43 protein-coding genes and 1 tRNA gene (1 of these 44 only partly in view) are annotated in these 57,671 nt (G+C 28.9%); 13 read left to right on the top strand and 31 right to left on the bottom strand.

Going from position 1 to position 57,671, the window contains the following annotated elements:
- The 3 genes in view from Q0733_RS08330 to rnpA are tightly spaced (at most 27 nt apart) and all read right to left on the bottom strand, a layout consistent with a single transcriptional unit that may run on beyond the window.
- On the bottom strand, nucleotides 1–1,632 hold the 5' portion of the coding sequence (locus Q0733_RS08330) for a hypothetical protein (protein ID WP_298781223.1). The gene continues 48 nt to the left of window position 1, outside the view; 1,632 of the gene's 1,680 nt are visible here — the first part of the coding sequence; it begins with the start codon at nucleotides 1,630–1,632; the stop codon falls past the left edge of the window.
- 27 nt (nucleotides 1,633–1,659) lie between these two features.
- Complete coding sequence (locus tag Q0733_RS08325; RefSeq protein WP_298781221.1) at nucleotides 1,660–3,294, bottom strand: S41 family peptidase; 1,635 nt, start codon at nucleotides 3,292–3,294, stop codon at nucleotides 1,660–1,662.
- Complete coding sequence (gene rnpA, locus Q0733_RS08320) at nucleotides 3,281–3,673, bottom strand: ribonuclease P protein component (RefSeq protein WP_298781218.1); 393 nt, start codon at nucleotides 3,671–3,673, stop codon at nucleotides 3,281–3,283. Before rnpA ends, Q0733_RS08325 begins: the two co-directional genes overlap by 14 nt.
- A gap of 198 nt (nucleotides 3,674–3,871) precedes the next feature.
- On the opposite strand from rnpA, the gene Q0733_RS08315 reads away from it, so the two are divergent.
- A complete protein-coding gene (locus tag Q0733_RS08315; protein WP_298781216.1) occupies nucleotides 3,872–5,050 on the top strand; it encodes an acyl-CoA dehydrogenase family protein in 1,179 nt (392 codons plus the stop codon).
- A 237-nt stretch (nucleotides 5,051–5,287) separates the two neighbouring features.
- Here the strand turns inward: Q0733_RS08315 and Q0733_RS08310 are convergent, their stop codons facing one another.
- Genes Q0733_RS08310 through Q0733_RS08290 form a run of 5 tightly spaced genes read right to left on the bottom strand, consistent with a single transcriptional unit; the run spans nucleotide 5,288 to nucleotide 11,870 of the window.
- Nucleotides 5,288–5,869 (bottom strand): methyltransferase domain-containing protein, encoded by a 582-nt coding sequence (locus tag Q0733_RS08310; RefSeq protein WP_298781213.1) that lies wholly within the window; start codon nucleotides 5,867–5,869, stop codon nucleotides 5,288–5,290.
- 1 nt (nucleotide 5,870) lies between these two features.
- Nucleotides 5,871–6,164: a thioredoxin gene (gene trxA, locus Q0733_RS08305; protein WP_298781211.1), complete on the bottom strand. Its 294-nt coding sequence runs from the start codon at nucleotides 6,162–6,164 to the stop codon at nucleotides 5,871–5,873.
- Between the two features lie 4 nt (nucleotides 6,165–6,168).
- Nucleotides 6,169–7,491, bottom strand: coding sequence for a TolC family protein (locus tag Q0733_RS08300; RefSeq protein WP_367276301.1), 1,323 nt, complete (start codon nucleotides 7,489–7,491; stop codon nucleotides 6,169–6,171).
- Complete coding sequence (locus Q0733_RS08295; protein WP_298781206.1) at nucleotides 7,484–10,750, bottom strand: efflux RND transporter permease subunit; 3,267 nt, start codon at nucleotides 10,748–10,750, stop codon at nucleotides 7,484–7,486. The genes Q0733_RS08300 and Q0733_RS08295 overlap by 8 nt, the downstream gene beginning before the upstream one ends.
- Before the next feature lie 4 nt (nucleotides 10,751–10,754).
- The gene (locus Q0733_RS08290) at nucleotides 10,755–11,870 is read right to left on the bottom strand and encodes an HlyD family efflux transporter periplasmic adaptor subunit (RefSeq protein ID WP_298781204.1); all 1,116 of its coding nucleotides are present in this window, start codon (nucleotides 11,868–11,870) and stop codon (nucleotides 10,755–10,757) included.
- A gap of 293 nt (nucleotides 11,871–12,163) precedes the next feature.
- Between Q0733_RS08290 and Q0733_RS08285 the strand changes: the two genes are divergently transcribed.
- The 4 genes from Q0733_RS08285 to Q0733_RS08270 are packed head-to-tail and all read left to right on the top strand — an operon-like array spanning nucleotide 12,164 to nucleotide 15,500.
- Nucleotides 12,164–13,057 carry a metallophosphoesterase family protein gene (locus tag Q0733_RS08285; protein WP_298781202.1) on the top strand — a complete coding sequence of 298 codons (894 nt, stop codon included), beginning with the start codon at nucleotides 12,164–12,166 and terminating at the stop codon, nucleotides 13,055–13,057.
- 1 nt (nucleotide 13,058) lies between these two features.
- Entirely contained in the window at nucleotides 13,059–14,237 is a 1,179-nt protein-coding gene (locus Q0733_RS08280; protein WP_298781200.1) for a peptidogalycan biosysnthesis protein, read from the top strand.
- A 6-nt stretch (nucleotides 14,238–14,243) separates the two neighbouring features.
- Nucleotides 14,244–15,107 (top strand): acyl-CoA thioesterase II, encoded by an 864-nt coding sequence (locus tag Q0733_RS08275; protein ID WP_298781198.1) that lies wholly within the window; start codon nucleotides 14,244–14,246, stop codon nucleotides 15,105–15,107.
- A 45-nt stretch (nucleotides 15,108–15,152) separates the two neighbouring features.
- Nucleotides 15,153–15,500 (top strand): SdpI family protein, encoded by a 348-nt coding sequence (locus Q0733_RS08270; RefSeq protein ID WP_298781195.1) that lies wholly within the window; start codon nucleotides 15,153–15,155, stop codon nucleotides 15,498–15,500.
- Nucleotides 15,501–15,648: 148 nt separating this feature from the next.
- Here Q0733_RS08270 and Q0733_RS08265 read toward each other — a convergent pair whose 3' ends face one another.
- From Q0733_RS08265 to Q0733_RS08255, 3 genes are read right to left on the bottom strand one after another with little or no spacing between them, the layout of a single operon-like run.
- Nucleotides 15,649–18,129, bottom strand: coding sequence for a TonB-dependent siderophore receptor (locus Q0733_RS08265; protein WP_298781192.1), 2,481 nt, complete (start codon nucleotides 18,127–18,129; stop codon nucleotides 15,649–15,651).
- Nucleotides 18,129–18,851 carry a DNA repair protein RecO gene (gene recO / locus Q0733_RS08260; protein ID WP_298781190.1) on the bottom strand — a complete coding sequence of 241 codons (723 nt, stop codon included), beginning with the start codon at nucleotides 18,849–18,851 and terminating at the stop codon, nucleotides 18,129–18,131. The genes Q0733_RS08265 and recO overlap by 1 nt, the downstream gene beginning before the upstream one ends.
- The gene (locus Q0733_RS08255) at nucleotides 18,851–21,181 is read right to left on the bottom strand and encodes a T9SS type A sorting domain-containing protein (RefSeq protein ID WP_298781187.1); all 2,331 of its coding nucleotides are present in this window, start codon (nucleotides 21,179–21,181) and stop codon (nucleotides 18,851–18,853) included. Before Q0733_RS08255 ends, recO begins: the two co-directional genes overlap by 1 nt.
- A gap of 86 nt (nucleotides 21,182–21,267) precedes the next feature.
- Here Q0733_RS08255 and Q0733_RS08250 point away from each other — a divergent pair, with 86 nt between their 5' ends.
- The gene (locus Q0733_RS08250; RefSeq protein ID WP_298781186.1) at nucleotides 21,268–21,738 is read left to right on the top strand and encodes a CYTH domain-containing protein; all 471 of its coding nucleotides are present in this window, start codon (nucleotides 21,268–21,270) and stop codon (nucleotides 21,736–21,738) included.
- A 2-nt stretch (nucleotides 21,739–21,740) separates the two neighbouring features.
- Here Q0733_RS08250 and Q0733_RS08245 read toward each other — a convergent pair whose 3' ends face one another.
- Together Q0733_RS08245 and Q0733_RS08240 are read right to left on the bottom strand one after the other, a co-directional pair.
- Nucleotides 21,741–22,379, bottom strand: a complete 639-nt coding sequence (locus Q0733_RS08245) for a hemolysin III family protein (protein ID WP_298781183.1) — start codon at nucleotides 22,377–22,379, stop codon at nucleotides 21,741–21,743.
- Nucleotides 22,351–23,064 (bottom strand): 1-acyl-sn-glycerol-3-phosphate acyltransferase, encoded by a 714-nt coding sequence (locus Q0733_RS08240; RefSeq protein WP_298781180.1) that lies wholly within the window; start codon nucleotides 23,062–23,064, stop codon nucleotides 22,351–22,353. The genes Q0733_RS08245 and Q0733_RS08240 overlap by 29 nt, the downstream gene beginning before the upstream one ends.
- A gap of 250 nt (nucleotides 23,065–23,314) precedes the next feature.
- On the opposite strand from Q0733_RS08240, the gene trpS reads away from it, so the two are divergent.
- Entirely contained in the window at nucleotides 23,315–24,283 is a 969-nt protein-coding gene (trpS, locus tag Q0733_RS08235; RefSeq protein WP_298781178.1) for a tryptophan--tRNA ligase, read from the top strand.
- A gap of 67 nt (nucleotides 24,284–24,350) precedes the next feature.
- Here the strand turns inward: trpS and Q0733_RS08230 are convergent, their stop codons facing one another.
- The 10 genes from Q0733_RS08230 to Q0733_RS08185 all read right to left on the bottom strand — a co-directional run bounded on the left by Q0733_RS08230 (nucleotide 24,351) and on the right by Q0733_RS08185 (nucleotide 35,213).
- The gene (locus Q0733_RS08230) at nucleotides 24,351–24,851 is read right to left on the bottom strand and encodes a DUF1761 domain-containing protein (RefSeq protein ID WP_298781176.1); all 501 of its coding nucleotides are present in this window, start codon (nucleotides 24,849–24,851) and stop codon (nucleotides 24,351–24,353) included.
- Between the two features lie 166 nt (nucleotides 24,852–25,017).
- The gene (locus Q0733_RS08225; RefSeq protein WP_298781173.1) at nucleotides 25,018–26,001 is read right to left on the bottom strand and encodes a DUF4837 family protein; all 984 of its coding nucleotides are present in this window, start codon (nucleotides 25,999–26,001) and stop codon (nucleotides 25,018–25,020) included.
- A gap of 4 nt (nucleotides 26,002–26,005) precedes the next feature.
- Nucleotides 26,006–27,535: a lytic transglycosylase domain-containing protein gene (locus Q0733_RS08220; protein ID WP_298781170.1), complete on the bottom strand. Its 1,530-nt coding sequence runs from the start codon at nucleotides 27,533–27,535 to the stop codon at nucleotides 26,006–26,008.
- Nucleotides 27,536–27,540: 5 nt separating this feature from the next.
- The gene (locus tag Q0733_RS08215; RefSeq protein WP_298781169.1) at nucleotides 27,541–28,302 is read right to left on the bottom strand and encodes an exodeoxyribonuclease III; all 762 of its coding nucleotides are present in this window, start codon (nucleotides 28,300–28,302) and stop codon (nucleotides 27,541–27,543) included.
- A 64-nt stretch (nucleotides 28,303–28,366) separates the two neighbouring features.
- A complete protein-coding gene (locus tag Q0733_RS08210) occupies nucleotides 28,367–29,020 on the bottom strand; it encodes a 3-oxoacid CoA-transferase subunit B (RefSeq protein ID WP_298781167.1) in 654 nt (217 codons plus the stop codon).
- A gap of 2 nt (nucleotides 29,021–29,022) precedes the next feature.
- On the bottom strand, nucleotides 29,023–29,724 hold the full coding sequence (locus tag Q0733_RS08205; RefSeq protein ID WP_298781165.1) for a CoA transferase subunit A: 702 nt from the start codon (nucleotides 29,722–29,724) through the stop codon (nucleotides 29,023–29,025).
- A gap of 27 nt (nucleotides 29,725–29,751) precedes the next feature.
- Nucleotides 29,752–32,034 carry a transglycosylase domain-containing protein gene (locus tag Q0733_RS08200; RefSeq protein ID WP_298781163.1) on the bottom strand — a complete coding sequence of 761 codons (2,283 nt, stop codon included), beginning with the start codon at nucleotides 32,032–32,034 and terminating at the stop codon, nucleotides 29,752–29,754.
- Nucleotide 32,035: 1 nt separating this feature from the next.
- On the bottom strand, nucleotides 32,036–32,536 hold the full coding sequence (locus tag Q0733_RS08195) for a gliding motility lipoprotein GldH (protein WP_298781160.1): 501 nt from the start codon (nucleotides 32,534–32,536) through the stop codon (nucleotides 32,036–32,038).
- Nucleotides 32,511–33,869 carry a regulatory iron-sulfur-containing complex subunit RicT gene (locus tag Q0733_RS08190; RefSeq protein WP_298781158.1) on the bottom strand — a complete coding sequence of 453 codons (1,359 nt, stop codon included), beginning with the start codon at nucleotides 33,867–33,869 and terminating at the stop codon, nucleotides 32,511–32,513. Before Q0733_RS08190 ends, Q0733_RS08195 begins: the two co-directional genes overlap by 26 nt.
- 312 nt (nucleotides 33,870–34,181) lie before the next feature.
- Nucleotides 34,182–35,213, bottom strand: a complete 1,032-nt coding sequence (locus Q0733_RS08185) for a rhodanese-related sulfurtransferase (RefSeq protein WP_298781155.1) — start codon at nucleotides 35,211–35,213, stop codon at nucleotides 34,182–34,184.
- 455 nt (nucleotides 35,214–35,668) lie between these two features.
- Between Q0733_RS08185 and Q0733_RS08180 the strand changes: the two genes are divergently transcribed.
- The 3 genes from Q0733_RS08180 (at nucleotide 35,669) to Q0733_RS08170 (ending at nucleotide 38,474) form a co-directional block, all read left to right on the top strand.
- A complete protein-coding gene (locus tag Q0733_RS08180; RefSeq protein ID WP_298781153.1) occupies nucleotides 35,669–36,658 on the top strand; it encodes an aspartate-semialdehyde dehydrogenase in 990 nt (329 codons plus the stop codon).
- Between the two features lie 10 nt (nucleotides 36,659–36,668).
- A complete protein-coding gene (locus Q0733_RS08175; RefSeq protein ID WP_298781150.1) occupies nucleotides 36,669–37,715 on the top strand; it encodes a ferredoxin--NADP reductase in 1,047 nt (348 codons plus the stop codon).
- A gap of 90 nt (nucleotides 37,716–37,805) precedes the next feature.
- Nucleotides 37,806–38,474, top strand: a complete 669-nt coding sequence (locus Q0733_RS08170; protein ID WP_298781147.1) for a LysE family transporter — start codon at nucleotides 37,806–37,808, stop codon at nucleotides 38,472–38,474.
- A gap of 58 nt (nucleotides 38,475–38,532) precedes the next feature.
- Here Q0733_RS08170 and Q0733_RS08165 read toward each other — a convergent pair whose 3' ends face one another.
- The 6 genes from Q0733_RS08165 to Q0733_RS08140 form a co-directional block, all read right to left on the bottom strand.
- A complete protein-coding gene (locus Q0733_RS08165) occupies nucleotides 38,533–40,374 on the bottom strand; it encodes a M1 family metallopeptidase (RefSeq protein WP_298781145.1) in 1,842 nt (613 codons plus the stop codon).
- 47 nt (nucleotides 40,375–40,421) lie between these two features.
- Entirely contained in the window at nucleotides 40,422–42,062 is a 1,641-nt protein-coding gene (locus Q0733_RS08160; protein WP_298781142.1) for a S8 family peptidase, read from the bottom strand.
- A 13-nt stretch (nucleotides 42,063–42,075) separates the two neighbouring features.
- Entirely contained in the window at nucleotides 42,076–42,918 is an 843-nt protein-coding gene (locus Q0733_RS08155; RefSeq protein ID WP_298781139.1) for an MBL fold metallo-hydrolase, read from the bottom strand.
- A gap of 255 nt (nucleotides 42,919–43,173) precedes the next feature.
- Entirely contained in the window at nucleotides 43,174–45,522 is a 2,349-nt protein-coding gene (pbpC, locus tag Q0733_RS08150) for a penicillin-binding protein 1C (RefSeq protein WP_298781136.1), read from the bottom strand.
- 90 nt (nucleotides 45,523–45,612) lie between these two features.
- Nucleotides 45,613–51,156 (bottom strand): MG2 domain-containing protein, encoded by a 5,544-nt coding sequence (locus Q0733_RS08145; RefSeq protein ID WP_298781134.1) that lies wholly within the window; start codon nucleotides 51,154–51,156, stop codon nucleotides 45,613–45,615.
- A gap of 170 nt (nucleotides 51,157–51,326) precedes the next feature.
- Nucleotides 51,327–52,220, bottom strand: a complete 894-nt coding sequence (locus Q0733_RS08140; protein WP_298781132.1) for a LysR substrate-binding domain-containing protein — start codon at nucleotides 52,218–52,220, stop codon at nucleotides 51,327–51,329.
- An 84-nt stretch (nucleotides 52,221–52,304) separates the two neighbouring features.
- Here Q0733_RS08140 and hutH point away from each other — a divergent pair, with 84 nt between their 5' ends.
- From hutH to hutG, 3 genes are all read left to right on the top strand, one after another.
- Nucleotides 52,305–53,798, top strand: coding sequence for a histidine ammonia-lyase (gene hutH, locus Q0733_RS08135; RefSeq protein ID WP_298781129.1), 1,494 nt, complete (start codon nucleotides 52,305–52,307; stop codon nucleotides 53,796–53,798).
- 7 nt (nucleotides 53,799–53,805) lie between these two features.
- A complete protein-coding gene (locus Q0733_RS08130) occupies nucleotides 53,806–55,803 on the top strand; it encodes a urocanate hydratase (RefSeq protein WP_298781126.1) in 1,998 nt (665 codons plus the stop codon).
- Nucleotides 55,804–55,914: 111 nt separating this feature from the next.
- Entirely contained in the window at nucleotides 55,915–56,910 is a 996-nt protein-coding gene (hutG, locus tag Q0733_RS08125) for a formimidoylglutamase (RefSeq protein ID WP_298781124.1), read from the top strand.
- A gap of 45 nt (nucleotides 56,911–56,955) precedes the next feature.
- Here hutG and Q0733_RS08120 read toward each other — a convergent pair.
- Together Q0733_RS08120 and folB are read right to left on the bottom strand one after the other, a co-directional pair.
- Nucleotides 56,956–57,026, bottom strand: a tRNA-Cys gene (locus Q0733_RS08120).
- Between the two features lie 55 nt (nucleotides 57,027–57,081).
- A complete protein-coding gene (gene folB / locus Q0733_RS08115) occupies nucleotides 57,082–57,438 on the bottom strand; it encodes a dihydroneopterin aldolase (RefSeq protein WP_298781123.1) in 357 nt (118 codons plus the stop codon).
- Nucleotides 57,439–57,671 lie beyond the last annotated feature (233 nt).

Genomic DNA, 57,671 nt, shown 5'->3' with positions numbered 1-57,671 from the left:
TACACCTGTCATACCTAAACCTCCAGATGCTAATGTAGCTCCTGTTTCTAAAGGATTATCTGATGCATAATATGCATAACGTACTTTTACATCTTCAGATATATTTCCTCTTATTTTTGATGCAGATTGTATTGCTTTTTGATAATGAGCTCCTTCCATTTCTAAACCAATTACATTCCAAGTAGAATCATGAAAAAACTTTAATAGGTCTTTATTTTGAAGTGATGTTCCTAAAACAGAAACCATTGAGCCATCAAAAGCTTTTACTCCAAAACCTTCTAAATCTTCTTTGGTTAACTCATTTTTAAAAGGATAATTATCCGCTGTTCCTTCAAAAATATGTGCATCCGGAATCATAATATCTCCTTTCCCGCCTTCTAAAATACCTGCTTTACCCATTATTGAAACCGACTTTACATCTAAATGAATGTTATTATCATTTGATTTGTACGGTTTTAATAACTCATCCATTGTTTCATATGCCTGCTCTCCAAAAGCATAATCCATAACTATAATTACTGGACTTTCTCCTATTGAATTATCTTTTTTAAATGGTGATGCCTCAAATTTTATTTTATCGGTATCAATTATTTGTACATTTATATTTGTACCCGATGTATCTTTAACATAAATCAGCCCATTTTTAGAAGCATAATCTTTTACTTTTTTCTGCAGTGGCTTACTATCTGAATTGCTTAAAAGTTGATATAATTCAAATTCTTTTAGTTCTTTTGCTTCTTTTGGTAAAGCACCATTTGCATAAATAGAATTCAAAACACTATGCATATTTGCACTAATAATATGTATTGGTCTACTTAAAAGTTTATATTCATTAAGAATATTTTTTATATCATTTGCCCAAATTTCACCATAAATATGGTGTCCAATTTCTTCAATTAATACTGAACTAAAAGTGATAGTTCTCTTCTTATTCTCACAAACTTCATTAATGGCTAATTTGCCTAACCAATAAATAAGCTGAAAAAATTTATCTGGATTTGCTTTAGTTGAAAGTATTTTATAAGTGCTAAAAACTTCATCAAAAGTTCTACCCAAAATATTACCCAAATGCACTAAAAGTATTTCTCTTTCTTTTGCAGATAATTCTTTTTGATGCAAAACAACATCTTCTAAATGTTGCCATTCTCTAATAAAATTATCACCTTCTGTTAGAGTAACTTTTTGCTGAATTTTATGTGATTCTATAAATAAAAAGGTAAGGTGTGTTAGAATATCATAAATCTCAGATCTACCTCTGGTAATCTCAATATTCATTTGATCTTTATCAATTCTATAACAATTCCTTCTTCTTTTAGCAGGAATTATCGGTTCGAAATGCGAGTTTCTATAACCTTCATCTGCAGTTAAATTTATATACTGGCATTCTTCAATTCCTTCTGGCAACCTTTCAATGACATACACTAAACCGTTTAATTCTACTCTTTCTTCAGCAATAGAACCATAAATTTCTGGTCTTAAAGACAGTAAAGATTTACGCAAAGTTTCACCAGAAACCCCCATCGGTTTGTAAAAACCTCTACTAAATAAATGACGCATAGAAATGTATAACTTTTCTATAGCATTGGTAGATTCTTGAGCTCTTGTTCTATCTATTTTTCTTTTTTGTTGCATTTGATATTTTAAGTAACAAATATAAAATTAATTTACTGATAAAATATTTTGATATTTTGCTTCGTTTTTAAGCAATTTAACTGCTTCAGCAATAGTTTTATCATTTTTTAAATTATATGTATAAACGCCTTCTTTATAAACATATCTTTTTAATATTTCGTCTTGTAAAACTGTTTTTAAGATGTCTTTATTTTTAGAAATATCTTCAATTTTATTTTGATATAATTTTTCTTTTATCTGCTCGTATTCTTTAGAAATATTATTGTTTTCAGATAATAAAAAAGCCTTCTTAAACAAGCTTTCTTGCTTTGTTAAAAATGTGGTATCTGTCTTTAAATAATCTGTAAAACTCTCAAAATCGGCATCTTTAAATTCATAATTTCCTACGGATGCTAAAGCTGGATTTTTATAAAAATAATCGGTAGCAAAATTAAATATTGCTTTAGATTTCAATAATGATTTTGTTGCTTGAGTTTTTTTTGATAATTTAATTTCTACATCTGGCATTACACCTCCACCATCATAAACTTTTCTACCGTTTTCAGTTTTAAATTCGTTTATTCCTTTATCAGAAAACTTTGGAACTCTACCTGTTTTATCATCTCTATTTTCGTAATCTAATTCCTGAATACATCTTCCACTTGGTGTATAATATTTTGATATTGTTAATTTTAATTGCGTACCATAAGTTAGTTTTCTATAACGCTGTACTAAACCTTTTCCAAAAGAACGTTCACCTAAAATTACTGCTCTGTCATAATCTTGTAAAGAACCACTTACAATTTCTGAAGCTGAAGCAGATCTTCCATTGATTAAAACAACTATAGGGATTTCTAAATCTAAAGGTTCATTTGTACCTTTATAAGTATTGCTCCATTTTTTAATTTTTGCTTTTGTAGTAACAATAATTTTGCCCTTTTCTACAAAAAAATTCGAGATATTTATGGCTTCTAAAAGTGAACCACCTGGGTTAGATCGCAAATCAAAAACTAATTTTTTCATCCCCTCTTTTTTTAGTTTTCTGAAGGCTTTCTTAACTTCTGATGAAGCTTTGTTATTAAAACGTGTTAACGTAATATAACCTGTTTCTTGGTCAATCATTTCAGCAAACGGTACAGGATTTACCTCTACTTTTTCTCTAGTAATTTGTTTGTTAATAATTTTTCCTTGACGTTCAATTTCAATAGAAACTGTACTATTTGGGCTTCCTTTTAAAAGCATAGAAAGCTCGTCTCTTTCCATATTTTTTAAAGATTGTCCTTCAACAGAAATAATAATATCTCCAGCTTTTAAAGCTGCTTTATCTGCAGAATATCCTTTATAAATCTCTCTAATTTGAATTCCTTTTCTTGTATAATATACAGAAACGCCTATACCACTATACTCGCCTTCTCTTCTGATTTTAGCATCTTCAACTTGCTGTTCATTATAGTAATTTGTGTAAGGATCTAAATCTTTTAATGTGTTTTTAATCGCCTTAGTAGTTAACTCTGCAGGGTTTATTTCATCAACATAATACAAGTTTAACTCTTTAAAAAGGGTGGTGTAAATTTCTAACTGTTTTGCAACTTCAAAAAAATTAGATTTAAAGGAAAATGACAAAAAAATAGTACCAACTAGAAGGATTAGTATTGTTTGCTTTTTAAATTTAAAGTTTTTCATTTTTATTTTTTTTTGTTTCTTCTATAAATAGCTGTAACAATGCCTCCATTTTAGAAAAAATTTCATTGTACGTCATTTCTTGTTTACCAATATACGAAATCATAAACACATAAGGTTTATTTAAACCATCATAAACAATATACTTTTGCTGTCTATAGGTTTCTCTTAATAACCGTTTTAAACGATTTCGGTCTACAGCTAATTTAAAATTTCTTTTAGCCACAGAAACTCCAACTTGAGCAGGAAAACTTGAAGTATGTTCTGTTTGAAGATATATCATTCTTAATGGAAACTTTTTAACAGAATTTCCTTCGGTATAAAGGCATTCTATTAATTTTCTACTTTTTAAGCGTTCTTGTTTTCCTAATGTAAACTTCATCAATACAAACTTAAACGAAAACAATAACTTTTTAAAGGATTCTTATAAGGAAGTTGAAAAATTATGTACTTTTAGTTTAACAAAATATTTTTCTTTTTATTTTTTATGCGTTATAAAATTAAACATAAACTGATATTTTTGTTTAATTTCACATAATCAACATTTATTATTATATCAAAATTAAATACGATTTATCTTATGAAACCAGATTTATTTCAAGCACCAGATTATTATAATATTGATGATTTGTTAACAGAAGAACATAAATTAATTAGAGAAGCTGCAAGAGATTGGGTTAAACGGGATGTTTCTCCAATTATTGAAGATTATGCACAAAGAGCAGAATTTCCAAAACAAATAATTGGCGGCTTGGCAGAAATTGGAGCTTTTGGACCTTACATTCCAGAAGAATATGGAGGCGCAGGTTTAGATCAAATTTCTTACGGATTAATTATGCAAGAAATAGAGCGAGGAGATTCTGGAGTTAGATCTACAGCTTCAGTACAATCTTCTTTGGTTATGTATCCTATTTATACTTATGGAAATGAAGAACAACGTAAAAAATATTTACCAAAATTAGCTTCTGGAGAATGGATGGGTTGCTTTGGATTAACAGAACCTAATCATGGATCAAATCCATCGGGAATGGAAACAAAATTTAAAGATATGGGAGATCATTATCTTTTAAATGGTGCGAAAATGTGGATTTCAAATGCACCTTTTGCACAAATTGCTGTTGTATGGGCTAAAAGTGAAGAAGGTAGAATTCATGGTTTAATTGTAGAGCGTGGAATGGAAGGTTTTTCTACACCAGAAACTCATAATAAATGGTCTTTACGTGCTTCTGCAACTGGTGAACTTATTTTTGATAATGTAAAAGTGCCAAAAGAAAATTTATTACCAAATAAATCTGGATTAGGAGCACCTTTAGGATGTTTAGATTCTGCTAGATACGGAATTTCTTGGGGTGCAATTGGTGCTGCAATGGATTGTTATGATACTGCTTTAAGATATTGTAAAGAACGTGAACAATTTGGAAAACCTATTGGACAATTTCAATTACAACAAAAAAAATTAGCAGAAATGATTACCGAAATTACTAAAGCTCAGTTATTAGCTTGGAGATTAGGAGCATTAAAAAATGAAGGAAAAGCAAGTTCCGCACAAATATCCATGGCAAAACGCAATAATGTAGATATGGCAATTAAAATAGCTAGAGAAGCAAGACAAATGCTTGGAGGAATGGGAATATCAGGAGAATATTCCATAATGAGACATTCAATGAATTTAGAAAGCGTAATTACTTATGAAGGAACACATGATATACACTTACTAATTACAGGTTTAGATATAACAGGTTTAAATGCTTTTAAATAGGAAACCTAAATTAATATTAAGAAGCTACTTTTAAAATATTTGGGCATCTCTTACAGTTGATGCCTTTTTTCTTATACTTATTACAACAAGTATTTTTTGGTTTTAAACAATTTGCAGAACAAGTATTATTACAATTTTTTTTTTGTGATAATTGAATTGTGCCTGAATTTTCTGTGTAAAAGATAATCATGCAACAAAAATAAGTATTTATTTAGAATAAATAAAAATAGTAATGATTTATTTTTTCAAAAACCTAAAAAACAACTCCTTACCTCTTCTACTTTTTATTGAATTGTAACATTCATCAAAAAAATCTATTTGAAAATAATTTTCAAATAATAATAAGTACTCTTTTTTAGAACCTCCAAAAGGTGGACGGTTTACGAACAAAGGAGCATTAAAAAGCAACCCAACTAATTTTCCTTTAAAAGATAATAATTGTCGCATTTTAATAGCGTAATCTATTCTTAATTCAGGATTAATTGCACAAAAAAATGTTTGTTCAATTATTAAATCAAAAGAGTTTTCTATATCAAAAAAATTACCTAGAATTAATTGTGATGTTGGAAAATTAGGAACTCTTTTTTTAATATTATCTAAAGCTGTTTTAGACAAATCAACTACAAAAACGTTTGTAAACCCTAAATTAAAAAGATATTCTGCTTCATAAGAATTACCTCCTCCAGGAATTAAAATTTTAATTCCCTTATTTTCAAGCTGATCAAAATATGCTTTTAACGGTGGTGAAACTTTACCAAGATCCCAACCAATATCATTGGTTTGATATCGATTATCCCAAACTTTTTCTGATAAATCCATTTTAAGAATTATTGATAATCTGAACTAATTGTTCTTTTTGAAAAACTCCAGATTCTCTCCAAATTTGTTTTCCTTTTTTAAAAATCATTAAAGTGGGCACTCCTTTTACTTGGTATTTTAAAGCTAGGTTTTGATTTTTATCAACATCAATTTTAATAATTGATACTTTTTCTCCTAAAGTATCTTTTAACTGTTTTAAAATAGGGTTCATTGTTTTGCAAGGCCCACACCAAGTTGCAAAAAAATCTACTAAAACAATTTTATCTTGATTAATAATTTCCGAAAAAGAACTCATCAATTTAAAAATTTACATTTAAAATATCTCCACTTAATTGCAATAATTGTAACTCAATTAATTTTGCATCAAACTTAGCATTATTAAAAGCGGTTTTTGCGTTTATCAAATTTATTTGTGCTTGTCTAAATTCTATAGAGGTAACTTGACCTAATTTATAACGCTCTTCTGACCTATTAAAATTGTTTTCAGTAGTTATCACATTTTTCTCTTGTGCTTTTATAATAAATAATTGATTTTGATAATTATCCCAAGTATTTTTTAAACTATTATGTATCGTTTCTTTTTGTTGATCTAATAATATTTGTTGATTCTCGAACGCAATTTTAGCATTTGCAATATTTGTTTTTGTACTTCCACCATCAAATAAATTCCAAGACAAACTTAAACCCGCATTTAATCCGTTTGAAGAAACAGATAATGGCGAAAAAGGGTTTGCTAAATTTTCATTATCACTTTTACTCCAGCCATAAGAAGAGTTAAAACCTAATGAAGGTATATAACTTGACTTATTTATTTTAAGATTAAACTCATTAATTACAATGTTTTTCTTTTGTTGGTTTAGTAACGAATTATTTGCCATTGTTTTTTGTTGAAGATCAGAAAAATTCATAATATTATTAAAATCAACATTAGTTTCAACAACATAATTAATATCTTTATTTACACCTAAAATAAAGTTTAAATCACGTTTCGCATTTCTTAATTGCTGATTAGCGTTTATATAAGTAATACTGTCATTATTTACATCAACCTCAGCATTTAACAGCTCTAACCTAGTTGTTTGCCCATACTCATATTGATAACTTGCACGTTTTAATCTTCTTTTAGAAATAATGAGAGCTTGAGCTAAATTTGTTTTATTTTCTGTTAATCTTGCAATTTGAAAATATACGGTAAACAACTGTAAATAAGTATTCTCAATAGTTTCTTTTGCTTGTAATTCAGATAAATTATATTGTTCTTTCAGCTGTTGATAATTATATTTTCTACCCAAGCCATCAAAAATTGTATAATTTAAATTCAAAGAAGCATTATAAGATTTAGTAATTGCTCCGTTTGTACTCACAGGGTCACCGGTTTGTGGTGTAACAGTTTGATTATTTTTACTATAATTTGCACCAGAAGAAACCGAAACAGTTGGTAAATAATCATTATTATAAATACTGCTATTATTCTTAGCAACTTTTAAATTGTTATTAGCAATTTTAATTCCGAAGTTGTTTTCTAAAGTAATTTTTAATGCTTCTTTCTTTGTTAATATTTCTTGAGAAAAAATGTTTAAAGTTGCTAAACAAAAAAGAAATAATAGTACTCTTTTATTCATTTTCATCTTTTTTATAATTTAAACCTAAATTTTCTTGTTCCTCTTTATTTGGTATATTTTCAGTTTTACTTCCATCATCGTAATTAGCTTCAATAATGGCTCTTTCAACTTCTTCTTTGGTAATTTTATTACCTGTTTTTAACCATTTTATTTTTACTTTCATAGTATTAGAAGCTGCTAACATCATTGGTAACATTACCAAAGTTAAAAGTGTAGCAATTGCAATACCATAAGCTATAGAAATAGCCATAGGAATTAAAAATTGTGCTTGTCTACTTTTTTCAAAAATTAAAGGCGCTAAACCTGCAACTGTTGTTAAAGAGGTTAAGAAAATTGCTCTAAAACGAGATTGACCTGCTTTTATTAAAGCATCATCATATTTAAAACCTTCTTTTAAATAACTATTGAATTTACCAATTAAAACCAAACCATCATTTACCATAATTCCTATTAAAGCAATGATTCCTAAAAAAGATAAAATTCCGATTGAAAAATTATGAATATAATGCCCCCAAATAACACCAATCATACTAAAAGGTATCAACAAAATTAACAAAATTGGCTGACTGTAAGAACGGAATGTAAATGCAATTACAATGTAAATTAGCAATAAAATAATTGGACCAACAAGCCCTACGGAATCAGTGGTTTTTTTTGCTTCTCTATTTTGCCCTTCATATAAAGGAGAAACTGTTGGATATTTAGATAAGATTTCAGGCATAATATTCGTCTTAATATCATCTAGAATTTCTGTTTCACTCGTTTCTAAATCTTTTAAATCTGCAGTAATTTGAATTTCACGTTTTCCTTCTAAATGATTAATAGCAATATCCCCTCTTTCAATGGTATAATTTGCAATTTCTGAAAACGGAATTCTTGTTCCATTTGGAGCAACAATTCGCATATCATCTAAATCTTTAATAGAGGATCTGTCTTTTTTGTCATAACGTACCCAAACTTTAATCTCATCTTGACCTCTTTGAAAACGCTGTGCTTGAAAACCAAAAAAACCAAAACGAACTTGAGACATAATAGACTGTAAATTTAAGCCTAACAAATACGCATTGTCTTTTAATTTAATGCGCACTTCTTTAATACCCGCAGGGTCATTATCTGTTACATCTTTTAATAAAGGGTTGTTCTCTAAGGTTAATTTTAATTCGTCTTTTACGGCTTTTAGTTCTGTTATATTATTTCCTAATAAAGAAACTGCAACAGGGCTTCCTCCAAAATTACCTCCAGAACCAAAAACCAAACTCTCTACACCATACACTTTACCAACTAATTTCTGAATAGCATTTGTAATTTCTGGAGATGAAAAATCTCTAGTTTCACCAGGTAAAAGATTTACGCTCAAAGTAGCATTTGCACTTCCTGGCCCAACTCTTTTAATTACGTTTTCTACAATGTCTAAATCTCCAGATTGTTTTTCAGAAAATTCTTTATTTACCAACCAAACTTTTTCCTCAATAAAAGAAATTACAGAGTCTGTAATTTTTTCATTAGTACCTTGTGGCATATTTAATGTAATCTGAACTCGATCACTTGCAATTCTTGGAAAAAATGAACTTTTAATAATACCTCCATTTAATGCAGAAAAACTAATAGATAATGTTGCAATAAAAAGGCAAAAAACAAAAATCTTATTATTTAAAGAAAATTTTAAAAATGGAACGTAATAATTGTCTCTAAACTTCCCTAAATATTTATCTGCTGCTTTATTTATTTTGGTAAAAAAAGTATCAAACTTGTTCATCTTTTTAACCTCGCCATTTTCTAACTTCTTTCTTTCTAAAGCTTTAGAATGTGCAATATGAGCAGGTAAAATAATTAAAGCTTCTACTAAAGAAACCGATAAAGTTAAGAGTACAATTGTAGAAACTTCTCCAAAAAAACTTCCTATTCTACCATCTACAAAAAAGAAGGTAGAAAATGCAATTATGGTAGTTAGAATTGCGGATACAATTGGAGGAATTACTTCCAGAGTTCCATCAATGGCAGCTTGTACTTTTGTTTTTCCTAAATCGTAATAATGATGATAAATATTTTCTCCAATTACGATTCCATCATCAACCAAAATACCAATTACGATAATCATTCCAAACAATGATAAAACATTAATGGTAACACCAAATTGAGCTGCAAAAATGAACATTCCTAAAAATGCAACTGGCAAACCAAAAGCCACCCAAATTGCTAAACGAACATTTAAGAAGAGTGCTAAAAAAAACAAAACTAAAAGAATACCAACAACACCATTTTCTATTAATAATTGTGTTCTTCCATTTAAGGTAATACTCCTATCACTGGTAATACTTAATTGTACATTTTGCTGTTGCTGATTGTATTTTTCTATATATTCTTTAATTTTATCTGCAGAAGAAATTAAATCCTCATTATTGGTATTGCTTACAGTAATATCTATGGCTAAATTACCATTATAATACAATCTATCTGGATTTTCTGACCAAGTATCTCGTAAATCTGCAATGTCTTTTAAGCGAATGATATTTCCGTTTGTTTCTGTTCTAACAATTAAATTTTGTAATTCAATTCCATAATAAGAACGATTACTTGCACGAATTAAATAATCTTCATCTGCCGTTTTAATATTACCTCCTGTGATTAAAATATTGGAGTTTTGAACCGCATTTGCAACTTCTGTAAACGATAAATTATAAGCTATTAAATCATTTTCACGAACCGCAATTTCAATTTCCTCTTCTGGAAAACCAGAAAGAACAACTTGTGATATTCCATCAATACTTCTAATATCATTTTCTACATTTCTTGCATATTGTTTTAGAGCTTTTAAAGAAACATTATCTCCACTAATTGTAAAGCTAATTGTGGGTCTCACACTTTCAACTTTTGCAATTACTGGGGGTTCCATTCCTGAAGGGAAAGAAGGAACTCTATCAACAGCATTTTTTACATCAGATAAAACAATATCTATATTTTTTCCTTTTTCAACCTCTATATTTACGCTTGCTGAATTTTCTTGAGAAACTGATGTTACTCTTTCTACACCAACAATTCCTTTTAAATTATCTTCGATTTTTAATACAACACCTTCTTCCATTTCAGCTGGAGAAGCTCCTGGATAAGCCAAAGTAATTCTAATTAATTGAGAATCTACCAATGGAAAAAAGGAAGATTTCATATTCAAAGCTCCAAGAATTCCAAAAACAAAAAAAGCAAAAACGATTACATTTACAGCAACGTGATATTTTATAAAATAAGTAATTATCTTTTTCATCTAATTACTTGTTTTTATTGATTTTTACAATCATTCCATCAAAAGCACCTGGTAAAGTTTGTGTAAGAATTTGATCGTTTGAATTTAATCCTTTTATAACTACTTTTTCATCACCAAAATAAACTGGCGTAACATTTACAAGGCTTAAAATACTATCTTGTTTTACAATGTAAACTGCTTTATTATATACCAATAGTTTTCTTGAAATTTCTATGGCATCAGTTTCAGATTTTGCAACTAAATCTGCTTCCAAAAACATACCTTCTTTTAAATCTGGATGTTTAACATCTATAAAAGCTTTTATCGTTTGAGAAACTTGGTCTACTTTACCATTAACACGAACTACTTTTCCTGTATATTTTTTAGATTTTTCTAAGTTAGAAAGTGCTACAGAATTACCCACTTTTAATAAATCTGCAAATTCAGAATTTACAGAAACTTCCATTTCATAAACACTTGGATCTATAAACTCACCTAATTTTTGCCCAACTCTAACTAAAGTTCCTGGAGAAACTAATGCTTCTGTTAAAATACCAGAAAATGGTGCTCTAATTTGATGTTTAGAATACCTAACTTCTAAATTTTTAACATTGTAATAGGTAGTAATAATCTGCCTTCCTGATATAAAATATTTTTCTTTATCGGTAGAAAAAGCAGGTAATTTTGGAGTGCTTTTATTAATATCAAAACCATTTAAATAGCTTTGCCATTTTTTAAATTCTTTAGGATAATCTAACCTAATATCTGGCATTATAGATGTAATTAAATTATATAAATTACTTTTCTGAGATTGTAAACTAGCATAAAACTCATCGCTATTTATGCTTAATAATGTTTCTCCTCTATAATAATTTGTTCCAGCTTTGAATGCTTTTCTAGAAGTTTTTAAAATACCTGAAACTTCAGAAAAAATATCAATTTTATTCTTTGCTGATAAGTTACCACTTGCTGTTAATACAATAGGAATATTTTGATTTTTAACATGCTTAACAAAAACAGTTTTTATCTGTTTTTTAAATTTAGGTTTAGGTCTTTTATTATTACTTACTATATAGTTTCCTAATAAAATAGCACCCACAACGGTTAAAACACCAAGAACGGCTAGAATTATTTTTCTCATAATTAGTTGGTTGAACTTTCTTAATGGTTAAAAGAAAGATTTTAATAGTTATCACAAAGATACTTTTTTAGACTTCAGCTATCATCTAAAGTTTAATACAGTAAATGTTAAAGAAATGTTATAATTATTTTAATAAACTATATCCTATTAACTTTGTTGCTATTATTCAAATTAAAAAAAACAATTACTATGAGATTTCAATATTCTTTATAAGAACTCTTTATTATATTTTACAAAAGCGGGGTTTTAAAACCTCGCTTTTTTTATGCATCTTTATAGCTTATATTGATATAATGTCTTCAAATTTTAGAATTTCTCGGGCTTTTAATAATGCTAAAAGAATTTGTTTCAATAAAGATTCTAAATTCGTGTTATTTAGTGATACCCACAGAGGAGATAATGGTTTTGCTGATGATTTTGCTCATAATAGAAATATTTTTAAATATGCTTTAGAGCACTATTATAAAAACGATTTCACGTATATAGAGTTAGGTGATGGTGATGAGTTGTGGGAAAACAGAAATTTTTCAAAAATTTTTAAAGCCAATAAGCATGTTTATCTCTGGTTTAAAAAATTTCATGACAAAGGTAGATTGCATTTCATTTGGGGAAATCATGACATGAAATATAAAAACCCTAAAACAATTCGTAAGAATTTACACTACTATTACGACTCAGTATCAAATTCTAAAAAAGAACTTTTAGTTGGAGTTAAATTTAATGAAGCAATTGTTTTAGAAGATGAAAATGCAGGTAAAAAAATATTTTTATTACACGGGCATCAAGCCGATTGGTTTAACTATGTTTTATGGAGATTAAGTAGCTTTTTAGTAAAAACACTATGGAAACCTTTACAAATAATTGGGTTTTCAGACCCAACAAGTCCAGCACAAAATTTTAAAGAACGTATAAAAGTTGAAAAAAGATTAGAAAATTGGATTGAAAAAAATAATAATCAAATGATGATAACTGGCCATACACACAGACCAAGTTTTCCGGCCAAAAATGAAATTCCTCTTTTTAATGATGGTAGTTGCGTACATCCAAGAGCCATTACTGGAATTGAGATTGAAAACAACAAAATTTGTTTGATAAAATGGCACATAGCAACCACTCAAAACGGTACTATGCAAATTAAAAAAACAATACTTGAAGGCCCAGAAAATTTAACCCATTATATAAACTAATTTGATTTTTTGTTCAAACACAAATAACGCACTATTCTATTCTTCTGTAGATGATATTAATGATAAAGTATGGCAAAGCCTTGCTTGCGAAAACAACATCTATTTTAATCGAAATTTTTTAAAATCGGTTGAAAAAAATCACCCAAAAATTACATTTTCATATATTGTTTTAATTGACAAAAATCAAAATCCAATTGCGTTTTCATCTATTCAAATAGTAGATTTTCATATAGATGCAATTAAAAACGATTTAGAAATTTTATTAAGAAAGGTTAAAAATATTGGAAGAAAACTGCACATACTCCCTAATAAAAAACCTTTAAAAATATTAATTTCTGGAAACACTTTTATTAGTGGAGAACATGGTATTTTCATTAAAAAAAATCAAAATAAAAAAGTTATCATTAAAGAGTTAGCAAAAGCAATTTTACATTTTGTGAATTCTGATAAAAAATTAAAAAAAGAAATTGACGCTTTTTTACTAAAAGACTTTATAAACGAATCACTTTTTATTACTGATGAATTAAAAGATTACAATTATCATCCGTTTTTAGTAGAACCAAACATGAAGTTTGATTTGTTTGAAAACTGGCAAACTTTTGATGATTATTTAGCTTCTATGAAAACCAAATTTAGAGTAAAAGCTAAAAAAGCATTGCAATTAAGTGCTGAAATTAAAATTGAAAACGTTACAACAATTAATATTCAAGATCAGCTGCCCAAAATGACTGCTTTGTACAAAAAAGTTTCTTCTAATGCAGATTTTAACTTAGGTGATTTTAATTTAGAAACATATTTAGATCTAAAAGAAAAATTTGGAGAAAACTATATTTTAAAAACCTACTGGCTTCAAAATAAAATAGTTGGCTTTATATCTGGCATCATCAACCAAAATTCTTTAGATGCACATTTTGTAGGTATTGATTATCAATTAAATAGAGAGTATGCAATTTATCAAAGAATGTTATATGATTATGTAGAAATTGCTATAAATAAAAATCTTTCTACTATTAACTTTGGAAGAACAGCAAGTGAAATTAAAAGTTCTGTTGGTGCAAAAGCTCAAGATTTAACAATGTATGTTCGTCATAAAAAAAGTATTACAAACAGAATATTAAAGTTATTTTTGCAACGAATACAACCCACACCATTTCAAGAGAAATCCCCTTTTAAAAACTAAAAATTTATGAAAACAGCTAAAGAATTAATTGATTTATTAAATTTAAATTCTACAGGAGAAAACAACTATAGAGGTAATAGTGTAACTATTGGGAGCCCTAATGTTTTTGGGGGGCAGGTTTTAGCGCAAGCTGTTAATGCCGCCTATAGAACTGTGCAAGAAAATCGTTTTATACACTCTTTACATTCCTATTTTTTAGAAGCAGGAGATTTAACAATACCTATTGATTTTCTTGTTGATGAGATGAGAAACGGTGGTAGTTTTTCTACCAGAAGAGTTACAGCTACTCAAAATGGAAAAACTATTTTTATTTTAGCAGCTTCTTTTCATAAAAAAGAGGAGGGTTTTGAGCATCAGCAAAAAATGAAAATTGATTTAAAACAACCAGAAGAACTCTTAAGTTGGGAAGATATGTTTGGTAAATTTGGTGCTTTTTTACCTAAATCTTTAAAATATTTTTTAAGTATTGAACGCCCAATAGACTTTAAACCTATTAGAATTCCTAATCCTTTAGAGAAAAAAAACTTACCCGCAACAGAAGATATTTGGTTTAAATTAAAAGGTGAAATTCCTGAAATGGATATCAAAACTAAACATCAGATTTTAACCTATATTTCTGACTATAATGTACTTAATGCTGCTTTTAATCCTAATGCAAGTACACATAGTTTTGCAAATACAATGACGGCTAGTTTAGATCATTCTATGTGGTTTTTTAGAGAATTTGATTTTAATGATTGGATGCTTTTTTCTGCAGAATCTCCAAATGCATATGGAGCAAGAGGTTTAGCCAAAGGAAATATTTTTACAAGAGACGGCAAATTAGTTGCTTCTTTTGCACAAGAAGGTTTAATGAGACCAAAAAAATAGTTTTTAATAATTATTATTAGCAAAAAAATTAAAAAAATAAATTAAATGAATCCCATTACATACGTATTAACTACAAATGGTATATTATTTTTATTAGCTATTATCTTTTGGAAATTTCCGCCAAAAAAAATTAATAAGTTGTATGGATATAGAACCTATAAAGCAATGCTAAATCAAAAAATTTGGGATTTTGCCAACACTATTTTTAATCAAACTTTTTTAATGTATAGTGGTTTTTCTTTACTTGCAGGTTTATTATTAGCTAGTTTTTCTGCCAAAGAATTAACATGGGAACCTATGATTTTAGTAATGCTTTCTATTTTAGTTTCTGTTATTAAAACGGAAAGAGCTTTAACTGATAACTTTACTGATGAAGGAAAAAAGAAAAAATAAAACATTCTAATTAAAAATGCTTTTGTCTTTTTCAAAGATGTAATTTTCTATTCCGCTAATATCTAAAACGCTATGAAACAAAAAGTCTGTAGTAATAGAATCTTGTTTTTTAGATTTTAATTGATTTATTTTTAAAGGGTAATTATTTTTAAAAATTAGCTACAAAAGAAAAAGATAAATTTCTACCAGGAGCTGAAACTCCAGAAGCAAACTCAATATAATGTTCATCAAAAAGATTACTTAATCTAGCTTGTACTGAAAAATAGTCGTTTATTAAATAACTTCCATTTAAACCAAAAGTCATCCAGCTTGGAGTTCCATAATACATATCAACATCAATAGTTGCATTTGCATCCACAACAGGTGTTAAATCATGATTATCAATACCTTCAGTAAAATTAAAATCTTCTATATCTTTTTTACTATTAAACCTAAAATCGGCTCCTAGCTCAATTTTATTATTTTTATAATTTATTTCAAATTGACCAAATAATGGAGGGATTGAAGACATTGGCTCATTAGTATCATAGGTTCTTCCTTTTGTATAAGTAATAAATCCAGAGGTATTCCATATATTAGAAATCTTACCTAAATAACTTGTAGTAAATCCAGAAACATAAGCTGTTCCTCTATTTTGATTTGCAACTACATTGCCAAGTTCACCATCAAATTCTACTTGATTACTACCGTTAATGGTAAAATTATCTCTTATAATATAATCATCTAAAAGCGTATAAAAAACGTTTGCTGCTAAACGGAATTTTCTATTATTAAAATATTTTTGAATTCCTATTTCAGCATTGTATGCAAACTCTGGTTTTACATCAATATTTGGCACTGTTACATCGCCAGATTTTTCACGAACTCTACCAACATCATCTATGTTTGGAGAACGAAACCCTGAAGATAAAACACCATTTAATTGCCAGTTTTTGTTAGGTTTAAAAATGTAGCCTAAAGTTGCAGTTACTGCTGAATGGTTAGCGCTAATATCATTATTTGGCAATACAATAAAAGTTTCATCAATCCATTTAGCATTGAGTTGTGTATTTGTAAATCTGATGCCCGAATTTAAAGTAGTTTTACTATTTACATCTTGTCTATAACCTAAATAAGCAGCAGAACTTAAGTAATTACTTCCGCCATCCGGATAACGAGATTGTACTTTAAAATCGTTTGAAAAACCATCTATTTCTCCATTTGTTATATTTAAAGTTTTTCCATAAGAGTTTGAAGTAACATCATTATAAGCAAACTCAAAACCGTAAGATAAAACTCTAGTTTTGTCCGTTGTTAATGGCACAGAAAAATCTCCATTTAAACTAAAAACATCAACAGCTTCTTCTCTATAAGAACGATCTAAGCTACCAAATTTCCTTTGAATTCTACTCTCTTTAATATTTTGATAAGCCAATGTTATTGTTCCATTTTCTAACCAATTTGAATCAGGATTTAATAAGAGTTGGGTTGAAATTAAAAACCTCTTTTGCGGACCATAAAACCACTCTGCAAATTTTAATGACGATGTATCTGTTATATCATTTAATTCGGTTAATCTATCAAACCTTTGAATATCTGATGATGTTGAATATTGTAAATTTATTTTTAAATCGGATTTTTCTGATATCGGAATAAAGAATTTTTGTAACACATCTGTTTGATTATAACCTGTATTTCTTAATAAATTAGGATCTGCATTTTGAGTTGGACTCTCATTATAATTTCCTTTTACATTTTCTGAATAATAAAAAACTTCTCCCCAATCTTTAAAACCATGATTTCTGTTTTTACCTGCATTTAATTCTCCAAAATCAGAATAAGAAACACTTGTAAATGAAGCCCAATTTTTAAAACTTAATTCAACAGAAACATTTGTAGTTATTTCTTGATTTACAGTAGAATATCTAGAAAAAATTTGACTTTTAACTTCATTATCTTCAGATAGTTTTGGTGTTTTGGTATAATAATGAATTACACCTCCTAAAGCATCTGAACCATAAGTAACCGATGATGGGCCAAAAATAACTTCTGTTTTATCTAACAAATTTGGCGCAATAGTAATAGAACTTTGTAAATGGCCTTTCCTATAAATTGCATTATTCATTCTAACCCCATCAACCACTAACAAAACTCTGTTAGATTCCATTCCTCTTAAAACTGGACTTCCTCCTCCAAATTGAGATTTTTGAACTTTAATACCAGGAATAGCTGCTAACAAATCAGCAGATGTTTGAGGAGAAATTCTTTGAATCTCTTTTGAACTTAAAATTGCAATTTGCTCGGCTATTCTACTTGATTTTTCGTCTTTTTTAAAGGATGAAATTACAACTTCGTCTAACTCTTCAGATTGTTTAGTAAGATAAATAGTAAACTTTCTTTTTTGAAGAGTAGATTTTTTTATTCTGAGTGTTGCGTATGATAAATGAGAAAAAATTACAACATCATTTTTATTAAATGCTGTTACATCTGCTAAACCATTTTTAGTTGTTAAACTAATTGTTTTAGCCTGATTATAGATTGTAACATTGTTAACTTTTTTACCAGTTTGTTTATCTAGAATTTTAATTTTTTGGGCAAAAATTACTCCAGAAAATAAAAACAAAAATGTAAAAACAATATATTTCATCATCAATTAAAAATGGTTTCTAAAATTTGTAATGATTTTGGATCTCTAAAACTGCCCAAATGTAACTTAAAATACTGAATTATTAATTGTAAAACTACCTGTCTTTCTTTTTTACTAAAAGATACTTTTTCTATTGTATCAAAATTTATGCCTAATAGCTTTTTAAATTGATGAAAATCATTTTTAAAAATTACATTTTTATCACTTATTTGATCAGAAAAATTACCCTCTAATAAATTAAACCCTATTTTTTGTTTTTCAGAAACATCTGGATAAAAGCCTAAAAAGTGGGTTAAATTTAATAAAAAAAGTAGGTGAAAATTAGCAATTTTATCATGTACATCTAACCAAATAAAAGCGGTTTCAATATATTTATAAAGTTCAAAATTTTGTTCTTCTTCTTGTATCGAATTTGATAAAATTTCTGATAAAAATAACACTACCGATTGTTTAACAATATCCGTATGTATAGTTATATAAGGATGTACAACTTGTACCTCTTTAATTGAATTTAACGTATTTTTAGAGTTGTGATTTGCAATAAGAATCAGTTGAGTTAAAGGTTGAAAATGTGCAATTTTTAAACCTCCTTTTTTAGACTTTAAAATTCCTCTTATTAAATAAGACTTTAAACCTTCTAGCTCTGTGTAACATTTTACAATTAAACTAGTATCACTATATTTTAGTGAACTTAAAACGATTGCTTTTGTAGTTACAATTGGCATTAATTTACAATTGCAATTTTAGTAAATGTAGTTTCTGAACCATCATTATAAGATAAAAGAACAATATAAATCCCTGAAGCAACTTTATTACCTGCTAAGTTTCTTTTATTCCAAACAACTTTACCTCCTTGTGTTTCTTGCCCTTCAACAACATTGGTTTCGTAAACTAAATTACCAGCAACATCTAAAATTTTTACATTTGTTCCTTCAGGTAAATGTGTCTCATTTCTACCATCAATAGTAACTGTTTCATGATTTTTTAAGACTGGATTTGGATACGCATAAACATCACCCAAAACATTACCAAAAGGAGCAACATTGCTATTGTAAGCTACAATCCCATTTTCTGTAGCAAAGTAAACTTTACCATTTATATCATCTACCCTAATTTTTAAAACTCTGTTAGATGGTAATGGCGAATTTTCATTACTAAAATTTGCTAGAGTTTCTTGACCGGAAGGATTTGTGTATAAAACACCACCATTATCAGTACCAAACCATTTATTATCTGCACCATCAACAACAATACTATTAATATTTTGATCGCCTAATAAGCGTTCTCCTACTCCATTTTCTTCAATAATTATTGGTTCAGCATTTAAAACTTCTGCATCAAAAACTCCAGAGGCATTTCTATAAACCACCATACCAACTCTTGTTCCTAACCAAACTCTATTACTACCATCTACAGCAACAGTTTTTACATCTGTATCTGGCAAACCTCCTAAATTTACTGTTGTAGTTAAAGCTCTTTTCCTATCTCCATTTTCATTATAAGCATAAACTCCATTTCTTCTAGTACCCATCCAAACTGTATTGCTTTTATCAATTGCAATTTCACTTAAACCATATTTATCCGAAGCCGTTTTTAAAGAAGATAAATTATAGCTACTCCAATCTCCTGAAGGAGATAACTTTTTTAATTCGTTATTATCACTAATATTTGAAACCCATAAATTTCCTTGACTATCAAATATAGAACCACTAATTCTAAGTGTTACTCTATTTGGTTGATCAGGTACTAAATCTTCTAAACCACTATTTAAATGATTGTAAAATGTTAATATATTATCATCTTCTACTACTAACAAACCGCCTGTTGAAACACTATTTATAGAACCTGTATCTCCAAAAGAACTTATATACACTCTGTTTTCATGATTTGGGTCTATAGAAATGTAGTTTAAATCAATCACCGGAAAATCTGGATCAAACTGTGTATTTATCCAACCTTCTCCATTAAAATGGCTGAAACCTTGTTGTTTAAAAATAGACGTGTAGGTATTATCATATCCTCCATAAACCACCCAAAGATTATTATCCTTTACGTCAATAGAAAAAATATCATTAGACATTGGTCCTTCTGGATGAATTTCAATATATGAGTTTAATTGATTGGAAGTAGAATTTAAAATTCCAAACTCTTGAGTTGCTAAAAAAATAGCATCATTCTCAAAAAAAGCTGTTGTTAATGTGTAATCAAATTCTTGGGTTGAATTAAATTCAAAAATTTGATTTAAAGTAGTGTTTAAAACAATAACAGTTTTATTTAATGTAATTGTTAGTGTTGTATTTGATGATTTTAAGCTTTTTATTTCTTCAGAAAAACTTTTTGCTTGCGTTAGATTAACTCCTGAGAGTTGAAATAAATTACTTCCTTCAGAAACATAAATAGTATTATTAAAATTAGAAATATGATTAAAATTTCTATTCAAAAATAGCTGCTCCCAGTTATTAAAATCTATTAATAAATTACTATTTACATCTGCTTTAAAAATACCATCCTCAGTAAGTGCGTAAATAATATCATCAATAATTATGGTTTGATTAATATTAATAGAAGTTGAGCCGTTTCCTATAAAAAAAGTATCACCAAACTCTAAATTTTCTATATCATACTCAACAATGGCAAACGGTGTTGACAAGTATAGTTTATTACCAAATTCAGAAATATGATTAATACTTTTACTACTAGATTCATTAAAATTTGTAATATCAGAAGAAATTGTAATTGATTTATTTTCATCTATAACTTCAATCAAACCATTTTCATACCCAATAACTAATCTTTTATAAGTTTTACTGTAAAAAATTGATGATGTTGTTTTGCCAGATAAACCTTGAATAGAAGAAAATTTTTCAATTTCGTCTGTTGATTCGTCATAGGTAAAAATTGCGTTATCTACTAAAGCATAAATAATATCATCAACTTTTATAAAATCTTTTACATTATTATAAGAATAAAAATCTTCCCAAGAATCACTATAATCTATTTGAGAAAATAGATTTAATGAAAAAGAAAAAAGCAACAGAAAAAGAAAATTTTTCATAATATTATATCGAATATCAAAGATATTTAATTATTATAAACTAACGTTAAAAACAAGTATATTAGTACAAAATTGAATGGATTTTTATGAGCTTAGAAATAGAAAGAAAATTTTTGGTAAAAAATAACGATTTTAAAAAAGAAGCGTACCAAAAAAAAGAGTTGAAACAAGGATATTTAAATTCTGATAAAAACAGAACTGTTAGAATAAGAATTGCTGATGACAAAGCTTTTATGACCATAAAAGGAAAATCTAACAAAAGTGGAACAACTCGTTTTGAATGGGAAAAAGAAATAGACAAAAAAGAAGCTGAAAATTTACTTTTATTATGTGAAAACTCAATTGTAGAAAAAATTAGATATTATATAAAATGTGATAAACACATCTTTGAAGTTGATGAGTTTTTTGGCGATAATAAAGGTTTAATTGTTGCGGAAATTGAATTAAACAATGAAAAAGAGGTTTATCAAAAACCTACTTGGTTATCAAAAGAAGTAACCGGAAATGTTAATTATTACAACTCTAGCATCAGTAAAAATCCTTATAAAAATTGGTAGTTTTAAAGATTATAAATTGCTATAAAATGACTTAAACTACCCAACAATACAAATACATGAAAAATTGCATGATTGTATGGCATTTTTCTTATTGAATATAAAATAGCCCCTATTGTATAAAAAACTCCACCAGCAACCAAAAGCTGAAAATTTTCTATTGATAGGCTATTCATTAATGGCTTTATAAAAAACATTACTTGCCACCCCATTAATAAATACATTGCTGTAGAAATTTTATCAAATTTACCTGTAAAAAAAAGTTTTAAGATAACACCTATAAGTGCAAAAAACCATACAAAAACAAACATATACCAACCCAAATTAGAATCTAGAGCTACTAAACAAAAAGGCGAATAACCTCCAGCAATTAAAACATAAATTGCTGCATGATCAAAAATGTTTAATTGTCTTCTTTTCTTTGGATTTTTTGCCGCGTGATAAAATGTAGAAGCTGCATATAAAATTATTAAACTTAAACCGTAAATAACAAAACTTAGAGGTTTCCAAAATCCTTCAAAATCTAACGATTTTATAAGTAAAAAAGGAAAAGCTATTATACTTAAGACCAATCCAAAACCATGAGAAATTATATTTAATCTCTCTTCCTTATCATTATATCGGTGATTTAATTTCTCTGTCATTATTAGGTCTATTTGTATCTTTCATATACTTTTTATCATTCAATAAATCAGTATAAATAAGGTTAAAAGTTTGTTCTTTTAAATACAGTAAATCTTCTTGATTTTTTCCTTTTGTTTCTATAAATTTATGTTGGTGAATTCGAAAAGCACCAGGACTTCCTTTAAAAATATCCCAAGAAAAAAGGCGTTTACAGTCATAATACACTTGTGGTACAATTGGCATTTCATGCTCTATAGCCAAACTAAATGCTCCGTTTTTAAAAGGCGCTAAAACAACATTTTCTGTAGGTACTAATCCTTCAGGAAAAATACCTAAACTTGTACCATTTTGTAATCTTTTCTTAGCCATTTCATAAACACGCTTTCTACTTTCAGGATTATTTCTATCCACCATAATAACTACTTTCTTGTAGAAAAATCCAAAAACAGGAATCTTAACCAATTCTTGTTTTCCAACAAAAACAATAGGGTTTTTACTTAAAATAATAAGTACAAAAGGATCCATTAATGATGCGTGATTAGGGCAAAACATGTAACTTTTATTTCTGTCTAACTCTTCATCATTTGTAACTTTTAACCAAAAACCCATTCCATACAAAAGAATCTTAGCCCAAATTCTTATCATTTTCCAAAAAGTTGGATAATAAGATTCTTTAGCTGTTAAAACTATTAAAAATGGTGACATTATTATTACAGTAACAATAATCAAAAGAAGAAACCAAATGCGCCAAATAATAAGAAAAGGAATTTTAATATACTTCACAGAATCTATTAACGTTAAAAGAATGTATTAATTATCTCATATAATTAAAATAACAATTCAATAGCAAAAGTACTAATATTCTTTTGTTTCATAGATTTTGTTATCTAAAACCGTATTTTTGCCTTTAAAGATGGTTTTATAATCTTACTTATAACTTTATAAAAAATATTTAATGTCTAGAGTTTTAACAGGAGTACAAAGTACAGGTACACCACATTTAGGAAATTTATTGGGAGCAATTTTACCAGCAATAAAAATGGCAAATGACCCAAAAAATGATGCTTTTTTATTTATTGCAGACATGCATTCTTTAACCCAAATTAAAGATGGAAATCAATTAAGAGAAAATACATATAGTACAGCAGCAACTTGGTTAGCCTGTGGTTTAGATATTAATAAAACTGTATTTTATAGACAAAGTGATATACCTCAAGTTACTGAACTATCTTGGTATTTAAGCTGCTTTTTTCCTTATCAACGTTTAACATTAGCTCATAGTTTTAAGGACAAAGCTGATAGATTAGCAGACGTAAATTCTGGACTATTTACTTACCCTATGTTAATGGCTGCAGATATTTTAATATATGATGCAGAAATTGTTCCTGTTGGTAAAGATCAGTTACAACATTTAGAAATGACCAGGGATGTTGCCAGTAGATTAAATAATGTTATTGGAGAAACTTTAATTTTACCTCAAGCAAAAATACAAGAGCATACAAAGTTAGTTCCTGGTACTGATGGCGAAAAAATGAGTAAATCTAGAAATAATATTATCAATATTTTTTTAGCAGATAAAAAACTACGCAAACAAATAATGGGTATTAAAACAGATAGTAAAGGTTTAGAAGAACCTAAAAATCCAGATACTGATCCTGTTTTTGCTTTGTATAAATTATTAGCATCAGATGCAGAAATTGAAGAAATGAGAGCTAATTATTTAGGTGGAAATTATGGTTATGGACATGCAAAACAAGCACTCTACGAATTAATTATAACAAAATTTGCAACTGTTAGAGAGCGCTATAATCACTTTATGGAAAACAAACATGAAATTGATGACGCTTTAAAAATTGGAGCAGAAAAAGCGAGTTTAATTGCCAATGATGTTTTAAAACGTGTAAGAGATAAAATTGGTTATTAAATAACAAAAAACTTTTAAATATAAAAACCACGCTTATAGCGTGGTTTTTATATTTAAAGTTAAGATTTTACATTCCAAATTGACATATTAAACCTCCCATAATTGCTAAAGTTACAATCCAGTAACCAGTATTTATAGCCACATATTTTACACTTTTTCTTTCAAACATTGCAATTATTGATAAAATTGGTAATGCTAAAAATACTCCAGATAAAATTCCATGAAATGCTCCATGCTTAAAAGTTCTAAAACGATCACCATAATTTGCAATAAAATTTTGAAAGTAAGTAAATGCATCACCTGCACTTTCAGTAAAGCCTGGTTCTTCAGCTAAAGTACTATAAACCCCCATTTGATGAATGGTTGCTGGCAATAAAAATAATGCTATAAATAAGCTAAAAATATAACTTAACATAAAAGTTAAAGCCATGTTTTGGCCTGCTAAAGATTCTTTAGTAAAACCCATTTCTTTCATCCAAGCATTTCCAAATAATGGACCATACCAAACAAAGCCAATTACTAACGGAACTAAAGCCGCTAAAAAAAAGATGTAAAAATTCATTTCCATGATAAATAAGATTTTTGGTTAAATACCAAATATAAGGAATATGTTCTTAATACATTTTTATCATCAAGAAGAGAAATTTACAGCATTAATTTAACACAAAAATTATTTTTAAATATCAAAAAAAGCATTTTTAGCAAGTGTAAAAATCACTTATAAATAACCTTTTCTATTTTATTTTTATAGATTTTGCAATTGCTTCTAATTCAAAAACAAAAGCTCTTTTACTAACAGAAGGTGCATAAGTGAAGCCTTCAAAAACAACAAGTCTGTTATTTTTTTTATCGATAATTGTATAATTTAAAAATGGCCCAGCCATAAAATCATTTTTAACTTCCCATTTTCCACGAGTTTCATACGCTTTTTTTCCATCAATTTTTGCATCAAAAGTATACGGAGTATAGGCTTCTTCTGTAATCATATACATTGTTTCTGGTTTAGAACCCGGAATATATTTTTTACCAATTCTATTTCTAACAGAAATAATACTATCTGCAACTTTAGTTTCATCAACTAAAGGAACAGAATATACCAGAATATTGTTGCTACCAGTTTTTGCAATTCCGCTTGTTAAATGATGACGTAACCATAAAAACTCACCTGTATCATCTACTGTTTTAAATTTATCATGAATGGTTAATGAGATTCCTAAGTTTTGTAACGTTTTATATTGTGTGTCATCAAGTTTAGTTTTTTCAAAAATGCTTTGTGTAAACTTTACATCAGATTCTAAAAATATTTTTTTTATTTTTTCTTTATTTTTTTGTAGCATTTTTATAATAGCTTCATCATTCTTAGCTTGAACGTAAACAATGGTTTGAGGCTGTGCATATTGATTTTTTTTAATTGAAAAATTAGATTTTTCTCCTTCAGTAACTACCAAAATATTTCTGCTAGCTTTCATCATAGAACTAAATCCATTTGGTGCAACTTGAGAAACAGATAAAATTGGTTCTGGTTGTGGCAAACCTACTTGTAATTCTCCAAAAGAATTTCTTATTTCTTTACCAACATCACCTGTCCAATCACTAGCTTTAGTAACCACCATTACTTTGTTTATTTTACCAATAGAATCTTTTAAAATAAATTTATCATTTCCAACGCAAGAGGTCAAAAGAATAGTAATTAATCCAATTAAAAATATTTGTTTCATGGGTTTAGTTTTTATAGATTTTAAGTTTAGTTCCAAGCTTTAAACTTTTAACACTCCAAATATTGTTCCATTTCTTAATTTCATCAACAGAAACATTATTAAATTTTCTAGCAATAGTCCAAAGTGAATCTCCTTCTTTTACAATATATGTTTTATAATCTCCTTTTGGAGTTACAATTTTAGCTGAAATATTGTTTTCTTTTTTTGGTGATTTACTAACTGAAAACGGTATTTTTTTTGGATAAATAGAAAGCCTTTGTCCTATTTTTAAACGACTACTTTTTAAACCATTCCAACGTTTTAAATTGCTAACTCTTACACCAAATTTATTTGCTATTTTCCCTAAAAAATCTCCACTTTTTACTTTGTAACGAATTTGTTTATCCATTTCAAAATACTGAGGTAAAGGTTTTTCTCCGCTTGCTTCATCTGCAGCAGCCAAATCATAAATTTCTTGTTCTTTATCTAAAAATTCTACAATTTTATTTTTAGGTAAACGAACCGCATATCTTTTATCCTTTAAAAAAGGAATAACATCCAACTTATAAGCAGGATTTAAAAAAGATAACATTTCTTGATTTACATCTATTTTTTCTGAAATTTGATCAAAACTAATGGTTCTTTTTACTTGTATCGTGTCTGTATCAAAATTAAAAATTTTAGGAATTTCTGGATATATATTATGCTCTTTTGCATATTCAAAAATATACATAGTTGCATAAAAAGCTGGTAAATAACCAGCTGTTTCTCTTGGTAAAAATGGTCTTATATTCCAATAATTTTTATATCCTCCAGAACGTTTTATAGCTTTTGTTACATTTCCTGGTCCAGAGTTATAAGCTGCTAATGCTAAATCCCAATCGCCAAAAATCTTATATAACTGACTCAAATATTCACATGCAGCAATAGTTGCTTTTACAGGATCTTGACGTTCATCTACGTAAGAATTTACTTTTAAACCAAACTGAATTCCTGTTCCGTACATAAATTGCCACAAACCTGTTGCACCAACTCTCGATTTTATTTGAGGTCTTAATGCTGATTCTACAATTGCCAAATATTTCATTTCCAAAGGAATATCAAACTGATCTAAATATTGCTCAAACATTGGAAAATAGTACTTTGCTTTTCCCATTAATGCTGGGTAATGTCTTTTACGATATAATAAGTAACTATTGATAACTTTTTCTAACGCAGGGTTATAATCTAACTGAAATGGAGTTCTAGCATTTAAAGTTGCCAATCTTTCTTTTAATAAAGCCGATGTTAAAACTGAAGTTGTATTACCTATAATATCTTTATCGGCAATCACATATTCTAAAGTATCTAATAAGGATGAATTAAATTTTTCATCAACTAATAAGCTATCAATAGTTTTTAAATCATGATCAGAAAAAAAATCTTCTTGTTTTATAATTTTAATTGAATCTTTAGCAATAAAAAAAGTATCTTTTTTTACAATTAAAATACTATCTTTTTTTTCTTGAGAAAAAATAGAAATACTAAAAAATAAGAAGATTAAAAGTTTGTTCATATAAACTATATATCTAATTCTACAGCAATTGGACAATGGTCTGAATGTTTGGCTTCTGGTAAAATATAGGCTCTAGCAATTTTTTCTTTTAATGGTTCAGAAACCATTGCATAATCTAAACGCCAACCTTTATTATTTGCTCTGGAATTTGCCCTATAACTCCACCAAGAAAATTCTTGTTTTTCTTGATTTAAGTAACGAAAACTATCTATAAAACCACTATTGATGAAGTTTCCTAACCAAGTTCTTTCTTCAGGTAAAAACCCAGAAACCCCTTTCATTTTTGGATTATGAATATCAATTTCTTCATGACAGATATTGTAATCTCCACAGATAACCAAATTAGGAATTTCTTGCCTTAAATTATTAATGTATTCTTGAAATTCATCCATATAATTAAGCTTAAAAGTTAATCTATCCATATTTGTTCCTGAAGGAAGATATAAACTCATAATAGAAACTTCATCAAAATCTACACGAAGATTTCTACCTTCAAAATCCATAGTTTCAATTCCAGTTCCGTACTCTATATGATTTGGTTTTTCTTTACAAAAAATAGCTACTGAAGAATATCCTTTTTTTTGTGCAGAAAACCAATAATGATGAAGATAACCAGCATTTTCAAACTCTTTAACATCTAATTGCTCTTTATGTGCTTTGGTTTCTTGTATGCAAATTACATCAGGATTTGCAGCTTTTAACCAATCAATAAATCCTTTTTTAATTGCTGCTCTAATTCCGTTTACATTGTAAGATATTATTTTCATAAAAGCCTCCTTTTAATTTCCCAAAAGGGAAAAAACACACTTGTTTTAATTATTTATTTTTTGCTTAAATATTCATTTCTGGTATTTCTCCATTTACAACCAAAGTACCATCTGTAGCATTTTTAATATCTTCTACAGAAACTCCCGGTGCCCTTTCTAACAGATGAAATTTATTATTTTTTACTTCTAAAACAGCTAAATTTGTTACCACTTTTGTTACACAACCAACACCCGTTAAAGGCAAAGAACATTTTTTTAGTATTTTTGATTCTCCTCTTTTATTAGTATGCATCATGGCTACAATTATATTTTCTGCAGAAGCTACTAAATCCATTGCCCCACCCATTCCTTTTACCATTTTTCCAGGAATTTTCCAGTTAGCAATATCTCCGTTTTCAGCAACTTCCATGGCTCCTAAAATTGTTAAATCTACATGTTTACCTCGAATCATAGAAAAACTCATAGATGAATCAAAAAAACTTGCTCCTGGCATTGTTGTAATGGTTTGCTTACCTGCATTTATAATATCTGCATCTTCTTCTCCATCAAAAGGAAAAGGCCCCATTCCTAAAACTCCGTTTTCACTTTGGAATTCAACTTCAATATCATTTCTAACATAATTTGCAACTAAGGTTGGAATTCCAATACCTAAGTTTACATAAAATCCGTCTTGAACTTCTTGTGCGATTCTTTTCGCTATTCCGTTTTTATCTAACATAACTAGCTTTTTTGTCTTACTGTTCGTTGCTCAATTCTTTTCTCGTAATTTTCTCCTTGAAAAATACGTTGAACAAATATTCCAGGAATATGAATATTATTAGGGTCTAAGGCTCCAACAGGGACTAATTCTTCCACTTCTGCAACTGTAATTGTTGCTGCTCCACACATATTAGGATTAAAATTTCTTGATGTTCCTTTAAATATTAAATTTCCTGCAGCATCACCTTTCCAAGCTTTAACAAAAGCAAAATCGGCTTTAAAAGCAGGTTCTAATACATACATTTTACCATCAAACTCTCTAGTTTCTTTTCCTTCAGCAACTTCAGTTCCATATCCTGCAGGTGTATAAAATGCAGGAAACCCTGCTTGAGCCGCTCTACATTTTTCTGCTAAAGTACCTTGCGGTGTTAACTCAACTTCTAATTCTCCTGATAGCATTTGACGTTCAAACTCATCATTTTCACCAACGTAAGAAGAAATCATTTTTTTAATTTGCTTTCCTTGCAATAACAAACCTAAGCCAAAATCGTCTACACCTGCATTATTTGAAATACAAGTTACGTCTCTAACATTTAGTTTTACCAATTCTGCAATTGCATTTTCAGGAATTCCACATAACCCAAAACCACCTAGCATTAAGGTCATTCCACTTTTTACCCCTTTTAAGGCCTCTTCAATTGTATCTACTTTTTTGTTAATCATAAGAATATTATTTTTAAAAATAAATTATTAAAAATCAGTATCACTATCAGGGTTTTCGTCATCTATATCATCATCAGACTCTTTTGCACAATTAATTTTTATGGATAAATTTCGTGGTCTCTCAAAAGGTTCTTTACTTATTTTAAGTGTTTTATCTTCATAACATTTTCGCATAAAAAGAGCCCAAGAAGGTAAAGACATTGTTGCACCTTGCCCTTTAGTTATTCCTGCAAAATGAGTAGCTCTATCTTCACCACCTGTCCAAACTCCAGTTGCTAAATTAGGCACAATTCCCATAAACCAACCGTCAGATTGATTTTGAGTTGTACCCGTTTTACCAGCAATATCATTAGAAAATAAATAAGGAAAACCGGTAATAGCCTTTCCTCCAGAAGTATAAGTAGATCGCAATCTAATTCCTGAACCAGACTGAGTAACACCTTTTAATAAATCTAAAATAACATAAGCAGATTCTTCACTTAAAACCTCTTGTGTTTCAGGTGTAAAGTCTCTTAAAACGGTTCCGTTTTTATCTTCAATTCTTGTAATAATCATTGGGCTAACTCTTAAACCTTTATTAGCAAAAGTACTATATGCACTTACCATTTCTAATAACGATAAATCTACTGCTCCTAATGCAATTGAAGGATTTGCTTTAATCTCCGTTTCTATACCTGCTGCTTTAGCCAAACGTACTACATTTTCTGGAGCAACTTTATCAATCAAATTTGCCGATATTGTATTTACAGAACCAGCTAATCCATCTTTTAAAGTTAGCATTCCACCATATTGGTTATTAGAATTATCTGGAGTCCAATCTTTAGGAATACCATATTTTCCTTTAGGAATTGTATATCGAATATTTGGTAATTCATCACAAGGAGACATGCTTAATTGATTAATAGCAGTAGCATATACAAATGGTTTAAATGTAGAACCTACTTGTCTTTTTTGTTGGGCAACAGCATCGTATTTAAAATGTTTATTATCAATACCACCAACCCAAGCTTTTATGTGCCCTGTTTGTGGTTCTATAGATAATAACCCGGAGCGTAAAAAGTATTTATAGTATTTGATAGAATCGTTTGGAGACATAATTGTATCAATATCCCCTTTCCAAGAAAACACTTTCATTGCTGTTTTCTTTTTAAAGATTTCATCAATTTCTTTGGTTGATTTTCCAACCTTTTTTAATCGTTTATATCTTTCAGAATTTCTTTTTCCACGATCAAGAATTTTTGCGATATCGTCTTTATCAATATCATAAAAAGGAGCTGTTTTATTCTTTTTTTGTTCTTTAAAAAAGTATGATTGTAAATTAGACATGTGTTCTTTTACAGCTTCCTCAGCATATTTTTGCATTCTAGAATCTATAGTAACAAATATTTTTAATCCGTCTTTAAAAATATCATATTCTTCACCATTTGGTTTTGGGTTATTTTGTACCCATTTGCGCATAACTTTTTGAAGATGTGCTCTAAAGTAAGTTGCAGAACCATCACTATGACTTTCTGGTGTGTAATTTATTTTTAGTGGCAACTTTTGCAAAGAGTCTTTTTCTTGTCTTGTTAAAAAGCCATTTTTTTCCATTTGAGAAAAAACAACATTTCTTCTTCCTAATGATTTCTTTTTAGATATTTTTCTATGAGGATTATACTGTCTTGGATTTTTTAACATTGCAACAATAATGGCAGATTCTTGTAAATCTAACTCTTTGGCTTCTTTACCAAAATAGATTCTTGCGGCAGAACGAATACCTGATGCATTATATAAAAACCCTTGAGTATTTAAATACATAGCAATAATCTCTTGCTTAGTATATTGTCTTTCTAATTTAATAGCAACAACCCACTCTTTCATTTTTTGGCCTATTCTTTTAAAAATATTTCTAGACGCTCTTTTAGTAAATAAATTTTTTGCTAATTGCTGCGTAATTGTACTTGCTCCACCACCAGAACCTAATTTAACAATTGCTCTTGCTGTTCCTCTAAAATCAATTCCAGAATGTTCGTAAAAACGTTCATCTTCTGTTGCCACCAAAGCTTTTACTAAATTATCTGGTAGCTCTTTAAATTTAATAGGAGTTCGGTTTTCGGTAGCGTATTTTCCAATTGTTTTTCCATCAGAAGAAATTACCTCTGTAGCTAAATTTGTTTGAGGATTTTCTAACTCATCAAAAGTTGGTAAATCTCCAAAAACTCCCCAAGAAGTTAATAAAAATAAAGATAAGATTATTGAGAATCCGCCTAAAACTAGTCCCCAAAACCATTTTAGATATTTTTTAAAATTTGTTGTTTCTTTTTTTGCCATTTTATTTTGTCTTTTCTATACTAAAACCTACATCTTGAATTCCTTCTAAAAACTCAATGGGATGTATTTCACCGTTTTTTCTCATTGCTTGGCGCACACTAAAAACATGTTTGCCTGGTACCGAAAATATTTTATTTTCTTTATAAAATAATTTATTTTCTTTTATTTCAGCAAAACCACTACCTAAAAAATTACCTAAATTATCGGTCATTTCATACTGTAATGTATCAATAACTTTAGTTCCGTTTGCAAAATTTAATTCGGTAATTAAATATAAATTACTGTATGGATAGTTATTGTTATTTCTAATATTGATAAATAAATTTTTTGGGGAAATTGTATCCTGTACTTCAAACTCAAAAGAAACTTTATCGTTTGCTTTCCATGAAGTACCTGGCATTGTTTTAAACTCAGAAAAAATAGTTTTTGAGTTGCAAGAAACTAAGAATAAAAAAAGTAGTAAGCCACAAAAAACTTTATTTTTCTTGAGTATTATTTCCATTTTTAGGCTTATTATTTCTTCTATTTCTGTTGTTTTTTCTTGGAGCCGAACCTTCTTTTACTTGAGCTTTTGGCTGATTCTGGTTGTTCTTTGGTCTTGCCTTTGGTTTGGGTTTAGGCTTTCTTTTTTGTTGCAGTTTTTGTCCGTTTGCATTTGGTTGATTTGCATTTGCTGCAACTGGTTTTTTCCTTTTATTTCTATTCCTATTATTTCTTTTTCGTTTACTTGTTTTTGGAGCATCAAATCGTGTTAAACTATCTTGGCCAACTGCATCTTCAAAATTCACTTTTACAGGAGTTTCAATTTCAGATTCATATTCTTCTAACGAAATAGATTTTTCGTTATTTTTATTCAATTCAATAATTTCTTGAACCTGCTCTAATGTTAACCTAAACCATTTAAAACGCTCTGCACTATAAGTATACCATAAATGATTTTTAAAAATATCCATTTTTACAAAAACAGCATCACCTTTTTCTGTTTTTAAAACCAAATCTTGTTTTGGAAAATCTTTTAAAGCATCTAAATAGGTATCTAATTCAAAATTTAAACAACATTTAAGTTTACCACATTGCCCTGCTAATTTTAAAGGGTTTAATGATAATTGCTGATAACGAGCAGCAGAAGTTGATACTTTTCTAAAATCTGTTAACCAAGTTGAACAACACAATTCTCTACCACAAGAACCAATTCCGCCCAATCTAGCTGCTTCTTGTCTTGCACCAACTTGTTTCATTTCTACTCTTATAGAAAATGCACCAGCTAAATCTCTAATTAATTGTCTAAAATCTACTCTAGATTCTGCTGTGTAATAAAAAGTTGCCTTATTTCCATCTCCTTGATATTCCACATCAGAAAGCTTCATTTGTAATCCTAAACGTCCAAGAATTTCTCTTCCTTTTCTTTGAGTTTCTTCTTCTTTGGCTCTAGCAGCTTGCCAAACATCAATATCTCTTTGACTTGCTTTTCTGTAAATTTTCTTAACATCTTCATGATCTTCAGTAATTTTTCGCTTTTTCATTTGCACTTTTACCAATTCTCCAGCTAAAGAAACTGTACCAATATCATGCCCGGGAGAACCTTCTACAGCAATTATATCTCCCATAGAAATGGGTAAATTTTCTGTATTTTTAAAAAAATGTTTTCTTCCGTTTTTAAAACGGACTTCATAAATATTAAAACGTTCTTCTCCACTAGGTAATGTCATGTTAGACAACCAGTCAAAAACGGCTAATTTACTCCCACTTCCACAGGTTCCAGACCCACAATTACCATTACTTTTACAACCTCTAGGTACACCATTTTCTGTTGTACCACAACTTCCACATGCCATGTTTGTAAATATATTTTATAAAAGCCTACGCTTTTTAAGTTCATAAATTGATTATCAGACTGATACAAAATATCAATTTGATAAAGACTAATTCGTAAATATACGCATTCTTCAAGAATGAAAAAATAGGTGATTAAAAGTTAACATAACTTATTTTTTATTTAAGCATGTATCAAATGTAGTTTGAATGTTTACTTATTTTTTATTTATTTTAGAATTCGTGTAGATTGAATTAGAATTTGCTTAAAATTATTTTTTTAACAAAAAAAAGACCTTTTTTAAAGGCCTATTTTCATTTTATATAAAATAATTTTACTTCTTAAACTTCAAAACCTCACTTCTTCCTTTTTTAAAGATTTTATTGCTATTTCCCTTCCCTTTTCTAAGTTCTTTTTGCTCCTCAAATGATAATTGAATTATTTCTTGACAATCATTTGAACATGTATTTTCCATCTTTTCTGAACATTCATCACATTGAATAAATAATAAATGACAAGCTTCGTTAGCGCAATTTGTATGTACATTACAAGGTTTTCCACATTGATGACAATTAGAAATTACATCATCAGTAATTTTTTCTGCTCTTCTATGATCAAATACAAAGTTTTTACCAATAAACTTATTTTCTATTCCTTCTGATTTTACTTGACGGGTATATTCTATAATTCCGCCTTCTAGCTGAAAAACATTTTTAAAACCTTTGTGTTTATAATATGCAGAAGCTTTTTCACAACGAATACCTCCTGTGCAATACATCAGTAAATTTTTATCTTCTTTATTATCTTTTAAATCTTCTTCAATAATATCTAAAGAATCTCTAAATGTATCAACATCTGGTGTTATAGCCCCATCAAAATGACCAATTTCGCTTTCGTAATGATTACGCATATCTACACAAACTGTATTAGGATTTGCTAACATTTCATTAAACTCCTTCGCATTTAAATGCACACCTTTGTTTGTTACATCAAAAGTTTCATCGTTTAAACCATCAGCCACAATTTTGTTTCTAACCTTTACTTTTAGTTTTAAAAACGATTTATTATCATGCTCAACAGCTACATTTAAACGAATATTTTCTAAAAAAGAAATACTATCTAATTGATCTTTTAAAGCATAAAAATTTTCTGAAGGAACGGATAGTTGTGCATTTATACCTTCGTAAGAAACATAAATTCTTCCTAAGACATCTAAAGCATTCCATTCTAAGAATAACTTATCTCTTAATAATTGTGGATTTTCTATCTTATGATATTGATAGAATGATATTGTGAGTCGGTCTTTACCAGCTTCATCAATTAATTTAGCGCGTTCTAGAGCGCTTAACTTATTGTACAGTTGCATGCTATACTAATTTAGGTTAAACGATTATTTTAATGACCACAAAATTACAACATTTCCATTAAAACTAGTTATTAAGAAGAAGAATAACAAAGCAATCTATTTCTTAATTAAAAAATTGCTTAACAACTAATAATAACTTATGCCAATAAACAGGTTTAGCCCAGATTGAAATGGCATCCTTTTTATTTTGTTGATAAATAAAAGACCTTGCGAGGAACGAAGCAATCTGTTTTTAATTAAAAGGTTACCTCAATTTACAAAACAATAACTTTAGCAATAACAAAAATAAAAAGATACAATGGAAAGCTGGAAATTGCTTCTAAAAAATAATTTTATATCATTTTGTTTAATTTTAAACATTACCATTTATATTCGTAAATTTTGATGAAAATAATGGTGGATTTCAAATTTGTTAGCATCTTTGCAATTCATTTAGAACACTAAAATAAAAAATAATGAAAGTAGCTGTAGTTGGCGCAACTGGAATGGTTGGAACAGTAATGTTGAAAGTTTTAGAAGAACGTAATTTACCAATAACGGAATTAATTCCTGTGGCATCTGCAAGATCTGCTGGAAAAAAACTAACCTACAAAGGAAACGAATATACAGTAGTAACTTTAGAAGATGCTGTAAAAATGAATGCTGATATTGCATTGTTTTCTGCTGGTGGAGATACTTCTTTAGAATGGGCTCCAAAATTTGCAGAAAATGGCACAACAGTAATTGACAATTCTTCTGCTTGGAGAATGGATCCTACTAAAAAATTGGTTGTTCCAGAAATTAATGGTGATGTTTTAACTGCTGATGATAAAATTATAGCAAACCCTAACTGCTCTACAATTCAGTTAGTAATGGCTTTAGCCCCTTTGCATACAAAATATAATATGAAACGTGTAGTTATTTCTACTTATCAATCTGTTTCTGGTACGGGTGTAAAAGCTGTACAACAATTAGATAATGAAGAAGCTGGTATTGAAGGCGAAATGGCATATCCGCATAAAATAGGAAGAAATGCATTACCTCATTGTGATATTTTTTTAGAAAATGGTTACACAAAAGAAGAAATGAAATTGGTAAAAGAACCTAAGAAAATTTTAAGAGACGAGTCTTTTTCTGTAACTGCAACTGCTGTTAGAATTCCTACTGCTGGTGGACATTCTGAAGCTGTAAATGTTCAGTTTGAAAATGATTTTGATGTTACTGAAGTTCGCACACTTTTAAGCGAAACTCCTGGGGTAATTGTACAAGATGACTTGGCAAATAACATATATCCAATGCCAATAAATGCTCATAATAAAGATGAAGTTTTTGTTGGAAGAATTAGAAGAGATGAATCTCAAGAAAATACCTTAAATTTGTGGATTGTTTCAGATAACCTAAGAAAAGGTGCTGCAACAAATACAGTTCAAATAGCCGAATATTTAGTAGAAAATAATTTGGTGTAAAACATATTTAATGGCAACATTTCACAAAGTAAACATACAAGAAGTTAAACAAGAAACCGCAACCGCGGTTTCTGTTTTATTAGACATACCTCAAAATTTAAAAGCTGATTTTAATTTTACAGCTGGTCAATATATTACTTTACAAAAAGTAATTAATGGCGAAGAAATTAGAAGAGCATATTCTATTTGTTCAACTCCTAAAAGTGGAGAAATTAGAGTAGCTATAAAAGCTGTTGAAAATGGACTATTTTCTGTTTTTGCAACTTCTGATTTAAAAACTGGTGATGAAATTGAAGTTTCTGCACCTGAAGGACGATTTTTATTAAATTCTGAACCCAACAAAAATTACATTGGTTTTGCTGCTGGCTCCGGAATTACACCAATATTATCGATGATGAAATCGGTTTTAGAAACTGAAACAACTTCTAATTTTACTTTAATTTTCGGAAATAAAACTGTTGCTGACACTATTTTTTATAGCGAATTAAATTCTTTAAAAGAATTGTTTTCAGATAGATTTAAACTACACTATATCTTTAGTAGAGAAGAGGTTAAAAATCAATTAAGAGGTAGAATAGACCAAAATGTTACCAATTACTTTGTAAAAAATATGTACAAAGAAACTTCTTTTGATACCGCTTTTTTATGTGGTCCAGAAGAAATGATTAAAGAAGTTTCTAAATCTTTAGAAAGTAATAAAATTCCGAAAGAAAATATTCATTTTGAGCTATTTACAAGTTCAGTAGATGAAGAAGCAAAATCAGAAATTAAAGAAGGAACCACAGAAATAACTGTTTTATTAGATGATGAAACTTCTACATTTGTTATGTCTCAAACTGATGATATTTTAGCAGCAAGTTTACGTAATGATATAGACGCACCTTATTCATGCCAAGGTGGAGTTTGTAGTTCTTGTTTAGGAAAAGTTACTGAAGGAAAAGCCGTAATGGTTAAAAATTCTATTTTAACAGAAGGAGAAATAGCCGACGGTTTTATTTTAACATGTCAGGCACACCCTACCACACCAAAAATTACCATTGATTTTGATGACGTTTAAAATTTCTTTTATAATTTAAAAATATAATTGTTTCGTTTGTTTGCGTAAAACCGAATTCTAAATCAAAAATATTATCCCTAATTTTACTAAATGGATATTTACGATTTTAAAAACGCCTTTCTTATTGGTTTTTTTATGGCTTTTATGCTTGGCCCTGTATTTTTTATGCTGATTCAAACCAGTATTTTAAAAGGTGCTAGAGCTGCAATTGCATTTGATTTAGGTGTAATTTTAGGTGATATTTCCTTTATTTTAATTGCTTATTACGGAAGTAGATCTTTGTTAGAAAAAATAAAAGACGATCCTAGATTATTTTTTATTGGCGGTTTAGTAATGATTATTTATGGCTTAATCACTTATTTTGACAAAGAAAACAAAAAAGAAAGTTTAAATACTGCAAAAACTATTGAAGTACCAATTATAAAAAACAACTACTTAAAATTATTTTTTAAAGGATACTTCTTAAACTTTATAAATATTGGTGTTTTAGCTTTTTGGCTTGGTACCGTTTTGGTAATTGCTCCTAGTTTAAAAATGAATCAAACTGCCATATTTTGGTATTTTGCTGTAATAATTTTGGGCTATTTTGTTACTGATTTAGGTAAAATATTTTTAGCAAAACAATTAAAAAATAAAATGACACCTGCTGTAATTTATAGAATTAAAAAAATTATGGGTATTATTTTAATTGTTTTTGGTGTTATTTTAATGCTAAAAGGTTTTATACCTAATGAAAAAATAAATGATTTGATTCATTAAAAAAGGCGAAATTTTTTCAACTTCACCTTTTTTAAAAATTATATTTTTACTTAAATAATTATTTTACTTCAAAAGAATTATTTTCTAAATTTATATCTGCCATTAACAAACTTTTATCAATACTAACAGATTTTACACCTTTACCAACAGTAAAAGAATACGTTGGCATTGCCCAACCCCAATCTTCAATAATAGTTGCTGATGTTGGCTTTGCTCCTCTCATCATTCTTAAAGGAATGTTGAAGTTTTCTGTACTTCCATCTGTATACACAACTTCTAAATCTATAGGCATTGGCATTTTACCAATTCTTTCTAAAGTAATTGTTTTTCCATCAACAGATTTTATACCATAATCTATAGTATGTGTTGTTTGCGTCCATTCATTTAAATACCAATCTAAATGAATACCCGAAACTTTTTCCATAGAACGTTTTATATCATTTGGCGTTGGGTGCTTAAAACTAAAATCTGTAAAGTATTTTTTAATTCCTTTTGCAGTATTTTCAGCACCAATAATATACTCTAATTGCGATAAAAATATACTTCCCTTAACATAACTTGCAACACTATAAGCTGTATTTAAATTATATCTATCTGCGTGGGTTGTTAAAGGTTCTTCTATATTATTTTTGATAACATAATTATATCCTCTATAAGGACCAGTATTTGGGTTTCCATCACCTTTTTTCAAAATTTTATGTGATGCTTTTCCTGACATATAAGAAGTAAAACCTTCATCCATCCAAGGATGTAAGCTTTCATTTGATGCTAATAAAAACTGAAACCAAGTATGTGCCATTTCATGAGCTGTAACACCAAATAAACTCCCAAAACTTCTTTGACCCGTAATTAGAGTAGACATTGCATATTCCATACCGCCATCTCCACCTTGTATAACTGAATATTGTTTGTATGGATATTGACCAACATTTTCAGAAAAATAGGTCATTAACTCTGCTGTTTTTGGCTGTAAGTCTTTCCAATTTTTTAAAAATTTTTCATCTAAAGTTTTCTTATATAAAAAATGTAAATCAATACCATTTTCCATTTTTAAAATATCATGATTATACTCACTATCAGCAGCCCAAGTAAAATCGTGTACATTTGGGGCTTTAAAATGCCAAGATAATTTAGCTGTTTTTGGTACATTTAAAGGCTTAGTTTTATCTTCATAGCCATGACCAATTTCTTGCGGATTTTGTAAATATCCTGTACCACCAACTGTGTAATTTTTATCGATATGAATGGTTACATCAAAATCTCCCCAAACACCATGAAATTCTCTAGCAATATATGGTGGCGTATGCCATCCTTCAAAATCATATTCTGCCATTTTAGGATACCATTGAGACATAGATAAAGCAACATTTTCTTTACTATTTCTACCAGATCTACGAATTTGAACAGGAACTTGAGCATCAAAATCCATATCAAAAGTTACACTTTCTCCAGATTTAATTGGAGCATTTAAAGTAACTTCTAAAATTGTACCTACTGTTTCAAATGCAACAGCAACACCATTTTGTTTTAATAAACTTACCTTTATATAACCTATTTCATCTGGATTTAATTTTCCTATTCTATCTCCAATTTTAGCACTTGGGTCTTTAATATTTAAAGAACGAGCATCCATTTGAGAACCTGGTTGAAAAGCATTAAAATATAAATGATAAAATACTTTACTTAATTCATCAGGCGAATTATTTGTGTAAACTAATTTTTGTTTTCCTTTATATTGATAATTATTTACATTCATATCAATATCCATAGTATAATCTACATGTTGCTGCCAATAACCATTGTTAGTTGTTGTTGCTTTTACATCTTGAATTGTACCTTTAGTTTGCGCACAAGACACCATCATTACTAATGATAACCCTAAAAAAAGTAATTTTCTCATCTTTATTGATTTATTATTTTCGTTAAATATACTCAACTTTTTTTAAGTTATTTTTTTCCTTTTATCATTTGGTCTGCCATTTTAATAGCATTGTAAGCATTTACTACTCTACCAGTAACAGATAATTCAGAAAAAGGAACCATTTCTCCTGCAGGATTTGTTCTAGATTTAGATCCTGGTTTTAATACTTTAAAATTAATAAATGTACCCGAATTCATAATAATATACTTTACTTGAGTTGCGCTTAATTTTGGATAATAAGAACGTATTAAAGCTGCAACACCTGCTGTAGAAGGTGCTGCCATAGAAGTACCGCTAAAACTATTATATTCGTTTTCTGGAGTTGTAGAATATATTTGAACTCCTGGCGCAAAAATATCTACATTTATTTTTCCGTAATTAGAAAACGACGCTGGTAAATTTTCATTATAATTAGAACTTATTGCTCCGATTGTTAAAACATTATCAGAGATCTCTGTTCTTAAATCTTTAGAATCATTTGGAAACGTTTTTTCTATATCAATATTTTTTCCATCATTTCCGGCAGCATTAACAATTAAAACATCTTTAGAAGCAGCATATTTTATTGCTTCATACACCCATTCTTTTTTAGGAGAATATCCTTTTCCAAAACTTGTATTAATCACTTTTGCACCATTATCTACTGCATAACGTATTCCTAAAGCAACATCTTTATCATATTCATCTCCATCAGGAACTGCTCTGATTGCCATTATTTTTACATTATTTGCAACTCCGTTCATACCTTTTTCATTGTTTCTTGTTGCAGCAATAATACCAGAAACATGAGTTCCATGAGCTTCGTCTTTTATTGAATGACCTGATTTATTATCTCCATAAACCTTTACATCCATTGTATTTGGGTCATCTCCAAGCACACTTCTATAATCTTTCTTTAAAGCTTCTCCATTTAATAAATTAGCCGCATCTGTAACTAACTTTGTAAGTTCTTTTTTGGCTGCTTTTAAAGATGGTAATCCAAAGGCAAACATTTGTTTTGCCATATCTAGGTTTCTTTGCAAAGAAGCATCTTCTGTTTCAATAGCTAAAAGCTCTTCTGTAGTATAATCCGTCTTTTTTAATTCTTTTGAAATAGCTTCATCTGCATTTGTAACACTTTGTAAAATTTGCTCATACCTTAATTTGGTGTTTTTTGCTTCATCAACTTTTTTATCATAAGCTTCTTTTGCTGCTTTAGCTTCCTCTTCATTTGTTATCGAAGGATTTGCAACAATTCTATTCAACTCAGAGTTTTCTTTATAAATACTTCCTAAAAAGTTCCACCCGTTTATATCATCAGTATAACCATTCTTATCGTCATCAATTCCATTACCAGCAATTTCCTTTTTATTAACCCAAGCAACATCTTTTAAATCTTCATGCGTTAAATCTGTTCCAGAATCTACAACACCCACAATAACTTCTGTACTTGTTTTACCTTCTAAAAACTTGTAAGCTTTTTCTACACTCATACCTGGTATAGAGTCTGTTGCTAAATCTGCATGACCCCAAAACTTATTTTCTTCATCGGTTAATCGTGCTTTTTTTGCAACTACATTCACAACAGTATCTGTACTTTTTGGTACTGGAATTGAACTAATTGATTTACAACTTGCTAGTGAAATAGCTGCAATTACTGTATAAAAAACTGGTTTTATAACTCTCATAATATCTTTTATCTTAATTAAATATTTCTGTAAATTTATGTGTTTGTTTTAATCTAACTCCTTTTTCTGTATGTTTTACAGTACAAATTTCATTGTACGCATCATGCTCTAAAAACAAGTAATAATTATTGTTGGCAGCTTCATTTAAAAACGCTGCTTTTTCTTTAATGGTTAGCAAAGGTCTTGTATCATAACCCATAACATAAGGCAAAGGTATATGCCCAATTGTTGGCAATAAATCTGCCATAAAAACGATGGTTTTATCTTGATAAGTAATTTTTGGTAGCATTTGTTTTTCTGTGTGCCCATCCATAAAAAGCACATCAAAGCCAATTAGATCTTTGGCATTTCTGTGAATAAAATTCAACTGTCCATTTTCTTTTATAGGATTGATATTTTCTTTTAAAAACGATGCTTTTTCTCTTGGATTTGGTTCTGTTGCCCATTTCCAGTGATTGTCATTAGACCAAACTTTGGCATTTTTAAAAGCAGGAATTAACAAACCATCTGCATTTCTTTGTATAACACCTCCACAATGATCAAAATGTAAATGTGTTAAAAAAACATCAGTAATATCATCTCTATGAAAACCATGTTTTTTTAAGGAAGAATCTAAAGAGAAATTTCCAAACAAATAATAATAACCAAAAAATTTATCTGATTGTTTATTTCCTAAACCAGTATCAATTAAAATTAAACGACTACCATCTTCAATAAGCATACAACGCATGCTCATATCAATTAAATTATTAACATCTGCAGGATTGGTTTTTTGCCAAATAGTTTTTGGTACAACACCAAACATTGCACCTCCGTCTAATTTAAAATTACCTGTTTCTATGGGATATATCTTCATCTTAAAAATTAAAATCATTAAAAATTATTCATAAAAATAATCATTTAACGACTTAAAATATCATCAAACTACAAAAATGGATTTTACAGCTGACAAATATGAAGAAAAAAAGACATTTTTATGTTAAGAAAAGTCTAAAGATTTACACAAAGCACGCATTTAAAAAAGTCTTTTATTATTAATAAAAATGAAGAATAATTTGCTTTAATTTTTTAGATAAAATGGAATTAGTTCTCCGAAGAAAAGATGCATATATTATTCTTTTATTTCTATTTCTTGATGAATTTCTTTACCAAAACTATCTGTAACTGTAATTATATACTTTCCTAAGGTCGGTTTTATTGCAAACTCATGTAGCCCCTTTGTAGTTCCTAAAAAAGTATTGTTTATTGACCAAAACAAACTTACTTCTTTGTTAGAATGTGCCACTTTTAAAATGAGCTCATTCTTTTTCCCATCAAAATCTTTGGGTAAAAAAATGGCGCTTTTTTCTGTAGGATATAAAAATTTCATTGCATTTTTAACTTCACCCAAACAATCATATCTAAACTTAGGTAAACTTTTATAAAACGGGTTTTTATCCTTGTAATAATATTCCATTAAAGGTGGTAAAACAAACCAAGATTTCTGTTTAATATTCTCAAAATCCTCACAAGAAGTATTTACTTGATAATTTTCTGATGCATCTACATTTATTAAAATATGAAAAGGACAAGGTTTTGTTTTTAACCCAGCATTTTGAATGTATTCATTTTTTTTTTCTTCGCAAATTTCAGTTGCTCTAAAACCGCTTTTAGTACAAATTTCTACTTGCGTCATTTCATCAAAAGGTTTTTCAAACCAATCTGATTTTGGTAATTTATCAAAAATATCAAATAAAATAGGCGCAGCTGTTTGCACACCTACCAAACCTGGTCTTCCCTCTCCATCTGCATTCCCAACCCAAACTCCAACCACATAATCTTTGGTTGTGCCAATTGCCCAAGCATCTCTAAAACCAAAACTGGTTCCTGTTTTCCAAGCAATTTGTTTTGACGAATCAAAAAACTCCCAATTTTCATCAGCATTTGGTCTATTTACATCTTTTAAACTTTCAAAAGTTAAATAGATTGACGCCGCATCAAAAATTATTTTTTCTGAAGACTTTTCTCCTAAATCAAGTTTTTGATCCGCGTAAAAACTCAGTTCAGCAAACTCATTTTTAAAATATCTACTTGAGTTTTCTGTATAATTATTTACGGTAGATGAAAGTGCTGCATAGCTTTTACATAAATCCCATAAGCTGCTTTCTGCCCCACCTAAAGCCAACGTTAAACCATAATGACCAGCACTCTTTTTAATATCTTTTAATTGTAGTTTTTGTAAATAATGATAAAATTTTTCTAAACCAAATTCTTGTAACATTCTTACAGTTGGTACATTTAAAGACTTTGACAAAGCCAATTTTGCAGATATTGCTCCTGCATATTTTTTATCAAAATTTTCTGGCTGATAGCTTCCAAGATTTGTTGGCACATCTGCCACTAAAGTTTCAGGCAACAACTCTCCATTATCTAACATTGCAGCATATAAAAATGGCTTTAAAATACTACCTGTACTTCTTGGTTTATCTATAATATCTACATCTTTTTGATGTTTTTTTGTAGTTGGAGAGTTACCAACATAACTCAAAACTTGTTTCGTTTTTACATCTAAAATTAAAACCGCAACATTGTGAATTTCATTTTCTTTTAATTGATTATAATGATTACTAACAATTTGATTAGAAGATTTTTGTAATCTTTTATCAATAGTTGTTTTTACATATTCTCCTTTTTTTTCTTTGTGAATTTTTTGTAATAAATGAGGTGAAGTTTGAGGTAAGGCATATGGTTTATTCGGCACTTCTTCTAAAATAGACAACTCATATGTTAAAGAATCTATCACTTTTTTTGTGAGTAGTTTTTTTAACAATCGATTTCTTTTTGCTAATAATTTTTGTTGATTTTTCCCAGGATAAATCAAGTTAGGTGCATTTGGTAAAACCGCTAAAGTTGCAGATTCTGCCCAAGATAAATCTGACGATTTTCTTTTAAAATATCGCCAAGAAGCAGCATCTAAACTCACAACATTTCCTCCAAAAGGAGCATTTGAACTCCATAAAGCTAAAATATTTTCTTTGCTTGTTCTAAATTCTAAACGAGTTGCTAAAATTAATTCTTTTAACTTTTCAAAATAAGTTCTTGGTCTGTCGTTTCTAGATAACCTTATTACTTGTTGGGTAATTGTACTTCCACCTCTAACTACTTTTCCTGCTTTAAAATTTTGTTTTATTGCATTTAGAATTGAGATTGGATTAAATCCTGGATGTCTATAAAAATATTCGTCTTCAAACTGAATTAAACAAGTTTTAAATTTCTCTGGTACTAAATTATTATGCGGAAACCTCCATTGACCATCTTCAGCAATTAAAGCGCCTAATAATTGATCGTTATTACTGGTAATTACTGTAGATGTTGGTTTTGTGAATAAATTTTTAGGCAAACAGAACGCATAAAAAATCAACAAAACAAAAACGAATATTGTTTTAATTTTATGACGTTTTATGTAATTTATTATTTTCAATTTTTGTTTTAACTTTTATCAATAAGAGTTTACGAAGCAAACTGCAATTTTAACTAAGAGATTGCTACGTAAACTCGCAATGACATTATTTTACTTAATTATGTTTACCCAATTCCCTTTAGTTCTCACAAAATAATCATTATCATACATGGCTTCTACTTGAATTCCAGGCAAATAATATTCCCCTAAATAAGCTGCATTTAGCAAAACTGTAAACGTTTTTGTTTCAGATTTTTTTGAATGTCTATTCAAATCAAAATAGAAATTAACACGATCGTCTCTAATATCTGTGTAACGTGCTTTGCTTTTTGTAGTTGTTCCAAAATCGGTAAAACGTGTGTTTACAATTTCCCATCCTGAAGGAAAAATTTGTGTTAAAGCAATATCTTTTACTGTTTCATTTTTTTGGTTACTCACAGTAATTTTTGCTACAAAATCTTGACCTTGTTTTAAATTATTAATATTGATTGATTTTCCTTTTAAATCTGTATAATCAACAGAAGCATTAAAACCTCTTTTTTCAGAAATTTCATCACCTAATGGCAACTTTCCAGAATTTATAATTCTTGCAAAAACTATATTGCTTTCTTCATTATTAATCTCAATTGCATTTAGTCCATCATTTACAGCAATTGTTCTCTGCACAAACGAACTATTGGTTTTTATACCTTCAGTTTTATGATTAATTGTATAATTTACATCCATAGATTTTCCTCCATTTTTTACAACCATTTTTCCAATTGCTAACAAACTATAAGCTGTAGATTGAGTGCTCATCCAATTATTACTAGACAATTCTTTTGCTATTGATTTTGCAACATTTTTAATCTCTTTATTATTGGTTAACAACATGGTTTCTAAAGCCATTGCTTTGTTTCTTATTGTAGAACCATAATTGTAATGATTATATCTAGAGAAATTTAAATGTGCTTTTTTAATAATTTCTTCACTAGCTTCTTTTTGCCCCACCATCGCATATGTTGCAGCTAATCTCCATTTTGCTTGGTTAGAAATCTTTTTAAATTCACGCAACCTATTCATGGCTGATAAATCCGGATTACCCGCCAAAGCCAGTGTATACAACCTGTAAGCCTGTTCTAAATCTGATGTGTAACCATTGTAATTTTGTCGCCAATTTCTTGCAATATCTTTTTGATATTTGATAAAATTACTTTTAAAAGTAAGAGGCAAAACAAATCCTTTTTTTTCTGCTTCTAACATAAAATGACCTGCGTAAGAAGTACCCCAATCACTCACATAATTTTCTCCTGCCCAATAACTTAAACCTCCATTTGCTTTTTGAAAATTACCCAAACGTTTAATTCCATCTTCTATATTTCTTTGAATTTCTTGTTTTTTATCCGATGTTAAATCGAAAATATCATTCAAAAATAATTGAGGAAAAACGCTAGATGTAGTTTGCTCTACACAACCGTGAGGATATTGAATTAAATACTCCAATCTTCCAGAAAAATTTATTGACGGAATTGTAGACAACTCTAAAATTGCGGTATTAGAACCTTCTACTCCAAAAGTTTCAAAACTAATTGTTTGACTTTGCTTTCCTTCAATTGTTTTATCAATAATTTTTGAAGTTATTGGATTTGGATTTACAACATCTAAATCTACTTTATATGTAGATTTCTCTCCTGCTCCAGTTGCAATAATTTCTACAGAATTAATACCATTAGCTTTTAAGACATTCAACTCAAAATACACCATTTTTTCATCTGGCTTTTCAAAATTGATGTTTTGAGTTTTGTTACCAATAACTAAAATTCCGTTAGAAGTTTTTACCTCAACAGTAACATTTTTTACTTTTTTATCCATCGAAAAAACAGAAACAGGCAATGTTACTTTTTCTTTTGGTGATAATTTTCTTGGCAAAGTAGCCAATACCATTAATGGTTTTTTAACAGGAACCGCTTTTTCTATATTACCAAAAGCTTCATTTTTTACATCACCAGCTACCACCATTGTTCTAACAGAACCAATATAATTTGGCAACTTAATTTTATGCGAATTTGTAGTTTTCTTCTCTAAATAAAAAGGTCCTAAATATTTAACAACAGGTTTAAATCTGTTCGCTTTTTTATTTTTTCCTTTTGTTAAACTTGCATCTCCACCAATTGCAAAAACTTGATCTACACTTCCAGAATACGCTCCAATTACATGATCAAAAATATCCCAAGTTTTTACACCTAAAGCTTCTTTAGCATAAAAAACATCGAAAGCATTAGGTGTTTTAAACCTTGTTAAATCTAACAATCCTTCTTCTACAACAGCCAAAGTATAGGTCATCGATTTGTTATTTTTTTCAGATACTTTTACCGTAAATTCTTTTTCTGGTTGTAACTCCGCTGGCATTAAAATTTGCGGCTCTAACTTTGATGCAGCATCTTCTACTAAAATAGGAATAACTCCATATAACCTTAAGGGTAAATTATTTTCTGTAACTTGATGTGGCTGCAACAAAGAAATATTTATAAACACATTTGGAGCCATATTTTTGTTGATAGGAACCTCAACAGTAGTAGTTCCTTTTTGAGTTTTTACCCATTTTGTTTCTAATACTTTTGTCCCATTTTCTATACTGATTAATGCTCTTCCTTTTGATCCGGAAGGAAAAGTGATTTTTGCAGTTTCACCAACATTATAAGTTTCTTTATCGGCAGAAAAAACTAACATTTTTGCAGCTTCTTTATCTCCAGAAGTTGAATTTTGCCACCAATTTTTGTAGAAATAAGCAACTTTTCCTGTTGCATGACCACTTTTTTTATCAATTACTCTTATTAAAAAACGCCCTCTATCTCTTTCAGGTATGTTTAAATTAAACACTCCTTCTCCTTTAGCATTAGTTGAAGTTTTTATAGTTCTGTATGGTTTATGATAACTGCTAGAAGTATATTTTGATAAATTATCGTGTGATGAGCTCCACCACCAACGCCATTTTATTTGATAAACTTCAACTTCTATTTCATCTCTTTGAACTGGGTTTCCTTTTTCATCAACAGAAACAATAGAAAAGGTTTGATTTTCATCCGTAAAAAAAGAACCATATCTATTTCCTTTAGGAGATTTTAACCCAACAAAAGAAGGATAAGGAGCATATTTTTTTGTAAAAGCATCTATAGAAAATTCACCACCATTTTCAAATGCTCTTACTAAAAACTGAACATTTAACATACCTGGCGCATTATTATCAACTTTTAATTTACTGTTAATTTTTGCATTTCCATTAGCATCTAACAACCCTTTAAATACATTTATTTCTTCTGTAGAAAAAGATTTTGAAGGATCTGAAAAAGCATACTCTTTATAGTTTTTAAAACTGTATTTTGTAGTTGAAATTTTTGCTTTTATTTCTGCTTTTAAGTTTTTTGCAGGCGTGCCATGCAACCATTTTACATCTAAAGTACCATTAATTGGTTTTCTATTCGATAAAATTTCCTCGTCAAAATCAACTTTAATTTTTAAACGATTTGGTTTTATAGTTTCAACTTTTAGATTTTTATAAAATTTTGCACCACCTACAGAAATTTTTGCTGCATAATTTCCTGTCTTGGCTTCTTGAGAAGTTGTAACCGTAAATCTATAGAAATTATTAAGGTGTTCTGTAGTTACTTTTTTAAATATTAATTTACCATGCGGATCTGTAACTTCTAATTTTACTGGATGATTTTTTGGCAATTTATTATCAGCATCATTCAATAAAAAAGTTAAGTGAATTTTATCTCCTGGTCTCCAAACCCCACGTTCGCCATAAATATATCCTTTTAAACCTTCTTGAGTTTTGTTCCCAGAAACATTAAACTTGCTCAATGACAAAGAATTACCATCTAACAATCTTACATAGCCTTTATTTTCTCCTTTTGAAACAATAGCAAATGTTGCATTTTTAGGTGTTTTAATAGTCACAAATCCTTCAGAATCTGTTTTACTTGATGCAATTTCTTGTTGCTGAAAATTGAATAGTTTTACTACTGCTCCAACTTCAGGATTTGTATTTAAAATATTATTTACGGCAAAAAAGTACTCATCATTTGTTCCTTTTTTAACAGTAATACCTAAGTTTGAAGCAAGTAAATTTTGAGCGATTACCTTATTATCGTCATAGTAAGCATCATTACAAGGATTTTTTCTTTCTTTCCAGTTATAATATCTGTTCCTATAGCTATACAATTTATTATCCCAATACAATTCTTCTCTTTTTTCTTCATCTGCAATCTCACTTAAATTATCATATTCATTTTCAAAATCATTTAAATTATTGGTTGATGACGTGTTTTCTGAACAATTATAAAAAATTTGATTTTTGTTAAAACTCAGCTCAATTCTATAAATTGCCCCAGGTTCTGCAACAATCATTTTAGAAATATCTACACTATAAGCTTTCCACTTTTGGGTGTTTTGTACTTCATCATCAATTAATGTAATTGTTTCTTTTGCAACCCTTCTACCAACTCTTTTTATTCTGTATTGATTATTACTATTAATGTTATTTTCTTGTAAAAACTGTAATACGTTTTCTTCATAAATCTTAATGATTCTTACATCAACTTCTTTTACGTTTATGGCTTCAAAATTAAATTTTAAATCTTTTGAATTTGGTAAAATTGTTCCACTATTTATAGCTCTAATCTCTGGTTTTTTCTGCTCAAAAGTAATAATTTCATTAAACGGCTTTTTAAGTTTATAATCATCTAAATTTTTAATTCCTTGAAAAACAGAAACTTTTGCACTTCCTTGAAACTTTGTGTTAGAAAATACTTTTAATTGATTTCCATTAACAATAAAACGTGGTTTTTTTACATTTTGAACAGCAATTAAACCATCAAAATTTTGTTGTTTTTTTAAAGCATCTGAAAAATTAATTGAAATATATTGTTCATTATTGTTTATTACTTTAATATCTATAACTTTAAAATTATTCTTCCCAGGAATTAAAATTTCACTTTCCCCTTGAATATCAGATTTAATTGATTTTCCATTCCAACTAATTTTTAATTGAGAATCCTCTATAAAACGCTGAATACTATCAATTTTAAACTCAAAAAATTTTCCATTTTTATAAGATTCATTCCAAACTATATTTTTTTGAGTGTTATTTTGAGAAGCTTTAACTATTTTTTTAGCTTCATCTAATGGAATTATATCTGCTGAATTTAAGGTTCCTTCTAAATATTGATACGGTGTAGCGTAAGATTGTAGTGATTTTGTTTGAATGTTAAAATTTGGGGTAATGGTTTTAAACTGAAACGTATAATCTTTAAAGCCTTCATCAACATTTTTATAAATTTTACTCAGTTTTAAAGTAACGGTATATTCTGTATTAACATCTAGTTTTTCATCAGGAATAAACATAAACGCATGTTTATTTATGGTTTTAACTTTTCCATTAATAAAAGGTTTTACCGAAATTATTTCATTTGAAATTTCTTGAGAATCTACCCAACCCTCTACATCTTTAGCTAAATTTACATTTATATTTGCTGATGTTGAGACTTCGCCTGAAGTTGTATAACTCACATACTCTTTATATTGATAAATATTATCAGTTTTAATTACTTCTTTTTTACAAGAAAAAATCAATAAAAAAAGAGCGAAAATTGAAAGTAATTTTTTTGTTTTCATAACTGTGGTTTTATATGCACAACTCAAATTTAAGCATTTTAATATATTTATTTATAACAAATTAGAATTCGAAACTCTTTATTTAGAATTCGATATAATCAAGAAAAATTTATTCTCTATTTCTTATATAATTAAATAAATTAACTTGATATAATTGTAAAAAAAAATAATTAATCAAAAACTGTATTAATGATTTTTAAAAAAGAATCTAAAAATGGGTTTCTATTTTCCTCGTTCCATACAACTGAAAGAACAGTTTGTTGCTTAATATTTTTTAACTCTATAAACTTAACGTTCATATCATATCCCATTTGTAATGATTTTGGAACTATTGAAATACCTAAATTATTTTCAACTAATCTATATATAGAACTTGCATGTATCGTTTTATGAGAAACTGTAGGTATAAAACCACTATCATCAAATATTTGCATCACTTTTTCATAATATGAAGGACTATATGAAGAATCAAACATAATAAAGGACTCATGCTTTAATTGCCCTAAATTTTTAAAATTATCAACATTTATTACATGATCTTTTGGTAATACAAGACAAAAATTTTCTTTTAAAACAGAAAATGATTTCAATTTTTTAGGAACTCTTTCTAATCTAACAAAACCTACATCAATATCTTTAGATAATAACGCATCAATTTGTTTTTTGTTATCCATTTCTTTTAAGTCAAAAACAATTGTTGGATACTCTTTTTTAAAATGCAATAATAAATTTGGAATTAACAACTGAATCGCAGAACCAACATACCCTAATTTTAAATTCCCATCAATACCATGATGAAGTAGTTTTGCATGATTTAGTATATGGTTCATCTCTTTTAAATTTCGAGAAATTTCAGTTTTTAGATAGGTGCCTGCATGTGTTAATTCTACTTTTCTATTATGTCGTTCAAATAAAACAATACCTAAATCATCTTCCATTTGCTTTATTTGCCTACTTAATCCTGGTTGAGATATAAATAACTTCTCTGCAGCTTTTCTGTAATGTAAAGTTTCGGCAACAGCTAAAAAATATTTTAAATGACGCAACTCTAATTGATGCTTCATAATTATTATTTAATATAATTATTAGTATTATTAAGCATCAAAATTAAGAATAACTTTGTTATAATTAACTAGATACTTAAAAAAATGGCATTTAAATACGGAATAGATCAATTAACAGTAGAACAAGTAATTGAAATTGCAGAGGGAAAATTACAAGCAACTTTAACCAACGAAACTATTAAAGCTATAAAAGAATGTAGAATAAAAGTAGAAACAATGGCTAATGGAGACAAAGCTGTTTATGGTATAAATACTGGCTTTGGTTCTTTATGTGATATACAAATTACACCTAAAGAAACAAGTAAATTACAAGAAAACTTACTTATTACACATGCTGTTGGTGTTGGAAACCCTATTGATAAAAAATTATCTAAAATAATGATGATTTGTAAAGTACATGCTTTATGTAAAGGTTTTTCTGGTGTTCGTTTAGAGTTGATAGAACGTATTTTATATTTTATTGAGCATGATTTATTACCAATTGTTCCAGAACAAGGTTCTGTTGGTGCTTCTGGAGATTTAGCACCACTTTCACATTTATTTTTACCGTTATTAGGAGAAGGTGAATTTTGGGTTAAAAACAAAATTATTTCTGCAAAAGATGTTTTAAATACTCATAATTTAAAACCACTACAATTACAAGCAAAAGAAGGTTTAGGTTTAATAAACGGAACACAATTTATATTAGCACATGCAATCGTTGGCTTACATAAAATGGAATATTTATTAGATTTAGCAGACGTTTCTGGCGCAATGAGCTTAGAAGGTTTTCAAGGTAGCGCCTCTCCTTACAGAAAAGAATTACACTGGATAAGACCATTTAAAGGAAACTTAAAAGTAGCAGAGCGTATGCGTATGCTATTATTAAGTTCTCAAAATGTAGATAATCATTTAAAGTGTGAACGCGTACAAGACCCATATTCAATTCGTTGTATACCACAAGTACATGGAGCCTCTAGAAATGCATATTATCACTTAAAAGAATTGGCAGAAATAGAAATGAATTCTGTTACAGACAACCCAATTGTATTAAGCGCAACAGAAGCTATTTCTGGTGGAAATTTTCATGGACAACCTTTAGCAATGGCTTTAGATTATGGTTCTATAGCAGCTTCTGAACTAGGAAATATTTCAGACAGACGCTGCTATTTATTATTAGAAGGAAAATACGGATTACCAAGGTTATTAACTGCCGCTGGAGGATTAAATTCTGGTTTCATGATACCACAATATACAACCGCTGCTTTGGTTACAGAAAATAAATCTTTATGTTTTCCTCCTTCTGCAGATAGTATTCCTACTTCGTTAGGACAAGAAGATCATGTTTCTATGGGAAGTATCTCTGGACGAAAGTTTAATCAAATATTAGGAAACATTGAAAAAATATTAGCTATTGAATTAATGTATGCTGCACAAGCAATGGAATTTAGAAGACCTAATACTTTCTCAAAAATTATTGAAGAAAACTTCAGAATTATCAGAGAAAAAGTAACAAAATTAGAAGAGGATCGCATTTTGAAAGATGATATTTATGCAATGATTGAATTAGTAAAAAATAAATCTTTAATAGTTAAATAAAACAAACATGAACTTTAAAGAACAAATACAACAAGGAATTCCTTCAAAATTACCAAAAAAAAGAATTTACCCTGTAGATATAAATAGAGCTCCTAAGAGAAAAGATATTTTATCTATAGAAGAAAAACAATTAGCAATTAGAAATGCACTCAGATACTTTCCAGAAGGTTGGCATAAAGAATTAGCAACTGAATTTGCGCAAGAATTAAAAGAATACGGTAGAATTTACATGTACAGGTTTAAGCCAACATATGCTATTTACGCTAGAGATATAGCAGATTATCCTGCTAAATCATCTCAAGCTGCAGCTATCATGCTAATGATTCAAAATAATTTAGATCCTGCTGTAGCTCAACATCCAGAAGAATTAATTACTTATGGAGGAAATGGTGCTGTATTTCAAAACTGGGCGCAATATCTACTTGTTATGCATTATTTATCGATAATGACAAATGAACAGACATTACATTTATATTCAGGTCATCCAATGGGATTATTTCCCTCTTCTAAAAATGCACCTAGAGTAATTGTAACTAACGGAATGATGATTCCTAATTATTCTAAACCTGACGATTGGGAAAAGTATAATGCACTAGGAGTTACTCAATACGGGCAAATGACAGCAGGTTCATTTATGTATATTGGACCTCAAGGAATTGTTCACGGAACAACAATTACAGTTATGAATGCTTTCCGTAAAATTTTACCAAAAGGAGAAAATCCAAACGGAAAAATATTCTTAACAGCTGGTTTAGGAGGAATGAGTGGTGCACAACCAAAAGCAGGAAATATTGCTGGTTGTATTACTATTGCCGCAGAAGTAAACCCAAAAGCTGCTACAAAACGATATGAACAGGGCTGGGTTGATGTTTTGATTGATAATATGGATGATTTATTATCAAGGGTAAAAAAAGCACAAGCAAATAATGAAATAGTATCCATTGCATACATTGGAAATGTGGTAGAAATATGGGAACGTTTTGATACTGAAAACATACATATTCATGTTGGATCTGATCAAACCTCATTACATATTCCTTGGACCGGTGGTTATTATCCAATCGATATTTCTTACGAAGAATCAAATCGTTTAATTAGAGAAGACCCAGAAAATTTTAAAGTTAAAGTTCAAGAAACATTAAGAAGACATGCAGCTGCAATAAATAATCACACAGCAAAAGGAACTTATTTCTTTGATTACGGAAATGCTTTTTTACTAGAAGCATCTCGGGCAGGTGCAAATGTTATGGCAGATAATAATATAGATTTTAAATACGCTTCTTATGTACAAGACATTCTTGGACCCATGTGTTTCGATTATGGTTTTGGGCCATTTCGTTGGGTTTGCACATCAGGAAAATCAGAAGATTTAGATACTACAGATGAGATTGCTGCATCAGTATTGCAAGAAATTATGGAAAATTCTCCAGAAGAGATTCAATTACAAATGCAAGACAATATAACTTGGATTAAAGATGCAAAGAAAAATAAAATGGTTGTGGGTTCTCAAGCACGTATTTTATATGCAGATGCTGAGGGGCGTACTAAAATTGCAGAAGCATTTAACAATGCTATTTCAGAAGGAAAAATTGGGCCAGTTGTATTAGGTAGAGATCATCATGATGTAAGTGGTACAGATTCTCCGTATAGAGAAACATCTAATATTTACGATGGTAGTAAATTTACAGCAGATATGGCAATTCATAATGTAATTGGAGATAGTTTTAGAGGAGCCACTTGGGTTTCTATTCATAATGGCGGTGGTGTTGGTTGGGGTGAAGTAATGAATGGTGGCTTCGGAATGTTATTGGATGGCACAAAAGAAGCAGAAGTTCGTCTAAAAAGTATGCTGTTTTATGATGTAAATAATGGAATTGCCCGAAGAAGTTGGGCTAGAAATAAAGAAGCGATTTTTGCTATTAAACGTGAGATGAAAAGAAGTCCAAACTTAAAAATTACGCTTCCTAATTTGGTAAAAGAAGAATTATTAAAAAACTTATTTTAAGTAATAAACAAACCTATAATCAATAATTAAAATGGTTAATTGGTTACATAAACAGCTTCGTTACTAATTATGATTTATTGAACTAGAGAAAATTTTTAAAAGGAATTAATTATGAGTTTAAATTTATTAAATGTAAAATATCTACCTGCACAAAAAAAATATTGGACTGGCAGAAAATCCAATCCTAATATTGAAAAACAATATTGGCACCAAGAAATTAAATTATTAGATATACGAAACATCACTATTGAAAAAAAAATTAATATTGCCTTATTAGGTTATGTTTGCGATGAAGGGGTTCGTAGAAACATAGGAAGAGTTGGTGCAGCAGAAGGCCCAAAAGTTATAAGAGAAACTTTAGCTAAACTTCCAATTCACTTCAATGATAAAAGAGTTGTAGATATTGGAGATATTATTTGTGTAGAAAAAGATATGGAAAGTTGTCAGCAAGCATTTGCAAAAACAATTTCTACACTTATTGCTAATAAAATTTTTCCAATTGCAATTGGAGGTGGACACGATATTGCATTTGGTCATTTTATGGGAATAAGAGAAGTGGTTAAAAATACTACAAAGAACAAAGTGGGAATTATTAATTTTGATGCTCATTTCGATTTACGACCAGTAGAAGAACAACCAAATTCAGGAACGCCTTTTAATCAGATTATTTCTGAATTACAAAAAAATGGTGAATCAGTAGATTACTTTGCCATCGGAATACAACAACAATCTAATACAAAAGAATTGTTTGATATTGCGAAAAAGAAACATGTTGATTTCGCCGTTAATTACGATTGTGAAGCTGCATCTGAAGAAATAAAAGTTTTACAAAATCGTTTGATTCCTTTTATAAAAAATAATGATTATATCTATATAACAATAGATATGGACGGGTTTTCTTCTGCCTACGCCCCTGGAGTAAGTGCACCTTCGCCTTTAGGTTTTACTCCTTATTTTGTTTTTAAAATGTTACGTTTCTTATTAGATACCAAAAAAGTAATTTCTCTTGATATTGCCGAGTTAAATCCATCTTTAGACCAGGATAGACAAACAGCTAATTTAGCGGCAAAAATTATTGACTTTGTAGTATTAAATCATAAATTTTAATCAAAAAAAAGAACTGAAAATCAACAGATTAACAGTTCTTTTTAGAGGTGTCTAGCGGATTCGAACCGCTGTACATGGTTTTGCAAACCATTGCCTAGCCACTCGGCCAAGACACCTTTTAAGGATTGCAAATTTAAGCAAATTTACAATTACTGCAAGTATTTTTTAAGCTTATCGCTTTTTTGTTAAAATTATTGCTACTTCTTCTACGTTTCCACCAATTGGCGGATTTATTTTGGCAACAGAAACTTTGGCTTTTCTTATCATTCTTAATTCTTTAAAAAAACGATTTAAAATACGTTGAGCTACTTCTTCTAATAATTTAGAACGAATTGCCATTTCTTGTTTTACAATATAGTTTAAGTGTACATAATCTATAGTATCAGCAAGTTCGTCGGATTTTGCAGATGCTCTTAAATCTGCTTTTACCTCAACATCTACTCTATATTCTGAGCCAATTTTTGCTTCTTCATCTAAACATCCGTGGTATGCATAGAGTTTAATATTGTTTACTTTTATAATTCCCATTGCTTTTAAAAAAACACAAATATAGTTTTATTTATGAATTTTGTTCTTAAAAATGCTTGCTTTAGCGATAGAAATGGCATCCTTTTTATTTTATTTCTTCTCTTTATAGAAATAGCTAATCTTTTTGAAATGTATTAAATAAAACAAAATGTTATTTAGATAAAAAGATATAATGAAAAGCGCGACCTGAAAGGAAACGCCAAAAAGAAATTCAGAATTAATTTAACTTACAA

Source organism: uncultured Polaribacter sp., from assembly GCF_947500975.1.
In the GTDB taxonomy this organism is placed as follows: Bacteria; Bacteroidota; Bacteroidia; order Flavobacteriales; family Flavobacteriaceae; genus Polaribacter.
This window is presented reverse-complemented; position numbering and strand designations above follow the sequence as displayed.

What these genes read in the sequence shown, in the direction of transcription:
- Q0733_RS08250 (WP_298781186.1), top strand. Translation starts at nt 21,268, where the DNA reads ATGAGCTTAGAAATAGAAAGAAAATTTTTGGTAAAAAATAACGATTTT.
- Q0733_RS08130 (WP_298781126.1), top strand. Translation starts at nt 53,806, where the DNA reads ATGAACTTTAAAGAACAAATACAACAAGGAATTCCTTCAAAATTACCA.
- Q0733_RS08255 (WP_298781187.1), bottom strand. Translation starts at nt 21,181, where the DNA reads ATGAAAAATTTTCTTTTTCTGTTGCTTTTTTCTTTTTCATTAAATCTA.
- Q0733_RS08275 (WP_298781198.1), top strand. Translation starts at nt 14,244, where the DNA reads ATGAAAACAGCTAAAGAATTAATTGATTTATTAAATTTAAATTCTACA.
- Q0733_RS08270 (WP_298781195.1), top strand. Translation starts at nt 15,153, where the DNA reads ATGAATCCCATTACATACGTATTAACTACAAATGGTATATTATTTTTA.
- Q0733_RS08290 (WP_298781204.1), bottom strand. Translation starts at nt 11,870, where the DNA reads ATGAGAAAAATAATTCTAGCCGTTCTTGGTGTTTTAACCGTTGTGGGT.
- Q0733_RS08175 (WP_298781150.1), top strand. Translation starts at nt 36,669, where the DNA reads ATGGCAACATTTCACAAAGTAAACATACAAGAAGTTAAACAAGAAACC.
- Q0733_RS08285 (WP_298781202.1), top strand. Translation starts at nt 12,164, where the DNA reads ATGTCTTCAAATTTTAGAATTTCTCGGGCTTTTAATAATGCTAAAAGA.
- Q0733_RS08195 (WP_298781160.1), bottom strand. Translation starts at nt 32,536, where the DNA reads ATGGAAATAATACTCAAGAAAAATAAAGTTTTTTGTGGCTTACTACTT.
- Q0733_RS08240 (WP_298781180.1), bottom strand. Translation starts at nt 23,064, where the DNA reads ATGTCACCATTTTTAATAGTTTTAACAGCTAAAGAATCTTATTATCCA.
- Q0733_RS08180 (WP_298781153.1), top strand. Translation starts at nt 35,669, where the DNA reads ATGAAAGTAGCTGTAGTTGGCGCAACTGGAATGGTTGGAACAGTAATG.
- Q0733_RS08165 (WP_298781145.1), bottom strand. Translation starts at nt 40,374, where the DNA reads ATGAGAAAATTACTTTTTTTAGGGTTATCATTAGTAATGATGGTGTCT.
- trxA (WP_298781211.1), bottom strand. Translation starts at nt 6,164, where the DNA reads ATGAGTTCTTTTTCGGAAATTATTAATCAAGATAAAATTGTTTTAGTA.
- Q0733_RS08245 (WP_298781183.1), bottom strand. Translation starts at nt 22,379, where the DNA reads ATGACAGAGAAATTAAATCACCGATATAATGATAAGGAAGAGAGATTA.
- Q0733_RS08210 (WP_298781167.1), bottom strand. Translation starts at nt 29,020, where the DNA reads ATGTTAGATAAAAACGGAATAGCGAAAAGAATCGCACAAGAAGTTCAA.
- Q0733_RS08325 (WP_298781221.1), bottom strand. Translation starts at nt 3,294, where the DNA reads ATGAAAAACTTTAAATTTAAAAAGCAAACAATACTAATCCTTCTAGTT.
- Q0733_RS08295 (WP_298781206.1), bottom strand. Translation starts at nt 10,750, where the DNA reads ATGAAAAAGATAATTACTTATTTTATAAAATATCACGTTGCTGTAAAT.
- hutG (WP_298781124.1), top strand. Translation starts at nt 55,915, where the DNA reads ATGAGTTTAAATTTATTAAATGTAAAATATCTACCTGCACAAAAAAAA.
- Q0733_RS08200 (WP_298781163.1), bottom strand. Translation starts at nt 32,034, where the DNA reads ATGGCAAAAAAAGAAACAACAAATTTTAAAAAATATCTAAAATGGTTT.
- Q0733_RS08190 (WP_298781158.1), bottom strand. Translation starts at nt 33,869, where the DNA reads ATGGCATGTGGAAGTTGTGGTACAACAGAAAATGGTGTACCTAGAGGT.
- Q0733_RS08310 (WP_298781213.1), bottom strand. Translation starts at nt 5,869, where the DNA reads ATGGATTTATCAGAAAAAGTTTGGGATAATCGATATCAAACCAATGAT.
- Q0733_RS08170 (WP_298781147.1), top strand. Translation starts at nt 37,806, where the DNA reads ATGGATATTTACGATTTTAAAAACGCCTTTCTTATTGGTTTTTTTATG.
- Q0733_RS08220 (WP_298781170.1), bottom strand. Translation starts at nt 27,535, where the DNA reads ATGAACAAACTTTTAATCTTCTTATTTTTTAGTATTTCTATTTTTTCT.
- folB (WP_298781123.1), bottom strand. Translation starts at nt 57,438, where the DNA reads ATGGGAATTATAAAAGTAAACAATATTAAACTCTATGCATACCACGGA.
- Q0733_RS08205 (WP_298781165.1), bottom strand. Translation starts at nt 29,724, where the DNA reads ATGATTAACAAAAAAGTAGATACAATTGAAGAGGCCTTAAAAGGGGTA.
- Q0733_RS08215 (WP_298781169.1), bottom strand. Translation starts at nt 28,302, where the DNA reads ATGAAAATAATATCTTACAATGTAAACGGAATTAGAGCAGCAATTAAA.
- Q0733_RS08145 (WP_298781134.1), bottom strand. Translation starts at nt 51,156, where the DNA reads ATGAAAACAAAAAAATTACTTTCAATTTTCGCTCTTTTTTTATTGATT.
- Q0733_RS08185 (WP_298781155.1), bottom strand. Translation starts at nt 35,213, where the DNA reads ATGCAACTGTACAATAAGTTAAGCGCTCTAGAACGCGCTAAATTAATT.
- Q0733_RS08300 (WP_367276301.1), bottom strand. Translation starts at nt 7,491, where the DNA reads ATGAATAAAAGAGTACTATTATTTCTTTTTTGTTTAGCAACTTTAAAC.
- rnpA (WP_298781218.1), bottom strand. Translation starts at nt 3,673, where the DNA reads ATGAAGTTTACATTAGGAAAACAAGAACGCTTAAAAAGTAGAAAATTA.
- Q0733_RS08230 (WP_298781176.1), bottom strand. Translation starts at nt 24,851, where the DNA reads ATGGAAATGAATTTTTACATCTTTTTTTTAGCGGCTTTAGTTCCGTTA.
- Q0733_RS08160 (WP_298781142.1), bottom strand. Translation starts at nt 42,062, where the DNA reads ATGAGAGTTATAAAACCAGTTTTTTATACAGTAATTGCAGCTATTTCA.
- recO (WP_298781190.1), bottom strand. Translation starts at nt 18,851, where the DNA reads ATGCCAATTGTAACTACAAAAGCAATCGTTTTAAGTTCACTAAAATAT.
- Q0733_RS08155 (WP_298781139.1), bottom strand. Translation starts at nt 42,918, where the DNA reads ATGAAGATATATCCCATAGAAACAGGTAATTTTAAATTAGACGGAGGT.
- Q0733_RS08315 (WP_298781216.1), top strand. Translation starts at nt 3,872, where the DNA reads ATGAAACCAGATTTATTTCAAGCACCAGATTATTATAATATTGATGAT.
- Q0733_RS08140 (WP_298781132.1), bottom strand. Translation starts at nt 52,220, where the DNA reads ATGAAGCATCAATTAGAGTTGCGTCATTTAAAATATTTTTTAGCTGTT.
- hutH (WP_298781129.1), top strand. Translation starts at nt 52,305, where the DNA reads ATGGCATTTAAATACGGAATAGATCAATTAACAGTAGAACAAGTAATT.
- Q0733_RS08225 (WP_298781173.1), bottom strand. Translation starts at nt 26,001, where the DNA reads ATGAAACAAATATTTTTAATTGGATTAATTACTATTCTTTTGACCTCT.
- trpS (WP_298781178.1), top strand. Translation starts at nt 23,315, where the DNA reads ATGTCTAGAGTTTTAACAGGAGTACAAAGTACAGGTACACCACATTTA.
- Q0733_RS08265 (WP_298781192.1), bottom strand. Translation starts at nt 18,129, where the DNA reads ATGATGAAATATATTGTTTTTACATTTTTGTTTTTATTTTCTGGAGTA.